This window comes from Bradyrhizobium oligotrophicum (assembly GCF_051168495.1).
Classification (GTDB): domain Bacteria; phylum Pseudomonadota; class Alphaproteobacteria; order Rhizobiales; family Xanthobacteraceae; genus Bradyrhizobium; species Bradyrhizobium oligotrophicum_A.
Window position 1 is genome coordinate 56,862 of sequence record NZ_JBNPVB010000007.1, and the last position, 57,671, is coordinate 114,532.

The window sequence follows — 57,671 nt, forward strand, 5'->3', positions numbered from 1 at the left end:
GCGGCAGTGGCAGCACGTGCAGCTGTTCTCGCCGTGGCGATACAACATCGACACCGCGGCGGCGCGGCTGCTCGCCACGACTGGCTGGAATTCGCCCGACCCGGAGGTCTATCCGACCGGGCGCGAGCTGATCGACAACTATCTCGCACCGCTCGCGACCCGCACCGCGCTGCGCGACGTCGTCAGGACCTCGCACCGCGTCACCGCGATCAGCCGTGTCGGGTACGACAAGGCCAAGTCGAAGGGCCGTGCCGACGCGCCGTTCGAGATTCGCACCTCCAACGGCAAGGGCGACGCAGCACTGCAGGCCGACGCCGTGATCGACGTCTCCGGCACCTGGTTCTCGCCCAATCCGGCCGGCGGCAACGGCCTGCCCGCGCTCGGCGAACACGAACAGCGCGCGCGCATCGCCCATGGGATGCCGGACGTGCGCGGCGCGCAGCGCAGCCGCTACGCCGGCAAGACCGTCGCGGTGCTCGGCGCCGGTCATTCGGCAATCGGCACGCTGATCGACCTCGCGGCCCTTGCGGAGGACGCGCCGGGCACGCAGGCGATCTGGCTGCTGCGCAGCGACGATCCGGCCAAGGCGTTCGGCGGCGGCAGCGCCGACCAGCTCGCGGCACGCGGTGAGCTCGGCATGGCCTTCGCCGCGCTGGTGCGCTCGGGACGCATCCGGGTCGAGACCGGATTTTACGTTGCGCAGATCGCCGACGACGCTGGCCGGCTTTCGATCATCGCGGCCGGCGGCCGCCGCATCAGCGCCGACGAACTGATCGTCGCCACCGGCTTCCGGCCCGACTTGTCGCTGCTGTCGGAGTTGCGCGTGCAGCTCGATCCGGCGATCGAAGCGCCGGTGGCGCTCGCACCCTTGATCGATCCGAACGAACATTCCTGCGGCACCGTGCGGCCGCACGGCGCGCGCGAGCTGGCGCAGGCCGACGAGCCCGGGCTGTATCTCGCGGGCATGAAGAGCTACGGCCGCGCACCGACCTTCCTGATGATGACCGGCTACGAGCAGGTGCGCTCGATCACCGCCGACATCGCCGGCGACAAGACGGCGGCCGCACGCGTCGAGTTGAAGCTGCCCGAGACCGGCGTCTGCACCCGCGGCGGGCCGGAGAGCATTGCAGCCCTGTCCGGCTGCTGTGGCGGACCGGCGCCGTCCGGCGTAGACAGTTGCTGCGCCGACGACGCCAAAGCCAAGGCTGCGGGGCGTACCGGCTGCGGCTGCGCGTGACGCCGAGCCAATGAGAGGTTGATGGGAATGCAGGCACGACGGCTGGGCGTGGTCATCGCTCTCGGCACCGCCCAGACCCTGGCGTGGGGATCGAGCTACTATCTGCCGGCGATCCTCGCCGATCCGATCGCGCGGGACCTCGGCCTCTCCGACAACTGGTTCTTCGCCGCCTTCTCCGCCTCGCTGATCATCTCCGGCCTGCTCGGCCCGCGCATCGGCCGGCAGATCGACCGCGTCGGCGGCCGGCAGGTGCTGTGCGCCTCCAACATCGTGCTCGCGATCGGGCTCGCGCTGCTCGGCCTGTCGCATTCGCTGTGGGTGATGGCGATCGCGTGGCTGTGGCTCGGCGTCGGCATGGGCCTCGGCCTCTACGACGCCGCGTTCGGCACGCTCGGGCGTATCTACGGCCGTGATGCGCGCGGCGCGATCACCGGCATCACTCTGCTCGCGGGCTTCGCCTCGACCGTCGGCTGGCCGCTGAGCACATGGGGGCTTGCGACGATCGGCTGGCGCGAGACGTGTTTTGCCTGGGCGATCGCGCATCTCGTCATCGGCCTGCCGCTGAACCTGTCGCTGCCGCGCGCAACACAGATGGCGGCCGGCGAGGCGCAGACCGGCAAGCCGAACATTCCGCTCGACCGCCCCATGATACTGATCGCCTTCGCGATGGCCGCCGCCTGGACCGTGACCGCGGCGATGGCGGTGCATCTGCCGCGGCTGATGCAGGCGTTCGGCGCGACGCCGGCGCAGGCGCTGTTCGCGGGCATGATGATCGGACCGGCCCAGGTCGCCGCGCGCGTGTTCGAGGCCGGCTTCCTGAGCCGCTTCCATCCGCTCGCCTCGGCGCGGCTCGCCTGCATCACTCACCCGATCGGCGCGCTGACGATCGGCCTGTTCGGCGGCGGCGCGGCCGCGGCCTTTGCGCTGCTGCACGGCTCCGGCAACGGCATCCTCACGATCGCCCGCGGCACCTTGCCGCTCGCGATCTTCGGCCCCACCAACTACGCCTACCGGCTCGGCCTGATCGGGGCGCCGTCGCGGATCTGCCAGGCTTTCGCGCCGCTGCTGTTCGGCCTGCTGATCGATGGGCTCGGCCGCGGCGTGCTGATCGTGTCGGCAAGCCTCAGCCTCTCGGCCCTCGGCGCGCTGATGCTGCTGTCGGCCGGCCGCGCCGAGACGGCGGTGCCGGATGGCGCGCCCGACAAGGCTGCCTGATGGCGTTCGTAGGACTTCCTTAACCAGCTTTCCGCGCCGGCGGTTCTCCGGTCCGATGCCGCAAGGCATGACGGTGCACATATACGGAAAGTTGAAGGGTTGGACTTGACGATACCCCGTAGTGACACGGGGGCGTCAACGACACGATGGCATTGCAACGACAACACATGCTTCGTGTCGGCGCGGTCGCCGCCTGCGTCGGACTGTTCCTGGCCGGGGCCGATCTCGCCGTCACCGCCCTGATCGGCAACCAGACCGCGCGTCAGCTCAGCGAGCTCAGCAAGGTGGCGCTGCGGCGCTCCGAGGCCGCGATCGACTCGGCCGGCGCGATCCTCCACCGTCTCATCGCCAAGGGCCCGATGGATTGCAGCGACATCGCGCTGCAGGCGCTGCGCCTCCACGTCTATCAAGGCACCATCGTCAAGGACATCCGCACCGTCGACCGCGAGGGATCGGTCAAGTGTTCGGCCTATTCCGAGACGCTCGAATTCGACAATGGCTGGGCGCGGCGGGACGAGATGTTCCAGTCCGCCGACGGCCAGCTACGGCTGTTCCGCGTCGAGCAGTTCACCGGCGCCGCCTTCGGCGTGCTGCGCGACATCGACGCGCAGCGCTCGCTGGCGGCCATCCTGCGCATCGACGGCAATCTGCTCGACGTGATGCCGGTCGGCCTGCGCGCCAAGAGCCACGTCACCCTGACCCTGCCCGACGGCGCGGAAGTGGCAGGCTATCATCCCGACGCGTCTTCGAAGGCGCCGACGCAGACCGTCGCGTTCGCGACCGTGTCCGACCGCTATCCGCTGCAGGCCACGATCCATGTCCGGCCGCAGAGCCTGAGCGCGCGCCAGGAGACGGCCTATCTGCTGACGATGCTCGCCGCCGGTCTGCTCGGCGGCGTATTCGGCCTGCTGCTGGCGAGCTATCTCGCCCGGCCGGTCGATCCGGTCGCCGAACTCGACCGCGCGCTCGCAGCCAACGAGTTCAAGCCCTATGTGCAGCCGACCTTCAGCCTGCGGACCGGCACCATCGTCGGCTGCGAGATCCTGGCGCGCTGGGAAAAGCCCGACGGCCGGCTGATGCCGCCGATGAGCTTCATCCCGCTCGCCGAGAGCAGCGGCCGGATCGAGAAGCTGACCTGGCAGATCCTCGGCACGGCGCTGCGCGAGCTGCAGCCTGCGATGAAGCAGGACAAGCTGTTCAAGCTGTCGGTCAACATCACGCCGCGCCATCTGCTCGGCGACGGCTTCATCGACGACCTGCGCAAGGTCGTCGCGTCGTCGTCGGTCTCTACCCGCCAGGTCGTGATCGAGGTCACCGAGCGCGAGGAGCTCGCCGACCTCGACAAGGCGACCGACGTCGTGAAGGAGCTCGGCGAGTTCGGCTTCCGCATCGCGCTCGACGATGTCGGCATCGGTCATAGCGGCCTGTCCACCATTCAGCGGCTCGGCGCGCGCATCCTGAAGATCGACAAGTTCTTCGTCGACGCCATCACGCGCGACCAGTCCGCGGTCGTGGTGGTGCAGATGCTGGTGGCGCTGGCGCGCGAACTCGACATGTCCGTGGTCGCCGAGGGCATCGAGCAGCAGGAGCAGGTCGATGCGCTGATCGCCTGCGGCGTCGAGGAAGGCCAGGGCTATCTGGTCGCCCCGCCGCTCTCGCTCGACCGCTTCAAGCAGTTCCTCGACGTCCGCCGCGCCTCCGGCGCCGCGCAGCCCATCGCCAAGCCGGAACTGGCGGCCTGAGGCGCACCCGACCGCGCCGGGCCGCCCGCCTCACTGCTTGGTCATCTGCCCACGGATCTCGCCGCCAGGATTGGCCTGGGTGTGGATGTTGGCGTACCATTTGCCCGCGAGCAGATCGGCTGCCTGCGCGTCCGTCAGCACCGACGAGCCCGTGATCGGCGGCTCGGGGCTCTTGAACGGCAGCACGATGCCGGCGTTCTTGCCGGGCTCGCTGGGCCCATGGAAATGGGCGCCGATCGGCGGACCGCTCAGGCCGGAGAAGGTGATTTTCCAGGTCAGTGTCCTGGTCGCCGTGTCGAGGCTCGCTTCCGCCGCCCCCGCGGCCGCGCTGGCATTGGGCGGCACTTCGTTGGCGGCCTTGAGCTCGGACTTCAAGACGACCGTTTCGGCGTGAGCGAACGGCGAAGCCGCGGCCCAGGCGGCGAAGGCAAGCAGCCCCAGAGCGATGTTGCGACGCATGGTTTCCCCCAGATGTTTCGTGCAGTCTGGAGTCTGAGGACACCGGTGGCAAGCCGATATTCCGCACCATGCGTTAGTTAGGTCGCTCGCGGAAACCCGGCGACCACCTCGATTGAACAATCGCGGCCGCTGTGCCAAACAGACGGGAACCACAACCAGCTCGACGGAAGGCAATGGCGAATCGGATGGCAGCTTCCAGAACGGCGCGCGGCAAGGTCGGGCGACCCACGCTCGAACGGGCCGGCGAGGTCGAGGAGCGAATCCTGGATGCCGCCAAGACGGTGTTCCTCGCCCACGGCTTCGAAGGCGCGAGCGTCGACGAGATCGCGCAGACCGCGCGCGCCGGCAAGCCGACGATCTATGCGCGCTTTCCCAGCAAGGCGGCGCTGTTCGCCGCCGTCATCGGCCGCCACGCCGCGCGCAACACCCAATATGAGAACCTCACGCCGCAGGGCCGCACGTTCCGCGCCAAGCTGATCAGCCTCGGGCTCACCTTGATCGAGCGCGCCTTCGTGGACGAAACCATCGGCCTGATGCGGACGGCGATTGCGGAAAGCCCGCGCTTTCCCGAACTGACGCTTGAGATCCAGGACACCGCGCGCAGGCGCGCCACCGAGAACGTCGCGCACGTCATCGGCGAGCTGGCGCGCGCCGAGGGACTTTTCGGCAAGGGCGCATTCGCCGCCGACAGGCTCGAGGACAGCGCGCGGATCTTCCTCGATCTCGTGATCTTCGCCGTCCTCATGAGGATCCTGCTCGGCGAGGACATGCGGATGCTGAAGAAGGAAGCGCAGGCCCATGTCGAGAAGCGCGTCGACTTCTTCCTGGCGGCAACGACCTGACCCCTGCGTCTGCGCGGCCCCCGCGTTGCACAGCTCCTGAAAGATTTTCTCTTCCTGCAGGACGACGTCCCAATGCAGACTGTGCTCAAAGGCCGTCGCGCCGGGCGAGCGCGCGCCTCGAATTGACGTCGCGTTCGAGGACAGCCCGTCGTTGCCTCAATGCGCCATCGATGGGCCGCCGCCGAGCTTGACCTTGCGCAGGGTCAGCGCCAGCGGGATCGCCGACAGCGAGATCAGCATCAGGACCCAATAGACGTCCACATAGGCGAGCAGCGACGACTGCAGTTGCACGGTCTGGCCGATCCACGCCACCGCCTGCTGCTGCGCCTGGGCCAGTGAGCTGCCGTGCGCGCTGAAATAGCTGGTCATCTGGTGCAGCGTATCCTGATAGGCATGGTTCGACGGGATCGCGGTCTCCACCAGCCGGCTCTGGTGGAACTGCCCGCGATGCGACAACACGTTGGCAGCGAGCGAAACCCCGATCGAGCCGCCGGTGTTGCGCGCGGCGTTGATCAGCGCCGAGGCCTGATCGGTCCTCTCCGGCGGAATGCCGTCGTAGGACGCGGTGGTGATCGACAGGAAGATCAGCGGCAGGCCTATGCCGATCAGCATGCGCGACTCGGCGAAGAACCAGAAGCCGACATCGGCATAGACCCGCGTCAGGTCATACATCGCGAACGCCACGACCGTGGCTCCCGTCATGATCAGGTATTTCGGCTGCACCCTGCCCGACAGCCGCCCGACCACGAACATCATGACCATGGTGACGAGACCGCCCGGCGACAGCACGAGCCCGGCCCACGTGGCGGTATAGCCGAAATCCTGCTGCACCATCTGCGGCAACATCTGCGTGGTGCCGAGCAGGATCGCGCCGGTCGCCAGCATCACCAGGAAGCACGCCCCGAACTGGCGCGAGGCCAGCATGCGGACGTCGACCGCCGGATTCTTCCGGCTCATCTCCCACGGGATCATCGCGATGAAGGCGGCGGCGCAGACCGCGGCGGTGACCATGATGAAGCGCGAATCGAACCAGTCATCCTCCAGGCCGCGGTCGAGCATCATTTCGAGCGCGCCGAGAAAGGTGGCCACCAGCACGAAGCCGATGACGTCGAAGCCCTGGCTCTGCTGCTGCTTGCGCAGCTCCGCAGTCGCCGCCGCAGGCTCCTGCAGGACCAGCGCGATCAGGAGTATCGCGGCGACGCCGACCGGACCATTGATCAGGAAGCACCAGTGCCAGGATGCATTGTCGGAGAGATAGCCGCCGAGCGTCGGCCCGACCACCGGCGCCACGACGACGGCGACGCCGAACAGGGCGAAGGCCTGGCCGCGCTTGGCCGGCGGAAACGAACTCGCGAGAATTGATTGCGCGACCGGCACCATGCCGCCGCCGCCGAGGCCCTGCAGGATACGGAAGAACAACAGCGAGTCCAGGTTCCAGGCGAAGCCGCACAGCACCGAACTCGCGGTGAACAGGCCGAGGCATATCAGGAAGAAGGTTTTGCGGCCGAGGCGCTTGGCCAGATAGCTCGATGCGGTCAGGCTGATCGCATTGGAAACGAGATAGGTCGTCACCACCCAGGATGATTCATCCTGGCTGACCCCCATGCCGCCGGCGATATAGGGCAGCGCGACGTTGGCAATGGTGGTGTCGAGCACCTCCATGAAGGTCGCGAGCGCGACCAGCACCGCGATCAGCCACGGATTGGCGGCGGGCCGCGGCTCGGCCAGCGTCGCGCCGTCGCTCATAGCACGGCCCTCAGCCGCTCGTAGAGCGATGGCCTGGGATCGATGCGCACGCTCGGCACCACCGACATGCCCGGCCCGAGTGCGACGTCGGCCGGCGGATCGTCCATCTCGATCTTGACCGGCACGCGCTGCACGATCTTGACATAGTTGCCGGTCGCATTCTGCGGCGGCAGCAGCGAGAACGCGGGCCCGGAACCGGACTGCACGCTGGCGACATGGCCGCGGATCTCGCGCTCGGGATAGGCATCGATGTCCAGGGTCACGGGCTGGCCGGGACGCATGTGATCGAGCTGGGTCTCCTTGAAATTGGCGGTGACCCAGACGTCGTCGGGCACGAACATCGTCAGCGCCGTGCCCTGGGCGGCGAACTGGCCGTCGGCGGCGCTCAGATTGACGACGCGCCCGGGCTGCGCCGCGGTCACCGTCGTGTAGGACAGATTGAGCTGCGCCTGGTCGCGCTGCGCCTCGGTCTGGGCGAGATTGGCGGCAGCGCTCTCGCGCTGGGCCTTCAACGACTCCAGCTGCCGCTGCGCGACCCGCAGATTGGCCTGCGCCGAGGTCAGCGCCGCCGTCTGCTGCCGGAGCTGCGAATTGTATTGCTGCTCGCTCTGCACCGTGCCGGAGCCGGTGCGGGCGAGGTCCTGATAACGCTGCGCCTGCTGTTCTGCGAAGGTAAGGCTCGCCTGCGCCTGCTCAACCTGAGCCTGCCCGGCCGTGATCTGCGCCTGCTGCACCTGGATCTGGGCATCAATGTTGCGGATCGCCGCCTCAGCCGACCTCACCTGCGCGGCGGCCTGCGCCAGTGCGATCCTGTAGTCGCGGTCGTCGATCTTGGCGATCACGTCGCCGGCCTTGACGTGCTGGTTGTCGGTGACCGGCACCGCCGTGATGTAGCCGGAGACCTTGGGTGCGATCGCGAACTGGCGGGCGGCGATGAAGGCATCGTCGGTGGTCTCGTAGCGGCCGGCGGCATCGAGATAGACATAGCCGCCGGCGCCCGCGGCGAGCAGGGCAAGGGCGCCGAGCGCCACGCCCCAGGGATGGCGCCGCAGAAAGCCGCGGCGCGGCTGGTCGTCCGCCTCGCCTTTCTCGGTTGGCGACGCCGGCTGGTCCGGCTCGTGCACGTCAGGGGCGGCCTCGCGACGAAGTTCCGTCGCAGCATCGCCGCGCCATTGCTTCAATGCGCGCTCGCGCGCCGGGATCGTCTGGTCGGCAGGTCTGTTCGCCGGCACGGCTTCGGTCATGGAGGAAGTCTGAACGGCCATGAGGCTCTCCTGGAAGAACGAAACTGTTTCGTTCAAAATGGGTCGCGACCCAGCCATAGGCAAGCCCGAAGGGGGGCCGTAGGATCGAAACTTTCTGTGAGCCGGACCTAAAATTTCTGTCATCTGGTTGCGAGCGGGATCAGCTTCGCAACGATGGCCTGGGAACTCAGCGCGCCGGTTGCGGGCCGGCCAGGCGCACTGCCAGCGTCAGCGCGGCGATGATCGGCGGGACGGCAAAGCACCAGCTGCCCAGCCGGGCGAACAGCAGTGCGGCCGCGCCGCAGCCGAGCGCAAACACGAGCACGTTGACAGACATCTGGACAAGGCGCGCGGACGGCGGCGCCTGGCCCTTGTCGCCGACATAGATCCTGTCGGCAAGGTCGATCATCACCTGGGTGGTCGTTCCCGTCATCAGCGTCGACGGCGGCGAACTGGGCAGATAGATGCGGTGCCCGCCATTCTGGATCGCCATCGCCGCGACCAGCACCATGCCGGTGATGATCGCTTCGCGGCTGTCGCCATGATGGAACGGCCCGAAATGAATGGCGAGCGCGGCGCCGATCACGAGCAGCGCCAGCTTGACCACGATCAGGATCTCGAACGCCCGCGACCATCGCCGCGACAGCAGCGTGCCGGCCAGCCGCGTCGCGATCACGACGACGCAGAACACCGGCAGCGCCAGCAGCTTGGCCACCGCCCCGGAGGTGCCGAGCGCCAGCGCGGCGCCGAGCGTCACGAAGTTGCCGGTGACATGGGCCGTGAACAGGCCCTGAAGCGCCAGGAAGCCGGCGGTGTCGACATAGCCGGCATTGACGCTGAGCAGCAGCGGCACGATGCGCGAATCGGTGGAGGCCATGGAATCCCGCTTTCGTTGTTCAGAGCGCGTATTTCAATTCGATGCCGATGTAGTCGCTGTCGTGCCCTCCGGCGCGACGCAGCGTATCACCGATCTCGTAGTGCACGGCCTCCACTGCGCCGGTGAGGTTCGCGTTGAAGCGATAGTCCGCACGCAGCTGCGCGTAGACTCCGGACCAAGGACTGCCCTGCCCGGCCGTGCCGGCCACCGCCACGTTGGGCTGGACGTAGACCGCATCCGCCGTGGTCGCACGCCACTGCAGGCCGATCGCCGCCATGACCGAGAGATCGGCGGCAGGCTTCACCGTCAGCGACGGTTTGAGATGGATCAGGTTGGTGTAGCCGGTGAAGCCGGCGAGTGAGAAGTAGTAACCGTTCGGAAACAGCGGATTGAAGGTCTCGATCCGGCTGTCGCCGGGATGGCGGTCGCCGGACGCGCCGTCGAGCTGCAGGCCGACGCGCGGCTGCCAGCCGACATCGGCAAACGTGTAGCCGGCGCGCGCGCCGGCGCCCCAGGCCCGGATCTGCTTCGCGCCCACCGATCCCGCCTGCCCCATCGCTTCCAGATCCCAGTCGAAGCCGGCGAGCTTGCCGGCGAAGCGGATGTCGAGGACGTGGCGCTGCTCGTTGCCGGCGGCGTCGAGGAAGCGCGCATTGTCGCGCTGATAGTAGGAATAATAGGACGACAGCTCGTTGGTGCCGAGCACCTGGCGCTCGACACGCAGAGTGTGAAACTGGAACTGGCCGTTGGACGTGTCGTCGAACGGACGCACCAGTTTGTATTGCACCGGCTGGCTGACGAAGCCGATGAAGCGCCACGGGCCGCTCTCCCAGTCTGCCCACAGCGCATCGAAGGATTGCCGCACGTTCGGCCCGTCACGCGAGGAGACGAAGCGCTGCAGGTCGAAGTCGAAATCCTGCCGGCCGACACGGGCCTTGAAGGTCCCCTTCTCCGTCGGATTGACGTAGGCCAGGAAGGCGAGCCGGAGATCGAGCGGGTCCTGGTCGACGGATGTGACGCTGGCCTTGCCGAAGGCGCGGTCGTCCTCGAGCTGGACGAACAATTGCCAATTCTCATTGAGATGCGCGTCGGCATGGATCTGCAGCCGCTGCAGCAGATGCTGGTCGGGCTTGGTCCCGCCGATGCCGAAGCCCGCCGCGTCCAGGCTCTCGAACCGCTCGCGCAGGGTCATGCCGAACGAGACGTAGCTCTGCGGCGCGCCCTGCTGCAGCGGGATGTACTTGATCGGATCGAACAGCGCCGTGCGCAGCGCCGGATTGGCCAGCGCGGACCAGTCCTCCTGCCAGCGGTTGCTGCGGATCGCGGGACGCGCGGCCGCGTCCTCGGCGCGAGCCGACGTGGCGCACAGCACGGCCAGCAGCGCAGCAGTGGCTGTCGTCGTTGTCAGAGCGCGTGCCATCCGCGACGTCGCCAACATCTGCCCATCAACTCCTACTTCACGACAGCATGGATCTCCGCGACATAGCCGCCGGGAAACTGTACCACCGCCTGCTCGCGCCTGTCCGAGGTGAACGGCTCGACGAGCACGGTCGCGCCCGTTCCCTTCGCCTTGTCCAGGGTGGCCTTGAGGTCGGCAACCTCGTAACCCGTCATCTCGCGACCGAAGGGATACGGCAGATGCCCATCGGTGACAAACACCGTCATTTTGCCGAAGGCAGACTCGATGCGGATGCGCCGATAATGATCGCTGGAGCGACCGATCTCGACGCCCGGCGCCTTGGCGTCGTCGGACACCACCTTGCCGTTCGAAAAGCGCAGGAAGGCGCGCGTGAAGGCGTCCGCACGACCCGGCGAGACATAGACGCGGTTTTCGGGAACGGTCTGGAACGCGGCATAGGACGGCTTGGTGGTGTGCCAGTACAGCTGCATGTTGACGCCGCCCGGCCATTGGATCACGGCGTCGCGCCCGATCGGATCAGGAAACGGCGCGACCACCACGTCGGCGCCCGCGGCCTTCGCCGCCTTGATCGCTGCGTCCAGGTCGGTGACGAGATAGCCGGTGCGCTCGGCGCCGAACGGATATGGAATTCCCGTCTTGAAGCCGAACAGCGACACGGTGCCGACCGGCGTCTGCAGCAGTTGCGACGTCGTGCTGCTCGGCGTCGGCGTCACCGTCGCCACGACCTGCTTGGTGCTCTGGCCGCCGAAGGTGGCGAGGAAGCTGGTCGCGAATTTCTCGACGTCATCGGGCGCGACATAGACATGGGTGGTGTCGTATTGCGCGGCGACGCCGATCTGCGGTGCGGGATCTTTGGCGAGGGCGGGCGTGGCGAGCAGCGTGGCCGCGAGCGCGGCGCCGAGAAGACAACGATGACGGAGCATGACAACCTCGAACGAATGGATCAATTCACGCGCGGCGCGCGCGCATCGACAGGATGGACACGAGCACGAGCCCGGCAATCAGGCCGAGATGCTCGAAGAAGGCGTTGAGGGCCATGAAGCGATCGTGGCCGTCCATGTGCCAGAAGTCGTTGGCGGTGAGCATCGCCACCGACGTGAGCACGCCGAGCGCGCCGGCGCCGAGCCACACCAGGCGGTTCACGATCACCAGCAGCGAGCCGATCAGCTCGACGGCGATCGCGGCGGCCGCCCACAGCCACGCCGGCTGCAGGCCGAAATGGGCCTGCTCGGCGATGGCGGAGGGAAAGTCCGTGAGCTTCTGGACGCCGCCGATCAGATAGGCCGAGACCAGCGCGAGCCGCGCCAACGGCCACAGCAACGGCCAATCGAGAACGCCCGCGATCGGCCGTGGCGTGTCGGATGTTGCCGCCATGTCAGACTGCCCAGCAGGCGCAGCCGAGCGCGCCCCAGAAGCTCTTGAGATCGGCCGCCGGGATCTTGCCCGACCAGGCGCGGGCGTGGTCATGGCCATGGACGCCGCAGGCACTGGCGCAGCCGCACATCTGCATCGCCTGCGCGCGGACGGCGCCATTGTCGTCCGTCGCCGCCCAGGCGCCATAGCCGCCGAAGCGGCGCACCGGCGACCATTCCGGCATCGCCGGCGGCGGCGCGGCCGCGTCGAGCGGCTTGAAGTCGGAGGCTGCATAGACGATGCGACCGCCGACCATGGTCAGCACGCTCGTGGTGTCCGCGATCTCGGCCTCGGCGCAGGAGAAGTAGTCGCGATCCGGCACAATGAGGTCGGCGAGCTGGCCGACGGCGATGCGCCCCTTCTTGCCCTCTTCATTGGAGAACCAGGTGACGTTCTCGGTCCACATCCGCAGCGCGGTCTCGCGATCGAGGCAGTTGCGCTGCGGCGTCAGCCTGAGACCGCCGACGGTGCGGCCGGTGACGAGCCACGACAGCGAGACCCAGGGATTGTAGGACGCCACGCGCGTCGCATCCGTGCCGGCGGAGACCTTGACGCCCTTGTCGAGGATCTTCTTCACCGGCGGCGTCGCCTCCGCCGCGCCAAAGCCGTAGCGCTCAACGAAATATTCGCCCTGATAGGCCATGCGGTGCTGCACGGCGATGCCGCCGCCGAGGGCCGCGATGCGATCGATCGACTGGTCCGAGATGGTCTCGGCATGATCGAAGAACCAGTGCAGCCCGTCGAGCGGCATCTCCTGGTTGACGGTCTCGAACACGTCGAGCGCACGCGAGATGGTTTCGTCGTAGGTGGCGTGCAGCCGCCACGGCCATTTGTTCTGCACGAGAATGCGCACGACCTGTTCGAGCTCGCCCTCCATCTCCGGCGCCATGTCCGGGCGCGGCACGCGGAAATCCTCGAAATCGGCGGCGGAGAACACCAGCATCTCGCCGGCGCCGTTGTGGCGGAAATAATCGGTGCCTTGCTGGTAGGTCGACGTCTTCGTCCAGTTGAGGAAGTCCTCCTTCTCCGCCTTCGGCTTCTGTGTGAACAGATTGTAGGCGAGACGGATCGTGAGCTGGCCGTCATCGGCGAGCTTCTGGATCACGGCATAGTCGTCAGGATAGTTCTGGAAGCCGCCGCCGGCGTCGATCGCACCGGTGACGCCGAGCCGGTTCAGCTCGCGCATGAAGTGCCGCGTCGAATTGAGCTGATAGTCGAACGGCAGCTTCGGTCCCTTGGCCAAGGTCGCGTAAAGAATGGCGGCGTTGGGCTTGGCGAGCAGGAGCCCCGTCGGATTGCCGTGGGGGTCGCGGATGATCTCGCCGCCGGGCGGCTGCGGGGTGTCCTTGGTGTAGCCCACGGCACGCAACGCGGCGCCGTTGAGAATGGCGCGGTCGTAGAGATGCAGCAGGAACACCGGCGTATCGGGCGCGACGGCGTTGAGCTCGTCGATCGTCGGCAGGCGCTTCTCGGCGAACTGGTGCTCGGTGAAGCCGCCGACCACGCGCACCCATTGCGGCGGCGGCGTGATCGCGACCTGCGCCTTCAGCATGGACATCGCGTCGGCGAGCGAGCGCACACCGTCCCAGCGCAGCTCCATGTTGAAATTGAGCCCGCCGCGGATGATGTGCAGATGATTGTCGATCAGGCCCGGCAGCACGCGCCGGCCCTTGAGATCGATCACCTTGGTGGCCGGCCCGGCCAGCCGCATCAGTTCGTGCTCACGGCCGACCGCGGCGAACACACCGTCCTTGATCGCGACCGCGCTCGCCGTCGGATTGGATCGGTCCAGCGTCGTGAACAGGCCACGATGCAGGATCAGATCGGGATGATCGCTCATGAGGCCTTCTCGCCGTGCGCCGGAGGAGTGGTGGTCTCCGCCCGGCCGTGACGGCCGGGCAGCATGCCGAAGATGTGGGTGGCGCAGGCCGCCTTCTGCCACGCGGCAGCGAGGCTGCTGCCGGTCAGAAGCTGCTTGCCCACGGGAATCACCTGCTCGCCGACGAGGATGCCGAGCAGGCCGACCAGCGCCACCAGCGGCGGCGCCGGCGAGCGCACCTGGAGCAGGCTGTAGATCACGCCGACCAGCAGCCCTGCCCCGAGTGAGAACAGATAGATCTTCATCGCGCGCCTCAGGCTACCTTGGCGCCGCCCTCGGAGGCGTGCTCGCCAAGCGCCCATTTCGAGAACCGGACCTGGATGCCGTAGGGCGAATGCGCTTTGAGGATCTCCATCATGCCGTCATAGGTCTCGGCGCGCGCCCAATCCTGCTGCAGCTCGAACGCATATTGGCACGACGTGATCGGCACAGCGCCGGCCTGGATGGCCCGCTCCATCGAGCGGTTATGCGCTTCCACCGACAGATCGCCGCACGCATCGGCCGGGATGTAGATCTCATAGCCTTCCTTCAGCATGTCCAGCGTCGGGAACATCACGCAGGCCTCGGTCCACAGGCCCGCGATCACGAACTTCTTGCGGCCCGTGGCAGCGACGGCCTTGCGGAAGCCCGCGTCCAGCCAGGAGTTCATCGAGGTGCGGTCGATGATGTCGTGGTTCGGAAACAGGTCCGTGATCTCCGGCATGAAGGGCCCGGAGAAGGAATCCTTTGCCACCGTCGTCAGCACGGTCGGAATCTTGAACAGCTTGGCGGCCTTGGCGAGAATCTGGACGTTGTTGAAGACGCCGAGACGGTCGTGGGACTGCACGCCCTGATACATCGCCGGCTGATAGTCGATCAGGGCGATGGCGCTGTTCTGAGGGGTGAGCATTTCGAGCTTGGACAAGATTATCTCCGTGGACAACGATTCGATTGAGTAGATCGGGATGGGTGGATCAGGTGAGCGGATAAGCGCCGCGCGGTGCGAATCGGCGCCACGCCAGCACGCCGAGACCGATGAAGAGCGCGAGCGTGACGAGCTGTGCTATCGCGAACGGCGGTTCGCTCTGGGTCGGCGCCAGCGCATTGAGCACGCCGATCTTCTGGAACGACTGCACGACGGCGACGAAGACGTTGAGATACAGCGAGAGCAGCGCGCTGACGACATAGACGGACCGCCACCATCCGGACAGCGCGAACACATAGAGCGCGGCAGCCGCCGCAACGAGCAGCGCGAGCAGGATGATGCCGATGATCCGCGGCGGATCGAGACCGAACGGCGGCAGCGGGAAGCCGGTCACGCCGGTGAGGAAGGTCGTGACCAGGAACAGCGCCGTCCAGACCGCCAGATGGCGGCCTGTCAACATGCCGGCGAGCATGATGAGCCCTGTCGCAATTCCGATCAGACTCAGCGCCACGTGGATCTGCAGAAACAAAGTCGTCGGAAGTCCCCAGGTCATGCGACCCTCCTCTGATCAGCTCTTGATGAAAGACAGGAGATCGGCGTTGATGGTCTCGGCCTCGGTGGTCGGCATGCCGTGCGGAAAGCCCTTGTAGGTCTTCAGCACGCCGTTCTTCAGCAGCTTGGCCGACAGCGGCGCCGAGTCGGCGTAAGGAACGATCTGGTCGTCCTCGCTGTGCATCACCAGCACCGGCAGCGTGATCTTCTTGAGATCCTCGGTGAAGTCGGTCTGCGAGAACGCGACGACGCCGTCGTAATGCGCCTTGGCGCTGCCCATCATGCCCTGGCGCCACCAGTTCTGGATCACGGCCTCCGAGGGCTTGGCGCCCGGCCTGTTGTAGCCGTAGAACGGCCCGGCCGCGACGTCGCGATAGAATTCCGAACGGCGGGTGGCGACCTGGGTCTGGAAGTCGTCGAACACCGCCTTCGGCAGGCCACCGGGATTGGCGGCCGTCTGCACCATCAAGGGCGGCACCGCGGCGATGATCGCGGCCTTGGCCGCCCTGCTCTCGCCGTGGCGCGCAAGGTAATGGACCACCTCTCCGCCGCCGGTGGAATGGCCGACATGGATGGCATTCGTCAGGTCGAGATGCGCCGTGAGCGCCGCGAGATCGTCGGCATAATGGTCCATGTCGTGACCATCGGCGACTTGGGCCGAGCGGCCATGGCCGCGGCGGTCATGGGCGATGACGCGAAAGCCGCGATTGAGGAAGAACAGCATCTGCGCATCCCAATCGTCGGATGACAGCGGCCAGCCGTGGCTGAACACGATCGGCTGCCCGGATCCCCAATCCTTGTAGTAAATCTCTGTGCCGTCATTGGTTTTCAGAAAGGCCATGATCTGTCTCCTGCGTCCCGTCTCGCGCCGGCGGCTGCGACGAATTTCGTGTCGCGGCCCCGTCTGGCAGATGCTATGCAATCTCATGTGCACTTGCACAATGATCCTAGGACGCCAAAGCACTGGCTCCAGAAGGCCAAGGGGATGGCTCCGCAAGTTCGAACCACATCGTCATCCTGGATGCGCGGGGTCGCGACCACGCTGACCGAGCAGGGCCTCGATGTGGCCGCGCTGTTCGCCGACGTCGACCTGCGAATCGAGGATCTCGACGATTGCGATCGCCGCTGGCCGACCGAGGCGCTGAGCCAATTGTGGGTGCTGGCGGCCGAGCGCTCGGGCAATCCCGACATCGGTCTTGCAAAAGTCGATGCGCCGCGCCCCGACAATTATGGCGTCGCCGGCTACGCCATGATGTCGAGTCCCGATCTCCTGACCGGCCTGACGCGGCTCATGCGCTACATGTGTCTGGTGAGCGACGCGGTGATCATCACCCTGGAGCAGGGCGATGGCGGCCGCTGGGTGCGGACCGACGTCTTCAGCGGCGAATGCCCGATACCGCGGCAGCGTTACGATTACGGCGTCGTCAATCTGCTCAATCTTTGTCGCTGGATGCTGGATCGTCGGTTGACCCCGCTGGCCGCGCGCTTCTCGCATCCGGTGCCGATCTCGATCGCGGCCTACAACAATGCTTTCCAATCGCCGCTCGAATTCGATGCCCCGTTCAACGGCTTTCTGGTGTCGGAGCAGGATCTCGCCTGCAAGCTGACGACGTCGGCGCCCGAGCTCGCCGCGATTCACGATCGCATCGCCGGCGAGGCGCTGGAGCGGCTGGTCAGGACCGACACCGCTCACCGCGCCCGAACCGCGATCGCCAAGCTGCTGCCCGACGGCAGCCCGCTGCGCTCGGCCATCGCGGCAGAGCTCGGGCTGAGCGACCGCACGTTCCAGCGCCGGTTGGCCGACGAAGGTCTCTCCTTCAGCGACCTCGTCGAGGACACCCGCCGTGAGCTCGCCCAGCGGCACCTCGCCGATGCCAGGATGACGCTCACCGACATCGGCTATCTGCTCGGCTATGCCGATCAGAGCACGTTCTTCCGCGCCTCGAACCGCTGGTTCGGTGAATCACCCGGCGAATATCGCAGCCGCGTCATCAAGGGACACCGCCGGGATGATGCGCTCGCGCGCGGAACATGACCCCCGCAGGCGGCGCGTCTGACGGCGCGCTTCAGAACATCCCGTTGGTGTTGGCCGACGTTTCCGGAATGGGCTGCACCGAATCCCAATGCTCTTCGATCTTGCCGTCCTTGAGACGGAAGATGTCGACGATGGCGTTGCCGCGGGTGCCGGGCTCGCGGATGGCACGAACGCGCAGCACGACGAAATCGCCATCGACGTGGACCTGCGTGATCTCGCTGTGCGACTGCGGAAACTTGGTCTTCAGGAACGCGATGAACTTGCGGAAGCCTTCGGGGCCGTCCTCGGCGTTCGGATTGTGCTGGATGTAGGTGCCGAGATATTTCGACGCCGCCTCGAAATCCTTGCGATTGAGACCCTGCTCGTAGAAATCGAGCACGATGGCCTTGTTGCGCTCCTCCTGTGGCGAATAGGCGCGCTGGGCCAGCGCAGGCGCCGCGATCGTCGCAACCAGGGCGGCAGTCAGCGCCATAGCGAAACGTGTCGTCATCCTGCAGTCTCCTCTCGGCGCAACGCTGCCGCCGTTTGCGCGCCGGAACGTGATCAACTGCGATGATGCGGATCATCGCATGCGGCAGCCTCAATAATAGCGGTAGAAATGGTGCACCGGACCATGACCGTGGCCGACGGTGAAGCGATCGGCCGCCGCGATGGCGCCTGAGATGAAGGCCTTGGCGTGGCGCACGGCCGCCTCGAGGCCTTCGCCCTTCGCGAGCCCTGCCGCAACGGCCGACGACAGCGAGCAGCCGGTGCCATGGGTGTTCCTGGTGGCGACGCGCGGCGACGCCAATGCGATGCTGCTCTCCGCCGTGACGAGGTAGTCGGTGCTGTCGGCGCCATGCCCGTGGCCGCCCTTGATCAGCACGGCCGGGCAGCCGAGCGCGAGCAGACGGCGGCCCTGCTCCGCAATGGCCGCGTCCGAGGTCGCCACCGTCTCGTCCAGCAGCGCAGCCGCTTCCGGCAGGTTCGGCGTGATCAGCGACGCCAGCGGGATCAGCCGGCGACGCAGGGCGTCGATCGCATCCTCCGGCAGCAGCCGGGCGCCCGAGGTCGCGACCATCACGGGATCGAGCACCACATGAATGGGCTGCCGGCGCGCCAGGCTTGCAGCGATGGCTTCCGCGATCGGGGCCTGCGCCACCATGCCGATCTTGACCGCACCGACCGCGAGGTCGTCGAACACGGCGTCGATCTGCGCGGCAACGAAGTCCGGGGGCACCAGATGCACGCCGGTCACGCCAGTCGTGTTCTGGGCGGTCAAGGCCGTCAGCACCGAGGCGCCGTAGACGGACAGCGCCGCGAAGGTCTTCAGATCGGCCTGGATGCCGGCGCCGCCCGAGGAATCCGAGCCGGCGATCGTGAGTGCGACGGGGGTGCTCATTCCCCTTCCTAGCGCGGGCCGGCCGCGCCCGGCAAGCAGGCCGGGTCACCGGAGAAAGCGTATCGACTTCGCCGGAAAACGCTATATTGAGGCGAAAGACGCCTTCCGGAGACAGCCCGCAATGGTTCCCTTCTTCGTCCAGATCAAGTGCAAGCTCGGCCAGTCCTACACGGTGGCCAATGCGCTGGCAGAAGCCGAGATCGCCTCGGAGATCTACTCCACGGCCGGCAATTACGACCTTCTGGTGAAGTTCTACGTCGACAACGCCACGGATATCGGCCACTTCGTCAACGAGAAGGTCCAAGTGCTGCCCGGCATTCAGGACACCCACACCATCATCACCTTCAAGGCCTTCGGCGCCAGCTAGCGGCGCGCCGCTCAAGACGATCTTGGCGCGGCAGCCGGCAAAAGGCGCCCGTCGTTGCCAACGGGCGCCGAGGTCATGAAAAACGGAACAAGAATGCTTTGGTCATGAAAGACGATGAGCGGCCGGAGACCCTCCAGCCCAATCGTTTCGGCAAGTCGGAAAACCGAACCCTTCGACCGCGAGGGCATCGGGGGGACTGTCGAGCGGCCCAGCTTTCCTTTTCGGCAACTTGGCGATAGGCGTTCTATAACCGGTGCACGACGCACCGGGTCAAGCCGGGCGATCCGCCAGAGACGGTCGATCAAGAAGTTGAGACGAAAACTCAAGAAAGTCTGCGGCGTCTGGTGAAGAGTGAGATCGAATCCGTTTCGTCCCTGCTGCCCACCTATGGCTTTTCAGCCGAGCAGATGGACACCGAGACCAACATCGCAGCCTGGCGCGAGGCCACGTCGACGTTCTTCGAGGTCGACGAACTCGCCGCCGGCGAAACCGCTCCGTTCAGAGCCGACGTCCTGTCCTATGCCTTGGGCCCGGTTCTCCTCGGATCGGCCCGCGCCAGCGGCCAACGCTTCCGGCGATCGGCAGAGACGATCGCGCGCAGCGGCATCGATCACATCATCCTGCAGCTCTATGTGAAGGGCGGCTACGAGGGCATCGCCGGCGCCTCGCCGATCCGGGTCGAAGCCGGCGACCTCTGCGTGCTCGACCTCGCCCAGACACTCGAAACGCGCGCGGCGGCGTTCGAGAACATCACGATGGTCGTACCGCGCCCGATGTTCGACGCCCGCCTGCTGCAGGTCGGCGATCTGCATGGACTCGTGCTGCCCCGCCACGGTGCGCTGGCGCCGCTGCTGGCCCGGCATTTGGGCGCGCTGCTCGACTACGCACCGCGCATGAGCGTCGACGAATGCCAGGCGGCGGTGGACGGCACGGTGTCGCTGATATCAGCGTGTCTGCGCGGCGAGCTCGAACGCCGCGACGCCGACCGCAGCGTCACGGCGGATGTCTCGCTGCTCCGGATCCGGCAATACATCGAAGCACAGCTCGCGAGCGCCGACCTCAGCGCCGACGCCGTGGCGCTGCATTTCGGGCTGTCGCGCGCGTCGCTCTATCGGTTGTTTGCGCCGATCGGCGGCATCGCCGACTACATCCGCAGCCGGCGCCTGCACCGCGCCTTCTTCGATCTCGCCGGAGGGGCGCGCAACGTCCGCATCAGCGAGGTGGCGCGGCGCTGGCAGCTCGGCACCGACGCGCATTTCACGCGCCTGTTCAAGACCGCCTATGGCATTACGCCGAGCGCCGCGCGCGAGGCAGCCATGCTGGGCCTGCCACAGCGGCCGCCCGACGCCGACAGCGAAGCCGCCTCGCCGCTCAGCCGTTGGATGCGAGGGATAGCAGCGCCCCGGACCGGGGAATGAGCGCGACCACGGCGCCCTCGTGCGGATCGGATGGCTCCGGCGCTTCGGCGTCCGGTGCCGGCTCACCGTCCTCGGCTGGGGCCTGCGCGATCTTCAGATGCTGCTCGAGCTGGTCGACCGGCATCGGACGGCCGAGCAGATAGCCTTGCGCGAAGTTGACGCCGAGCGCGCGCAGCTGCACGAGCTGCTCCTCGGTCTCGACGCCTTCGGCGGTGATCTGGATGCCGAGCCCACGCGCCAGCGTCACCACCGAGGAGATCACGGCGGCGCTCTCGTCGCGCACGCTCAGATTGGCGACGAAGGACTTGTCGATCTTGATCTTGTTGAACGGAAATGCCGTCAGCGAGCGCAGCGACGAATAGCCGGTCCCGAAATCGTCGAGCGCCAGCGAAATGCCGAGCCCCTTCAGCCTGTCGATGAAGCTCTCGTTCTCGGCCGCACGCTCCAGCAGCACCGACTCGGTGATCTCGATCTCGAGCCGTTTCGGATCGAGCCCGGACCTCGCGAGCGCGGACTGGATCACGTCGAACAGTTCCGCCTGCTTGAACTGCACGGGCGACAGATTGACCGCGAGCTTGATGTCGTCGGGCCACCCGGTCGCGTCGTCGCAGGCGCGTCCGATGATCCACTCGCCGAGCGGCACGATCAGGCCGGTCGACTCCGCAAGCGGAATGAACTTGTCCGGCGGCACCAGTCCCTTGAGCGGATGACGCCAGCGCACCAGGGCCTCGACGCCGCGGCGTTCGCGCGTCTCGGCATCGTAGAACGGCTGATAGTGCACCTCGAACTGACACTGCGCGATGGCGTCGCGCAGATCGCCCTCCAGCGTGTTGCGCGCCTCGAGCTCGGCCGACATCGCGTCGTCATACATCGTGTAGCAGCTGCGGCCGGCGGATTTCGAACGATAGAGCGCGAGATCGGCCTTCCGCAGCAGATGCTCCTGGTCGCGGCCGTGCTGGGGCGCGAGCGAGATGCCGATGCTGGTGCCGATCTCGACCCGTTGCCCGCTGAGCACGAACGGCTCGGCGATCAGCCGGGTGATGCGCTGGGCGAGCTCGATCGCGGCTGTGCGCTGATCGGCGAAGCCGGCCTGAATCAGGGCGAACTCGTCGCCGCCGAGCCGGGCCAGCACGTCCTCGTCGCGCAGTTGCGAGCGCAGCCGCTGCGCGACCTGCACCAGCAGATCGTCGCCCGCGCCATGGCCGAGTGAATCGTTGACGTTCTTGAAGCGGTCGAGGTCGAGCAGGAAGACGGTGAAGCGGCCGTTCTTGTCGTCGTTGATGCGCTCCATCTCCTCCAGGAAGAAGGCGCGGTTGGCAAGCCCGGTCAGGGCGTCGGTCTGCGCAAGTTCGAGCACGCGGCGATTGGCCAACGCCAGCTGCAGCGCATTGCGGCTCGACAGCGCGAGATACACGGCGAGGAAGATGGTCGTGGCCACACCGGCCGCATAGAGCGCCAGCGCCCGGTTATGGCTCGCCATCAGGCCGCCGCCGGCAGGCGCGGCCTGGAACACCCAGTCGGCATCGCCGATGCGCAAGGTGGTCGACCAGATGTTCGGATCGGCCGGCCAGCGCTGCGGGTCGACGCCGGACGCATTGATGACGCGCTCCGGCGGGAGCAGATTGATCTGCAGCGCCGGACTGTTGGGATTGTTCGCACGCACCGACTGCAACAGCATCGGCAGGTCGAACACGCCGACGATGAAGCCTGAGAGATTGCGGCGGCGATCGGCGACCGTCGTGCGCGACGTTCCCTTGGCATAGACCGGGATGCCGATCATGACGGCGTTGTTGCGCTCATTCTGATTGATCAGGTTCTGGCGCGTGCGCAGCGCACCGATCATGTCGTAGTCGCGCGATTGCTCCAGCACGGCGCGATGATCGGGGATGCTCCAATAGTCGAGGCCGTAGACCGGCGAGGTCTTCGCCTCGGTGGAGAAGTACACCGGATAGTACTCGTCGCTCTCCGGGGCGACCGTGCCGTCCGGATACGACTTGATGCGGAAGGCGGGAACGCCGTCGGTGATCGCGGCGGCCTCGTATTCACCGCGCTCCTTGCGCTTGATCCGCGGCAGCCAGGCCAGACGCAGCATGCCGCGATGCGCCTCGAACAGGCGCGCGCTGAAGGTCTGATACTCGCTGCGGGTGATGTCGTCGTTGGCGGACTCGAAGCGGGTGCGCAGCGCGGTCAGCCGGCTGACATATTCGTTGACGCCGTTCTGGACCAGGATCGCCTGCGCTTCCGCCAGCCCCTCGAAATCGGTGCGCGCCAACTGGTTTTCCCAGCGTCCGACGGCCACCGTACCGGCGATCGACAGGACGACGCCGACGCATGCAGCAATAATCGCAGGACGATACAGACGGTATCTGGATAACGACGCACGCAGTCTCTCACGCCCGCTACCGTTGCGAGCGCCATCACTACCCTGCAGCGTCGGTGCGCTGTACTCTTCAACCTGCAATATGGCCCCCGCCAAACGGCCGCCCCTCGAAAAACGATCTGCCAATGGTCGGCCGGCGAAGTTAAGGACGGTCAAAGATCATCAGTTCTGGAGTACCAGAACCCGAGGCTTGGTTAACGGCTGACTGTTGAAGGCCGCCCAAAACGCGATCAAGCGCGCGATACCTCTTTAGCGAGGTCTTCATTCAACGCGCTTAGACTGAGTTACCATCAGGCTTAGGCGTACTCGTGCATCGAAGATCGCAATGAACTGGTTCTCAAGCTTCCGCAGCTCCATCGCTGTCCTCCTGCTCGGCCTGCTCCCGCTCGGGTCCGCCCGCGCCGACGAGCTCGGCGTCACCAACGACGCGATCCTGTTCGGTCAGGTGGCGGCGCTCGAAGGCCCGTCCGCGGCGCTGGGCCAGGCGGCGCGCCAGGGCCTGCTGGCGGCCTTCAGCGAGCTCAACGCCAAGGGCGGCGTCTACGGACGCCGGCTCAAGCTGGCGAGCCGTAACGACGGCTACGATCCCGACCGCTCGGTGGTCGAGACCATCAAGCTGATCTACGAGGACAAGGTGTTCGCGCTGATCGGCGCCGTCGGTACCCCGACCGCGATGGCCACAGCGCCGATCGCAGCCTCGAACGACGTGCCCTTCATCGGACCGGTGTCGGGCGCCGAATTCCTGCGCGCGCCCGAGTTTCAGAACATCGTCAACATCCGCGCGAGCTACGCGGCCGAGGCCGAAGCCTCGATCAAGCATCTCACCGAGGAGCTCCATCTCACCCGCATCGCGATCTTCTATCAGGACGATGCGTTCGGCCGCGACGTGCTGGCCGGCGTCAAGACCCATCTCGATCGCCGTGGCCTCGAACTTGCCGCCGAAGGCACGTTCGAGCGCAACACCCGCGCGGTCGGCGCGGCGCTCAAGGTGATCCGGCGCGCCGAGCCTGAGGCCGTGATCCTGGTCGGCACTTACGGCCCGTGTGCCGAGTTCATCAAGATGGCGCATCGCTCGGGCTTCAACCCGACCTTCACCGCCGTGTCCTTCGTCGGTGGCAATGCGCTCGCCAAGGAGCTCGGCGCCGAGGGCCGCGGCGTCATCGTCTCCGAGGTGGTGCCGTTCCCGTGGGACACCGACCGCCGCATCGTCGCGGACTATCAGGCGGCGATGAAGACGCTCGATCCGAGCCAGACCCCCGACTTCATCGGGCTGGAGGGCTACATCACCGGCCGCCTGGTCGCACGCGCGCTCGCGATGACCGGCCCCAACCCGACGCGCGCGGAACTGCTGCGGATCATCAACGAGGTCGGCCAGTTCGACATCGGCGGACTGGTCGTCAGCTTCGGCAACGCGCGCAAGGACAACCCGCCGCCGGTATCGCTGACCGTGATCCAGGGTGACGGCAGCTTCAAGCCGATCTGATCCGGAGGCGCAACTGATCAGTTCGCCGGCTTCTTCGGCTTCGGCGGACCTTCGACCGGCGGCAGGGATTTCAGGTAGACCGCCATCGCCTTGCGATCGTCGGCGGTGAGCTGCGAGGTGTTGCGGATCACGCGCGCCATCGAGCCGCCGGCGCTGTCGCCGTCCGGCAGTTGTCCGGTCTCGAGGAAATAGCTGAAGTCGCTCTCGCTCCAGTCGGACAGGCCCTTCTGGGTGATGTTCGGCACGAAGCCATGACCCTCCGGATCGGGTCCGCCGGCAAGGCGCTGCGCCGATACGATGCCGCCGAGCGGATTGCGCGGGCTGTGGCACTCGGCGCAATGGCCGAAGGTGTTGACCAGATAGGCGCCGCGATTCCACTCCGCCGAATGCGAGGCGTCGGCAACGAACGGCCCGTCATTGAAGAACAGCAGCTTCCAGACGCCCACGGTGCGGCGGATGTTGAACGGGAATGGCATGTCGTGCGCGCGCGAGGCGCCGGCGACCGGCGGCAGCGTCTTCATGTAGGCGAAGAGATCGCGGACATCGTCGACCTTGGCGGCCGCGTAGGAGGTATAGGGAAACGCCGGATAGTAGTGGCTGCCGCCGGGCGACACGCCGCGCACGACCGCATTGACGAACTGAGCCTCGCTCCAGCGCCCGATCCCATCGTTCGGATCGGGCGAGATGTTGGGCGCATAGAACGTGCCGAACGGCGAGGTCAGCGGCAGCCCGCCCCCAAGCTTGAGCCGGTCCGGCTGGTTCGGCACCGCATGGCAGGACGCGCAGCCGCCGATGTTGAACATCTCCTGCCCATTGGCGAGATCGGGCGCCCGGGTCGCAGCCGCCAGCGTGATCGTCGAGGGCTGCGTCAGCCACCAGAACACCGCAAGGCCGGCGGCGACGAGCACGCAGAGAGCAGGCAGGAGGCGTCGTCGCATGGTGGCTCCGTCACGGCAGGGAAGAATGTCGTCCGTCCGGCCATCATCTCCGGACCGCGGCAGCGCCGTGATACGTCAGGACGCCGGCGCTGCGCAAACGAACGGGGGCGGACGCAATGCCGCGCCCGCCCCCGTCGATGTCAGGTCCGATCAGCTGTTCTTGAGACGGAAGGTCTCGTGGCAGCCGCCGCATTCCTTGCCGATCCCGGGCGCCGTCGCCTTCAGGCTGTCGAGATCCTTGATCTTGGCCTTGGCCTCGGTGACGACCTTGGCGAAGCTGTCGATCTTGGCCTTGAAGCCGGCCTGGTCTTCCCAGATCTTCGGCGACGGGCCGTAATCGCCTTCGAACTTGGCGCCCTTCAGGCTGGCCGGATACATCGTCGGCAGCTTCTTGGCGGTGTCGTCGAGCTGTGCCAGAGCGGCATTGACGGCGGCCTGGTCATACGGCTTCTCGCCCTTGACCATGGCGATCATGACACCGCCGAGGTTCTTGGCGTTCGCCTTCATGGTGTCCTGGCTCTGTTTGACCAGATCCTGCTGTGCCATCACGGCGCCGGCCCCCAGCAGCAATGCTGCTGCTACCACGACAGTCCGCTTCATCAATTCGCTCCTTTGTTGTCACGATCCCGTTCAGTCCACCTGAACGGATCGCCCTGTTTGGTCAACCCCTCAGCCGGCGGGTTATTCCGGAATTGAGGCGGATATCGGAGAGTCCTGGGAGATAGCGTACTCAGAGACTATGACGGCGATGCTGCTCCCGGATGGCAATCCAGACCCGCTCCGGAGTCGCGGGCATGTCGATGTGTTCGATCTTGTACTCACGCCAGAGGGCTTCGACGATCGCGTTGACCACGGCCGGACATGAGCCGATCGCGCCCGCTTCGCCCGCGCCCTTGACGCCCATCGGGTTGGTCTTGCAGGGCACGTTGTGGGTCTCGAAGGTAAATGTGGGTGCGTCCGCCGCGCGCGGCAGCGCGTAGTCCATGAAGCTGCCGGTCACGAGCTGCGCATCCGAATGGCTGTAGACCACCTGCTCCATCAGCGCCTGGCCGATGCCCTGCACCGCGCCGCCATGCACCTGGCCGGCCAGCAGCAGCGGATTCAAGGTCACGCCGAAATCGTCGACGATGACGTAGTTGACGATCCTGATGATACCGGTGGCCGGATCGATCTCGACCTCCGCGACATGCGTGCCGTTCGGATAGGTGCCGTCGGCGCTGGCGAAGGTGGCGCTGCCGTTCAGCTTGGCCGGATCTGTGCCGGGACGCTTGGCGAGATCGGCGAACGAGATCGCGCGATCGGTGCCGGCGACGCGGATCACGCCGTCGGCGATCTCGAGATCGCCGAGGCCCGCCTCGAGCGCTTCGGCCGCGATCTGCTTGAGCTTGTCGCCGAGCTCGTGGGTGGCGCGCTGCACGCTGACGCCGCCCGACGGAATCGAGGCCGAGCCGCCGGTGCCGAGCCCGGTCGCAATCTCCGCGGTGTCGCCCTGGTGGATGTGGACGCGCTCCGGCGGCAGGCCGAACTGCTCGGCGACGATCTGGGCATAGGCCGTCTGATGGCCCTGCCCGCTCGACTGCGTGCCGATCAGGATCGTCACGTCGCCATTCGGATCGAGCCGCACATTGGCGGTCTCCTCGCCCATGGTGCCGCAGACCTCGACATAGCTCGCCAGCCCGATGCCGCGAATGAGCCCATCCTTCTTCGCCGCCTTGGCGCGCTTCGGAAACTCCTTCCACTCGGCGATCTCCATCGCGCGCTTGAGATGCGCGTTGAAATCGCCGGAATCATAGACCTTGCCGGTCGCGGTCTTGTAGGGCAGCGCGCGCGGCGCGATGAAGTTCTTGCGCCTGACGGCATCGACCGACATGTCGAGCTTGCGCGCGCAGGCATCGACCAGACGCTCGATCACATACGCCGCCTCGGGACGGCCCGCGCCGCGATAGGCGTCGACCGGGACGGTGTGGGTGAAGATCGTGCGCACCCGGCAGTGGAAGGCCTGGATGTCGTACAGACCCGGCAGCATGCCGGCGCCGCCATGCGGGATGTAGGGCGCAAACGTCGAGAGATAGGCGCCCATGTCGCCCATCAGGTCGACGTCCATCGCGAGGAACTTGCCGTCCGCGGCCAGCGCCATCTTCGCGGTGGTGACGTTGTCGCGGCCCTGCGCGTCGCCCATGAAATGCTCGGAGCGGTCGGCGGCCCAGCGCACCGATTTGCGCAGCTGCTTTGCGGCGACCGCGAGCAGCGCATATTCGCGATAGGGAAACAGCTTGGTGCCGAAGCCGCCGCCGACGTCGGGGCAGATCACCCGCATCTTCTCGGTCGGCATCTTCAGCACGTTCTGGCAGAGAATGTCGCGCAGCCGATGGCTGCCCTGGCTGCCTGCCGTCAGGGTCAGATGGTCGCGCTTGGCGTCGTAGTCGCAGACCGCGGCGCGCGTCTCCATGAAGCTCGCCACCACGCGCGGATTGACGATGCGGATCTCGGCGACCGCATGCGCCTTCGCAAACGCGGCCTCGACCGCGGCTTTGTCGCCGATCGCGACGTCGAACAGCACGTTGCCCTTGTGCTCGGCCCACACCTGCGGCGCATCCGGCTTGATCGCATTCACGACGCCGGTGACCGCCGGCAAGGTCGTCCACTCGACCTTGATCGCCTCCAGCGCATCGCGCGCGTGATCGAGCGTGTCGGCGACGACGAAGGCCACGGCGTCGCCGACATGACGCACCTCGTCCTTGGCCAGGATCGGATAAACAGGCGCGGTGAACGGATCGGTCTCGAGGTTGAACAGACACGGCAGGCCGCCGAGTTCCGCGGTGTCCGCCGCGGTCAGGATCAGCGCCACGCCCGGCAGTTCCCGCGCCGGGGCGACGTCGATGGTGAATTTGGCGTGGGCATGCGGCGAGCGCAGCACCAGGGCATGCAGGGCGGCCTGTGGCGCGAGATCGTCGGTATAGCGGCCCTTGCCGCGAATCAGCGCGTCGTCCTCTTTGCGGAGAACGCTCTGTCCCATGCCGAACTTGATTGGAGCTGCCATCTGGTTTCACGTCCCGCTTGCATTGTCGCAAATATTGGACGGCATATTGCAGCGGAACGAAGACTCGCGCAAACGCCATATGGCCGCGCGCCGACCGTGGGCGGTCAACTCTCGGCAGGCCTGCCAGCAATCGATGTTGCAACGCAGCGTCAACGCCGCACGAGCGCCTTGAGCCAGCGCGGGCCGAACAGCACGAGAATCGCGCCGGCATAAATGACGGCGCCGACCATGATCAGCAGGCCGAGAACGGCTTCGTCCTGCAGGCGGCCGAGCGCAGCGAGATGGGTCGATGCCGCCACCGCCGTCGCCCACAGCACGCCGGCGAGCACCACGCCGGTTCCGGCGAATTTCAGCAGCGACATGGTGAGCCGCCGGTCGAACCGCAGATAGCCCTTGTGCACAGCGAAACCGAGCACCAGCAGCAGGTTGATCCACGCGCCCACGGCCGTCGCCAACGCCAGGCCGACCTGCGCCAGCGAGCCCATCAGCAGCACCTTCAGCACGACATTGACTGTCAGCCCGGTGAGCGAGGCCTTCACCGGCGTCGCCGTGTCCTTGCGCGCATAGAAGGTCGACACCGCGCTGCGGATCATCACGAACGGAATGAGCCCGACGGCATAGGCGGCGAGCGTCGCACCTGCGGCCGCCGCATCGCCCCTGGTGAAGGCGCCGCGCGCGAACATCGCCCGCGTGATCACGTCGGGCACGGCGAGGAAGGCGGCGACGAACGGCACCGAGAACAGCAGCGTGAACTCGAAGGCGCGGCGCTGCTGCTCCATCGCCCCCTGGTGATCACCAGCCGTCAGCCGCCGCGACATCTCCGGCAGCAGCACGGTGCCGATGGCGATGCCGATCACGCCGATCGGCAATTGGTTGAGGCGGTCGGCATAATACAGCGCCGAGATCGCGCCCGCGGGCAGGAACGTCGCGATGATGGTGTCGGCGAACATCGCGACCTGCGTACCCATCGAGCCGAGCGTGGCCGGCCCCAGCGCCTTGAAGAAGGCGCGGATGTCCTCGTCGAGCTTGAGCGGCGCAAAGCGCGGCAGCCCGCCATGGCGGGCGAGATCGCCGGCCAGCAGGAAATATTGCAGGAACCCGGAAATCAGCACGCCCCAGGCCGCGGCATGGCCGGCCGTCGGGAAGAACACCACGAGCGCGAGCGTCGCCATCATCGCGATGTTGAGGAAGATCGAGGCCGCCGCGGCGCTCGCAAAGCGCTGCATCACGTTGAGAATGCCGCCATACAGCGTCACCAAGGTGATCAGCAGCAGATAGGGAAAGGTGATCCGCGTCAGCGTGATCGCCAGCTCGCGCTGCGCCGGGTCGTCGGTGAACCCAGGCGCCAGGATCGTCATCGCCTGCGGCATGAACACCCAGGCCAGAATCAGCAGCACCACCTGCGAGGCCAGCAGCAGCGTGAAGATCCGGTCGGCAAACAGGCTCGCCGAGGCCTGTCCCTTCTCGCCATGAACATGCGCATAGGCCGGCACGAACGCCGCGTTGAACGCCCCCTCGGCAAAGATCGCCCGGAAATGGTTCGGCAGCCGAAACGCAATGAAAAACGCGTCGGCAATCGGCCCGGCGCCGAGAATCGCCGCCAGCATGATGTCGCGGGCAAAGCCGGTGAGCCGAGACAGCAGCGTATAGCCGCCAACGGTGAAGATACGTCCGAGCATGGGGGGCTTGTAGAGGATTGGGGGGCGGGTTTGAAGCGGGGAACGGTACGCCATCCTGCTTGGGGCCAAAGTGTGGCGCCAGGCTCTCTGCCAGCCTCGCCCCGCTTGCGGGGCAGGCCTATCGCATATGACCGATCTGAGTTTTTTGCGAATCCGTCTCTACGTCGTCATGCCCGGGCTCGTCCCGGGCATCCACGTCGTTCTCAGCACGCCGGACGACGTGGATGGCCGGGACAAGCCCGGCCATGACGGCGAGGAAGCAGTCGAGTGCAAAACTCTGGTCCTAAAATGCGATAGCCCTGGCTTGCGGGGAGAGGCCCGATGGCATCGCAGATGACATCCGAGTGAGGGGGACTCTCCACGGCCTCGGTCTGCGGAAGGCCCCCAAGCCTCTCCCCGACAGCAGTTCCGGGTGATATCCACAGAGACGAACGACACGGCCAACGCCCTCGATGTCGCCCCGTGCGGCGCCATCCCCACCTGAGCGAGCACCATGCCCCACGTCAGAACCAAGGCCCCGAACGGCGACGGCATCGTGATCATGCCGGAAGCCGACTACGACCGGATGATCGAGGAGCTCGAAGACCTCCGCGACAGCCTGATGGCCCGGCGCGTCCTCCGCGAAATCGAGAGCGGCGAGGAGGAGATGCTGACATCGGCCGAGGCCGATGGGCTCCTGGCCGCAAAGAGTCCCCTCGCCTTCTGGCGCAAGAAACGCGATCTGACCCAGGCTGCCCTCGCCGAGGCCGCCGGCATCTCGCAGGCCTTCCTGTCCGAGATCGAGAGCGGCCAGAAGCCGGGAACGGCCGCGACCTTGAAGAAGATCGCCGACGCGCTGCAGATCACGGTCGATGATTTTCTGTAGAGCCTGTTACTTTCCCCATCTACGCGCTGAATCGAGTCCCCCGCTGCGCGAGCCCGACTTGGAACCGGTTACCTCTCGCGCCCGCGAGGCAGCCCGTATTTGACACTGGCCGCTAAAATTGAGAAATGCTATTGATGCTGCCTGAGATTGATCGGCGACAGGAGGACCTGTGATGGGATTTTTCGGCCGACTATTTGGACTACGCTCTGACCCTACTGACGAACTTCTTGCGAGTATCGGACGAAACGCCACACTCGCTTCGGCGCCAACCGACCATACCCTTATGCGACTCGCGCAGGAGCGAAAGGGACACATTTCTCTTAAGGCTGTAAGCGATGAATACGATCGGCTGATCCTCGAAAAATATGGACGAAGGTAGGCGCCGCTTATTCCGATGCTCGTGATCCAGACTTCCCAGGCAAAACGACTGAGAAAGCACGCGATCCTTATGGTAGTCGTGATGCTTATCACGGGCGCCATGGGCGGAATACTCACAATGCACTGGTTTTCTCTACCGCCAAAGAAATAGCGCGTAGGCGAACTAGCGAAGCGCAACCCAATTCACTTAACATGGCCGGATACTTGTCGGTAGATTGAACTCTATAACCTCGTCGAGCAAATCACGACCATCGTATGCGACCGCGTCACACTGACGCGTGATGTCAGATAGAAATTGCCTGTACCTCGCTGCGGATTACGCTTCGCTTACTCGCACCCGCGTCACTGATCCTATCTGTTTGGACTTGTCGTTGCAGCGATATGTCGAGCCAAGTTCATCCGAACCAGCTTGCGAAAACCTTCCGAAGGGGAATTCGAATCAGGACGACGAAGCAACGCAACAACATTAAACAAAATATAGAATGGCGTCGTAAGAATGCCGCGCGCCGACCACCATCCAGCGACTGCAGAGAACGCGAGGTCGCTCCACTGTCTTTTTCGAGCGCAACTTAAGCAAACCACATGGACGTCCGTTTCCCAGCGTGTGTAGACTAAAGCGGACCAAATCCGATACGACCGAAAGACGTCGACGTTGCGATGCTGTCCGCAAGCATTGCACGGTCCTCTAAAGGCGTTCTCAATAGCCCGATCGATTGCCGCTTCGGGGACAGCTTCCAGGCAGCGCGTCAGTCTCTTGCCGCCGCTCAAACAAGGGTCCGTGCAATATCGATATGGACCATCCTTGATAGCGCTGCCGCGATATGACGCCCCGCAGTAGTCACAGGTAGCCATACGATCTCACTTTCGGCCAGTGGTGCGGATTGGCGGAACGAAATTCGCCGCACCCGCCCTGATCATTCATTTATTAGACCATAGAAACTCACTCACGTCGTCGACACGATTACGAACTAAATCTGCACCGGCATAGCCTTACAACTCAAAATTCTGCCGCCAAATCTGACCTTCCTAGTTGAGATATCTCCCAGACTACTAAGTTTTTGACAGGCCCTGAGCTCGCTGCTGTTTGAATGTCATCCAAGCCGCTTTGAGGTCGATACCTACACCCCAGAGAGTCGGCTTCAGAATTAGTGCGTCTGAAATCGCACCGCTTGTGCCAGCATTGATCTCCTCGGCAATTGCAAAGCCAGCCAGCGGCCGCTTTTCGGCTATATCTCGGAAGATTCGCTCGATAAGCGACATAACGTCAGACGTATTCTTGCACGTCGAGCGCAACGGAATCAGTATGACTTTGTCGTCTGCCAGACCGTTCGAAGCGATCTTAGGTCGATATTGAGGCACGCACTTTCGGAATTGCTGGGGATGAATCGTGGATATCATCAATGCAGGCAGAAGATCATCGCGACTTTGTCCATTGACTTTGTCCCAAGAAAACTGGTCCCCGTCGAAATGAACCGACAAAATTTCATCCGAGAACGCGCGTGAGTCTGTGCCTGCAAGTACAAAAGCTTTGTTCTTGGCTGCAAGGTCCGCCATGCGTCGAAAATTTTGATGCAAAGCGTCCCCTAGCGGCTCGTGCCAACCGTAGTCGAGCACGTAGAGATAATAGTCACGTTCGACGTCCAACGGCAATCGACTCAGGCTATGCACATAAAGCCCCATAGCTTTCGAGCCTCCTCCAAGAACCATCATGATCGTATGTACTACCGGGCGTCACTAAATCACTACACGCTCAATACGCCCCTTTTAAACTATCATCTTGTCAGGAGCAAAGCCCTGCTATCTGTATCTGACCTACTACCCCCTTGACATTGCCAGCGCCGCCCTACGCACCGCTCGTCCATAGGTGGCGTCATGCCCGGAACGACAGCACATAGCGCAAATTCCGATAAAAATAATTCTCTTGCGCTTTTACGGAAATCATGATTATCTCCCGCCATCCCGCCTCACCGCAGAGGGGCGTTGCGCGCGATCGTCACGACACGCGAGGTGGGGATGCGATGGCCGCGGGAGCTCGCAGCATGTCCTCTGGGCGTGCGGACGAACGGGCGCTTGCGGACGGTCAAGTCGCGTGGTCCTGGCCTCCCGACGCTGAGGTCAAGTATGCGCTGCTGTGGATAGCACGGCGTGGACGACGGTGGCCAAATAGCCGGCGCACCGGGGAGATCGCGAAGCAGCCGTAAGCCCGTCGCGCAGGGAATGCCGGATTGTCGGCTGAACCTGTGGTACCTGCCGCCTGCATTTTGTTAGCAGGCGGGCCATGGGTGAGGCCTTCACCCGGCATTCCCTGCGCCCTTTGCACCGTTTGCGAGGGCGAACTGATCGCAAGCCTCGGGCATCAGCTGCCGCGAGAACGCGCTCCTATGTCGATCGCTGTTTGAGATGTAAATCGGAACGCGAGCAACGCGCCGTAGGGTGGGCAAAGCAGCCGCCCGCAGGGCGGTCGCGTGCCCACCGCGCATCCGCATCGGTGGTGGGAATGGTGGGCACGGCGCGTGACGCAGCGGAGGAAGCAACTCACAGTTCGGCGCGCCTTTGCCCACAGAACTGAGCTGTTTGAAAGATGATCGCGCTCCATCCTCTGCTGTCATCCCGGACAAGCCGGCCGACGCGAAGCGGCGGCGGGCGCTGATCCGGGATCCATACGCCGTGTAGCTGATGGGGCGCGCGGGACGGGCCGCCTGCCCGTTCCGGAGATCACGCGGTATGGGTCCCGGCGTTCGCCGGGACGACGGTGTGGGCGGGGCTGCAGGCGGGGCCAATCGCGCCTGCCCGCGCGACGGCCTGTGGCCGGCGCGCGGGGCGACGTGACGACGACGCCTGACGCCTCAGGCGCGCAGGGCGCCGCGGACGACGTCGATGATGCGCGCTTGCGTCGCTTCATCGAGATAGGCGTGCATCGGCAGGCTGATGACGTCGGCGGAGAGCTGCTCGCTGACCGGCAGGCCGCCATCGGCGCTCGGGAAGATGCGATAGGCGGTCTGCTGGTGCATCGACTTCGGATAGTAGATCGCGGTCGGGATGCCCTGCGCCTTCAGCGCCGCGGCGAACGTCTCGCGGTCGACGCCGCGGGGAAGACGGATGGTGTATTGCGCCCAGACCGAGGTGCAGCCCTCGACGAGGCGCGGCACCTTGACGACATCGGCAAGGGCTGCCGTGTAGCGCTCGGCGACAGCGTTGCGCGCGGCGATCTCGTCCTCGAAGATCCGGAGCTTTTCGATCAGCACCGCGGCCTGGATGGTGTCGAGCCGCGCGGTGAGGCCGAGGCGGACGTTGTCGTATTTGTCGCTGCCGCCGCCATGGGCGCGCACGCTGCGCAGGCGCTCCAGGAGGCCGGCATCGTCGGTGAGGATCGCGCCGCCGTCGCCGAAGCAGCCGAGCGGCTTGGCCGGATAGAAGCTGGTGGCAGTCGCCAGACCGAACGTGCCGATACGGCGGCCCTTGTAGCTGGCGCCAAAGCCCTGGGCGGCGTCGTCGAGCACGAACAGCCCTTCCGCTTCGGCGATCGCGGCGACCGCATCATGGTCGGCGCTCTGCCCGAACAGATCGACCGGAATCACGGCCTTCGGCTTGAGGCCAAGGCGCCTGGCAGTGGCGACGCCGCGGCGGAGCGAGGCCGGATCGATGTTGAAGGTGTCCTCCAGCACGTCGACGAACACAGGCGTCGCGCCGGTCAGCGCCACCGATTCGCCTGTCGCGCAGAAGGTGAAGGACGGGCACAGCACGGCATCGCCCGGACCGATGCCCTGGGCCATCAGCACCATCAGCAGCGCGTCGGTGCCGCTGGAGCAGCTCACGGCGTATTTGGCGCCGCAGAATTCAGCCAGCTCCTTCTCGAGCTGGATCACCTCGGGGCCGCCGAGAAACTGGCAATGCGCGAGCACGCGGGCGACGGCGTCGTCGAGCGATTGGCCGAGCCGCTGGCGCTGCGCGGCGGTGTCGATGAACGGAATGGGCTGATGACGCAGGTGCTGATTCATGAGCTCTGACAATTTTTCGGAAACGGAAATGGGTGGCGCGAGGACGCGGTTAGCCGGCGGCGGCGCGGCGCTTGGTGGCGGCCGCCTCGGCGGGACGATGGCTCGAGGTCTCCAGGCACTGCGTGGCGATCGCGAGACTGGCGACGCCCTCGTCGCCGGTGACGGCGGGCGCCGTGCCCGAGCGCACCGCGTGCAGGAACGCGATCAGTTCGGCACGCAGCGGCTCGTCATGACCGACCGGCAGATGCCGCATCGAGTAGCTGCCGTCCGGCTTGAAGCCGAAACACTCGGTGACCTGACGGGTCAGCAGATCGCCCGTGATGTACTTGCCGCGCGTCGCCACGGTGACGTTGCGCGCCTTGAACGGCGTCAGCCAGTTGGTGTTGATGTGCGCGAGCACGCCCGAGGCGGTGCGGAACTGCAGCAGCGCGATATCCTCGCGCTCGGCGACGGCGCTCGAGAGCTGCGGCTGCACCTCGATGATGTCGGATTCGGTGAACCAGCGGATCAGGTCGATGTCGTGCACGGCGAGGTCGATGACGACGCCGACATTGGACATGCGCGGCGGGAACGGGCCGACCCGGGTGATCGCGATCGACAGCAGATCCTCGCCCGCGATCGCCTTCTTGATCGCGGCGACCGCCGGATTGAAGCGCTCGACATGGCCGATCATCAAGGTGACGCCGGCGCGATGCGCGGCCGAGACGATCTCCCTGCCCTCATCGACCGTGGAGGCGATCGGCTTCTCGACCATCAGGTGCACCTTGCGCGCGATGCAGGCGAGCGCGAGCTCATGATGCAGGTGGGTCGGAGCCGCGACGGTCACGGCATCGACGCCCTCGGCGACGAGTTCGTCGAGCGTCTCGAAAGTCGGGCAGTTCGCCAGCGCGGTGACGCGATCGCGATGGGCAGCCAGCGGATCGACGACGCCGACGAGGTGGACATCGGGCAGTCCGGCCAGCACGCGGGCATGGTTGCTGCCCATCACGCCGGCTCCGATCACGCCGACGCGCAGCGCCTGCCTCACCTCGGCCTTGTGGCCTGCCCCCTTGGAACTCATGTCAAAGACCCCATCGATGTCCCGAATTGCGATGTCCCGAATTTGCAATGCCTCGAACCCGCCACAACGGTTAACGAACCGCAAATCAGTCGAAGCTCTCCTAGCACGGCGCTTCGAGCGAGGCGAACGCGGAAACCTTTTTCAGGACACGATTTGATTCAGAAAGTTACACCCGTCACCGGAGAAAAACGATGTGTTTTGAAGGGCCTGCGTCGAAGCCTTCGCGTGCGGGCATGGCCCTGCTCACGCGTCCTGACAGGCACTGGACGTAACGGTTCATCCCGCTTCACGCCTCCGTGTTGGGCTCGTGAGGAGGTAACGCGATGGATCTCGCCGGCGAAGAAGGTGACGTCACATCGCGGGAGAACGCCATGATCCACCCCCTCGCCTCGCTCCGTCACGCCGCCAGTTTCGCCGTGCTGCTCGCCTCGTTTGCGCCCTGGACGCCCTCGGCCGCCGCCGTGGAACGGCCGGTGGTGATCGAACTCTTCACCTCGCAGGGCTGCTCCTCATGCCCGCCCGCCAATGCCTATCTGAACGAGATGGTGCGCGGCCGGCGCGACGTGCTGCCGCTCGCGTTCCATGTCACCTACTGGGACCGGCTCGGCTGGAAGGATCCGTTTTCGTTGTCCGCCGCGACCGACCGCCAGGCCCGCTATGGCAGCCGTTTTGGCGACGGCTCCTACACGCCGGAGATCGTCGTCGACGGCGTCACCAGCCATGTCGGCTCCAACAGGGCCGAGGTCGGACCCGCGATCGACCGCGCCCGGGGCGCGAAGTCCACGGCCGCGGCGATCAAGCTTGCGCGCAACGGCGGTCAGCTCACGGTGGAGGTCGGCGGCGGCGAAGGGCGCGGACGCCTCCTGCTGGTCGGCTTCGATCATCGGCACGAGACGGCGATCCGCCGCGGCGAAAATGGCGGCCGGACGCTGGAGGAGCTGAACGTGGTGCGCTCGGTGCGCACGCTCGGCGAATGGAGCGGGGCCGCGCTGCGCCTGACCGAGCCGATGCCGGAGGGGGAGGATGCTGCCGTGATCCTCGAAAGCCCGGAGGGCCGCATCGTCGGCGCCGCCCGCCTATGAGCTCACGTCGCCGGTCAAGCGGACGCGCAGAAGCGACGCCAGAACAGGCGATAGCCCTCCTCGACCCTGCGCGTGTAGGTCTCGACATTGCCGGCCGCCGAGGTCGCGACCATCGTCGGCAACGCGGCCCGCAGCGTCGCCAGCACGGCGGGCTGCGCCGCATGCTTCAAGGCGATGGCGATGTAGCCATCGTCATCCTCGGCCACGAAGTCGCCGAGCCCGACCGCCGTATCGATGGCCGCCGCCGCGCGCGCGGCCGCGCTGTGGCCGAGCTTGGCGACGACGGGCACGCCCGCCTGCAGCGATTCCCAGGTGCTGACGCCGCCGTTCTGTGGAAACGGATCGAGCGACATGTCGATGGCGGCGAACTGCGCGATGTGCTGGTCCCGCGTCGACAGGCCGAGGCAGCTGATACGCTCCTCGGCGATGCCATGCGCCACGAAGCGGCCGACGAGGACATCGCGCAGCAACGCCGAGTCGAGCGCGCCGTTCTTGATGACGATGCGCGAGTCCGGCAATGCCGCCATCAGCCGCGACCACAGCGCGAGCGCCGGCTCGGAGATCTTGTCGATGCGGTTGAACACGCCGAAGGTGACGTGGCCGTTGCGCAGCATCGGCAGCGGCGTCGGCTGCCAGCCCTGCAGCGGATCGGTGGTGATGACCGCCGGCAGATCGTAGACCTGCTCGGCGAACAGAGGACGCACCGCCTCCGGCACGGTGACCGGATCGGCGAAGAAGTAGTCGATGGTCGGCAGGCCGGAGCCGGTGCCGCTGCCCCACGCCGTGACCTGGACCGGCGCCGGCTTGCGCGCGAACACCGGCAGGCGGTTGCCGGCGGAATGGCCGGAGAGATCAACGAGGATGTCGACGCCGTCGGCCTCGATGCGATCGGCCAGTTCCTCGTCGGACATCTGCCAGGCGTCGACCCAGATATCCGCCGCCGCGCGGCATTGGGACGTCATCACATCCTGCAGCGGCGAGCAGGAATAGCAGGCGACCTTGAACGCCTCGTGGTCGTGATGGCGCAGCACCGGCAGGAAAGCCAGCGCGGCCGAATGCGATCTGAAGTCGGACGAGACATAGCCGATGGTGAGCCGCCGCTCCGGATCACGGTCGCGCCCCGGCGCCGGCCGGCGCGCGATCTTGGCGCCGATCCTGCTCCACCATTCCCGCCGGACAGCCTGGTGCTGGGCGAAATCGGTGTCGGGCATGAAGTCGAGTAGGAAGATCTTGGCGGTGATCGCGTCGCCGAAATCCGGCTTGATCTCGAGCGCGCGCTCGAAGTGCTGCAAGGCGGTCGTGAGATCGCCCTGCTTGCAGAAGCATTCGCCGAGCCAGGTCCAGGCGACCTCCGACTGCGGATTCTGCTCCAGCACCTTGCGGCAAGCGTCCATCGCCGGCGCGATGTTGTCCCTGATGACGCTGAGCTGCGCGAAGCCCAGCAGCGCCACCTCCTGCCGCGGATCGATCGCCAGCGCGGCTTCGAAATCGGCCATCGCGGAATCGAACCGTCCGGCCTGCTGCTGCAGCCGGCCGCGCTGCGCCAGCACCTGCGCGGCGCGCGGCCGGATCGCGAGCGCGGCGTCGAACGCGGCGAGTGCGTCGTTGAAATGGCGCAGATTGACGCTCGCCAGCCCCTTGCCGAACATAGCCTCCATGTGGCGCGGATTGAGCGAGAGTGCCCGCTCGAACGCCTGGTTGGCGTCGGCGTTGCGATTGAGTGTGAGCAGCGCCATGCCGCGGTTGCAATAGGCGTCGGCGTAGTCAGGCTTCAGCGCGATCGCCCGGTCATGCGCGCCGATCGCCTCGTCGGGCCGGCCGAGGCGCATCAGCGTGTTGCCGAGACCGGTCTGCGCGACCACGAGATTGGGCTTGAGCGCGATCGCCCGCTCCTGGCATTTGCGCGCCTCCTCGTAGCGCTTGCGGTTGAACAGCGCGAGCCCGAGATTGGACAGCGCCTCGGCGTGACGCGGCTCGATCTCGACGGCCTTGGTCAGGGCCTGCTCGGCGAGGTCGAGCTGGCCGCCGTCGAGCGCCACGACGCCGAGCAGATGCAGGGCATCGACATGCTCGGGCAGCAGCGCCAGGATCTGGCCGCAGATCGCCTGCGCGTCGGCAGGGCGTCCGGCACGATAGGCCGCGACCGCGCGCGGCATCAGCTCATCGGCCTGCTTGCGGTGCTTCTTCTGCAGCCGCGCATTCTGAAAGGCGCGGGACCCGACATCGCTAGCCAAAGCTCGCCTCCACGGCGTGACGTGCAAAACCCGAGCGTGACCTATTCGGCTCCAAGCTCATCGCATACCTCAGCCGGCGGCCGCGCAATGGCGCCGCCAGAACAGACGATACGCCTCTTCGACCTTGCGCGCGTAGGTCTCGACGTTGCCGGCGGCAGAGGCCGCGACCCGCGCCGGCAGCTCGGCCCGCAGCTTCGCCAGTTCGGCAGGATGTGCTGTGTATTTGAGTGCAATCGCGATGTAGCCGTCATCGTCCCCGGCGACCCAGTCGGCGAGCCCGACCGCGGTGACGATGGCGGCGGCGGCGCGCGAGGCCGCGCTCGCGCCCAGCTTGGCGATCACGGGGACGCCGGCCTGCAGCGATTCCCAGGTGCTGACGCCGCCATTCTGCGGGAACGGATCGAGCGAGATGTCGACCTGCGCAAATTGCGCCATCTGCTGCTCGCGCGTCGACCAGCCGAGACAGGTGATGCGCTCCTCGGTCACGCCGTGGGCGGCGAAACGCGCCAGCAGGCGATCGCGCAGCAAGGGATCGTCGAGCGAGGCGCTCTTGATCACGATGCGCGAGTCCGGCAGTTGCTGTATCAGCCGCGTCCACAGCGCGAGCGCGGGATCGGAAATCTTGTCCAGCCGATTGAATACGCCGAACGTCACATAGCCGTTGTGCAGCATCGGCAGCGGCGATGGCGCGACGCCGGGCAATGCCTCCGTGGTGATCACCGCAGGCAGGTCATGGACCTGCTCGGCGAACAGAGGGCGCGCCGCTTCGGGCACTGTGACGGAGTCGGCGAAGAAGTAGTCGATCGTCGGCAGGCCCGTGCCGGTGCCGCTGCCCCAGGCGGTGACCTGGATCGGCGCCGGCTTGCGGGCAAACAGCGGCAGCCGGTTGCCGGCGGAATGGCCGGAGAGATCGACCAGGATATCGACGCCGTCGGCTGCGATGCGGTCGGCGAGTTCGTCGTCGGACATCTGCGAGGCGTCCACCCAGACCTCGGCACAGGCACGGAACTGCGCGGTCACCGCGTCCTGGACCGGCGAACAGGCGTAGCAGCAGATCCGGAAATCCTGGCGGTCGGCGTATCTCAGCACGGGCAGATAGGTCAGCGCCGCCGAGTGATTCCTGAAGTCGGAGGAGACGTAGCCAACGGTGAGGCGGCGCTCCGGATCGCGGTCGCGCGGCGGCAGCGATCTCCGGGCAATATGGCTGCCGATCCGCTGCCACCATTCGCGCCTGGCCGCCTGCTGCAGTTCGAAATCCGCATCCGGCATGAATTCGAGCGTGAAGATCTTGGCGGTCATCGCCTCGGCAAAATCGGGCCTGATCTCAAGGGCGCGGTCGAAATGCGCGATTGCGGCTGCGACCTCGCCCTGCTTGGCGAAGCAGACGCCGAGCCAGAGCCAGGCGTCCTCGGAGCGCGGATTCTGTTCCAGCACCTTGCGGCAGGCATCCGCGGCTTGCGCGACGTCCTTGAAATGGCCGAGCTGGGCCTTGCCGAGCAGCGCCATCTCCAGCATGGGATCACCGACCAGCGCGGCGTCGAAATCCGCCTTCGCCTGATCGAACCGTCCGGCCATCTGATGCAGCCGGCCGCGCTGTGCCAGCACCGGCGCGGCGCCGGGCTTGAGCGCGAGCGCCGCATCGAACGCCGCGAGCGCGGCGTCGACATGATGCAGATTGAGGCTGGCAAGGCCCTTGCCGAACATCGCCTCCATGTGGCGCGGGTTGAGCGACAGCGCGCGATCGAAGCTCTGATTGGCGTCTGCGTTGCGGCCGAGCGGGAGCAGCGCCATGCCGCGGTTGCAATGGGCATCGGCATAGTCGGGCTTCAGCGCGATCGCACGATCATGCGCGGCGATGGCCTCCTCCGGCCGCCCGAGGCGCATCAGCGTGTTGCCGAGACCGGTCTGCGCGACGACGAGCGACGGCTTGATGGCGATCGCGCGCTCCTGGCATTTGCGTGCGTCGTCGAAGCGTTTGCGGTTGAACAGCGCGAGGCCGAGATTGGAGAGCGCCTCGGCATGGCGCGGCTCGATCTCGACGGCCTTCGTCAGGGCCTGCTCGGCGAGATCGATCTGGCCGCTGTCGAGCGCGACGACGCCGAGCAGATGCAGAGCATCGAAATGCTCGGGCAGCAGCGCCAGGATCTGGCCGCAGACCGCCTGGGCTTCGGCCCTGCGGCCGGCGCGATAGGCGGCGACGGCCGCTTGCATCAGCGCATCGGCCTGCTTGCGGTGCTTCTTCTGCAGCCGTGCATTCTGAAACGCCCGGGAACCGACATCGCTAGCCACAAAACGTCTCCAACTACCCGCCTCGACTCGTTCGTTGCATTTGCCTGGTGCGGGCTGCCGTGCTCAATCGACGCTCGCGCAGTAACGGCGCCAGAACAGCCGATAGCCGTCCTCGACCTTGCGCGTGTAGGTCGCGACGTTGCCCGCCGCCGAACCGGCAACCCGCGCCGGCAGTTCGGCTCTGAGCTGCGCCAGCCTCGCCGGCTCCGCGGCGTACTTCAGCGCAATCGCAATGTAGCCGTCATCGTCCTCGGCCACCCAGTCGTCGAGCCCGAGCGCCGCGTTGATCGCGCCGGCCGCGCGCGAGGCCGTGCTGCGGCCGAGCCGGGCGACGACAGGCACGCCCGCCTGCAGCGATTCCCAGGTGCTGACGCCGCCGTTCTGGGGAAAGGGATCGAGCGAGATGTCGACATGGGCGAACTGGGCGATGTGCTGCTCCCGCGTCGTCGAGCCGAAGCAGATGACACGCTCCGCCGCAACGCCACGGGCAACGAAGCGCGCGACGAGGCCATCGCGCAGGAAGCCGTCGTCGATCGCGGAATTCTTGATCACGATGCGGGAGTCCGGGAGCAGCGCCATCAGCCGCGCCCACACCGCCAGAGCCGCATCGGAAATCTTGTCGATCCGGTTGAAGACGCCGAAGGTGATGGAGCCGGTGCGCAGCATCGGCAGCTCCGTGGAGGCGATGCCCGGGAGCGGGTCGGTGGTGATCACCGCAGGCAGATCGTAGACCTGCTCGGCGAACAAGTGACGCACATCAGTCGGCACCGTCACCGGGTCGGCGAAGAAGTGGTCGATCGTCGGCAGCCCTGTCCCGGTGCCGTGGCCCCAGGCCGTGACCTGGATCGGCGCCGGCTTGCTGGCGAACAGAGGAAGCCTGTTGCCGGCCGAATGGCCGGAGAGATCGACGAGAATGTCGACGCCGTCGGCCTGGATGCGGGCGGCCAGATCGCCGTCGGACATCTGCCAGGCGTCGACCCAGACGTCGGCCGCAGCCCGGCATTGCGCCGTGACCTCGTCCTGACGCGCCGAACAGGAATAGCAGATCACCTGGAACTGGGCGTGATCGTGGTGGCGCAGCACCGGCAGGACGGTGAAGGCGGCCGAATGATTACGGAAATCCGCGGAGACATAACCGATGATGAGCCGCCGCTCCGGATCCATGTTGCGTGGGGCGAGCGCGGCGCGCGGAATCCTCGCCCCGATGCGCTCCCACCACTCGGCGCGGACCGCCTGCTGGCTCGCGAAATCCGCATCGGGCAGGAAGTCGAGGGTGAAGATCTTGGCCGCAATCGCATCCCGGCAATCAGGCTTGAGCGCGAGCGCATGGTCGAAGTGCTGCAGGGCCGCGGCAATCTCGCCCTGCTTCGCATAGCAGCCGCCGAGCCAGGTCCAGGCAGCCTCGGAGATCGGGTTCTGCTCGAGCACCTTGCGACAGGCTGCGATGGCGGGCGCGACGTCGTTCTGGTGGAGGCCAATATGGGCCCTGCCGAGCAGCGCGGCTTCGAGATGCGGTTCTTGCACAAGCGCCGCGTCGAAATCCGCCTTGGCCTGATCGAACCGCCCGGCCTGCAGATGCGCCCGGCCGCGTTCGGCGAGGACGCCGGCCGCGCCGGGCTTGATCGCAAGCGCCGCGTCGAAGGCGGCGAGCGCCGCCTCGACATGACGCAGGCCGAGACTGACCAAGCCCTTGCCGTGCAGCGCCTGCACGTGGCGCGGATTGAGCGCCAGCGCACGATCGAAGCTCTGCAGCGCCTCGGCGCTGCGGTCGACGAGCAACAGCGCCATGCCGCGATTGCAGTGCGCCTCCGCGTAGTCGGGCTTCAAGGTGACCGCGCGGTCATAGGCCGCGATGGCCTGCTCCGGCTCCTGCAGGCGCAGCAGCGTGCTGCCGAGGCTGTTCCAGCCCGCGGCGAAATTCGGCACCAGCGCCACGGCGCGCTCCTGGTGTCTGCGCGCCTCGGCATGGCGTCCCAGATTGGACAGCACGATGCCGAGATTGGCGTGAGCATCGACGTCACGCGGATCGGCCCCCACGGCACGGGTCAGAGCCGCCTCCGCCTCGTTCAACGTCCCTGCATCGAGCGCAGCCATTCCCAAAAGCCGCAACGCACCGGCATGGTCCGGCAGCAGCGCCAGGACCTGTCCGCACAGCGACCGCACCTCCGCCGGCCGGCGGGCTTGGTACGCGGCCGCGGCCGCCGCCAACAGCGGCTCGGCCTGCTTGCGGTTCTTCTTTTCGAGCCGGGCGTTCTGAAATGCGCGCGAGCCGACATTGCCAGCCAAGGATCGTCTCCAGATCAGATGAGCCGGATGGGACAGACGCAACTGATGCGGCTGGTGACGCCGCTCCGGCATTCCGGCCGGCCAGCCGACGGCCCGCTCGCGAACACCACGCGCGAAACTAGCACAAGGCGCCTGATTCGCGGCAAACGTGGCCCCCGAGGCATGGCCGGCAGCGCCGCCGTCGTCCCTCCGCGAGAGATCACGCCGGCATTGCCGTTCGCTGCATCAAGCGCCTGCAGCGCAGTAGCGCCGCCAGAACGTGCGATAGCCTTCCTCGACCTTCCGCGTGTAGATCTCGACGTTGCCCGCCGGGGAGTTCGCCACGCGTCCCGGCAACTCCGCCCTCAGCCGCGCCAATGCGGAGGGGTCTGCGGCGTGCTTCAGGGCGATCGCGAGATAGCCTTCATCGTCCTCGGCCACCCAGTCGTCGAGACCGACCGCCTTGACGATCGCGCCACCGGCACGCGAGGCCGAGCTGTTGCCCAGCTTGGCCACGACCGGCACGCCCGCCTGCAGCGATTCCCAGGTGCTCACGCCGCCGTTCTGAGGAAACGGGTCGAGCGAGATGTCGATGTCGGCAAAGGCCGCGATGTGCTCCTGCCGCATCGACGAGCCGAGGCATGTCAGCCGGCTCTCGTCGACGCCATGGGCCACGAAGCGCGCGGTGAGAGCGTCGCGCAGGAAGGTGTCGTCCAACGCGCCGTTCTTGATCACGATGCGCGCCTCCGGCAGCGCACGCAGCAGCGCCGACCAGACGCCGAGGACCTGATCGGAAATCTTGTCGATGCGGTTGAAAACGCCGAAGGTGACGTAGCGGTTGCGCAGCATCGGCAGCGGCGTCGGCTGCGCGCCCGGCAGCGGGTCCGTGGTGATCAACGCCGGCAGGTCGTACACCTCTTCGGCGAACAGCGGCCGGACGGCTTGCGGCACGGTGACCGGATCGGCGAAGAAGTAGTCGATCGTCGGCAGTCCGGTGCCGGTGGCATTGCCCCACGCCGTGACCTGGACCGGCGCCGGCTTGCGCGCGAACAGAGTGAGGCGGTTGCCGGCCGAATGGCCGGAGAGGTCGACGAGAATGTCGACCTGATCCGCACGGATGCGCGCCACCAGTTCCTCGTCCGTCAACTCCCAGGCATCGACCCAGCCATCGGCTGCGGCCTTGCACTGCTCCGTCACGGCATCCACCAGCGGTGAGCAGGAGTAGCAGACGACCTTGAAGGCCTGGTGATCGTGATGGCGCAGCACCGGCAGGAACGTCAGCGCCGCCGAATGGCTGCGGAAGTCGGACGAGACATAGCCGACCGTGATCCGACGCTCCGCATCCCGGTCGATGGCGCCGAGTTCGCACCGCGGAATGTGAGCCCCGATGCGCTCCCACCATTCGCGCCGGACGGCCTGATGCACGGCCACGTCGGCGCCCGGGTGGAAGTCGAGCGCGAAGATCTTCTTCAGAATGGCATCCTCGAAATCCGGCTTGATCTCGAGGGCGCGCTCGAAGTGCTGAAGCGCGGTGGCCGTATCGCCCTGTCTGGCGAAACAGGCGCCCAGCCAGAGCAGCGCGACCTCCGATGCCGGATTGGTCTCCAGCACGCGTTTGCAGGCCAGCATCGCCGGCCCGATCCGGTCGGTGAGCACGCAGACATGGGCCTTGCCGAGCAGTGCGGCCTCGAGCCGCGGATCGGTGGTCAGCGCCGTATCGAAATCGGCCTCGCCCTCCGCGAAGCGTCCCATCTGGATGTAGAGCCGACCCCGCTGCGCAATGACCGCCGCCGCGCCCGGCTTGATCGCCAGTGCCGCGTTGAAGGCCACGAGCGCCTGCTCGAAACGCCGCAGGTTGATGCTGACGAGGCCTTTGCCGAAGGTCGCCTGCATGTGGCGCGGCGAAAGCACCAGCGCGCGATCGAAGCTCTGGTTGGCCTCCTCGTTGCGCAGCATCAGCAGCAGCGCCATGCCCCGGTTGCAATAGGCGTCGGCATAGTCTGGCTTGACGGCGATGGCGCGGTCATGCGCCTCGACCGCCTGCTCGAACAGCTGCATGTTCATCAGGGTGTTGCCGAGGCCGGTCAGCGCAGTCGCGAACGTCGGCTTCAACGCGACAGCGCGCTCTTGCGCGGCGCGGGCTTCCTCGTAGCGCTTCATGCTGGACAGCACGAGGCCGAGATTGGCCTGGGCCTCGGCATTGCGCGGCTCGACGGCGACAGCGCGGGTCAGCGCCTGCTCGGCCAGGTCGAGCCGGCCGCTGTCGAGGGCGGAGGCGCCCAGAAGATGCAGCGCGTCGAAATGATCGGGCACCAACCCCAGGACTTGTCCGCAGATGGCCTGGGCATCCGCATGCCGGCCGGCCCGATAGGCCTCGACGGCCTTGGGCAACAGACCGTCGGCCTGCTTGCGGTTCTTCTTCTGCAGGCGCGCGTTCTGGAACGCGCGCGATCCGATCGTGCTTTGCAAGGAAGCTCTCCGGCGGAGGACGTCCGGGGCTATCTAGCACGGCTCGCGTGATTCGAGGCGAGAGCGCACCCTACTCGCGCCGGTAATCGTCCTCGATTCGGATGATGTCGTCCTCGCCGAGATAGGACCCGGTCTGGACCTCGATCAGCTCCAGCAGGATCTTGCCCGGGTTCTCCAGCCGGTGCACCGCGCCCATCGGGATGTAGATCGATTCGTTTTCGTGCACGGTCTTGACGGTTTCGTTGACGGTCACGCGCGCCGCTCCGCGCACCACGATCCAATGCTCGGAGCGGTGATAGTGTTTCTGCAGCGATAGCCGCTGGCCGGGCTTGACGATGATGCGCTTGACCTGGTGTCGCTCGCCATTGTCGACCGACTGATAGCTGCCCCAGGGGCGGTGCACCTTGAGGTGCGCCTCGGTGACCTCCGGCGCCACGGTCTTGAGCCTGGCGACCAGCCGCTTCAACCCGTTGGCGTCGCGCTGGCGCGACACCAGGACGGCGTCCTGCGCGGCGACGACGACGAGGTCGTCGACGCCCTCGAGCGCGACAAGCGCCTTGTCGGTGACCACGTTGCAGTTGCGGGAATCCTCGAACACGGCGGTGCCGCGCGCGGCATTGCCCTGCCCGTCCTTGTCGGACAGCTCCCACACCGCGTGCCAGGAGCCGACGTCGGACCAGCCGCACGACACCGGCGCCACCGCGGCGCGCTCGGTCTTCTCCATCACGGCATAGTCGATCGAGATCGGCTTGGCCGCCGCGAAGGCATCGGAGTCCAGGATGGTGAAGCTGAGATCGCGCCCGGCCTTGGTCACGGCATCGGCCACCGTCTGCACGGTAGCCGCATCGTGCTTGCGGTATTCATCGAGCAGCACGCCGGCGCGGAACATGAAGTTGCCGCTGTTCCACAGATAGCCCTCGCTGATGTAGCGCTCGGCGGTCGGCTGATCCGGCTTCTCGACGAATTTCGCGACCGCCCGCACCTCTCCGGATACCGGGGCACCTGGGCTGATATAGCCGTATTCGGTGGCCGCGCGCTCGGGATTGACGCCGAAGGTCACAATGCGACCGGTTTCGGCCGCCGCCAGCCCCTGGCGGCAAGCCGCAACGAAGGCGGCGTTGTCGCGCACGACGTGGTCGGCCGCGAGCGCCAGCACCACCGCATCCTGATCGCGCGACTGGGCGAAGGCGGCCCCTGCCGCGATGGCCGGGCCCGAATCGCGCCGCATCGGCTCCAGCAACACGTCGGCCTCGATGCCGATCTCGGCCAGTTGCTCCAGCACCATGAAGCGATAGGCCATGTTGGTGATGATGATCGGCCGCTCGAACAGACCAGCGTCGGACACCCGCAGAAGCGTGTCCTGGAACGTGGAGCGGGTGCCGAACAGCGGCAGGAACTGCTTCGGCCGCACCTCCCGCGACTCCGGCCACAGCCGGGTCCCGGCGCCGCCGCACATGATGAGAGGAATGATGCGTCCGGTCATGAAATCAATCCGTCAAATCCGATGATAATCGCGGTACCATTGTGCAAAACGCCCGATGCCGTCGGCAATCGAGGTGGCCGGCCGGAAGCCGATGTCGCGCTCGAGATCGCTCACATCAGCGTAGGTCGCCTCGACGTCTCCGGGCTGCATCGGCAGCATCTCCTTGATGGCCGGCCGCCCGAACTCCTTCTCGAGCAGCGTTATCACGTCCATCAGCTGTTCGGGATGATTGTTGCCGATATTGTAAATCCGCCATGGCGCCCGGCTGCTCGACGGGTCGGGCTTGTTTCCATCCCAATCCGGGTTTCCCTGTGGCGGACGGCCGATCAGGCGGACGATCGCCTGCACGATGTCATCGACATAGGTAAAATCGCGCCGCATGTTGCCGTGATTGAACAACCTGACCGGCTGGCCGGCGAGGATGGCCTTGGCGAAGATGAACATCGCCATGTCGGGCCGGCCCCAGGGACCATAGACGGTAAAGAAGCGCAGTCCGGTCGCCGGCAGGCGGTACAGATGGCTGTAGGAGTGCGCCATCAATTCGTTGGCCTTCTTGCTGGCCGCATAGAGGCTGATCGGATGATCGACGTTGTCCTTGACCGAAAATGGCAGCTTGGTGTTGGCGCCATAGACCGACGAGGACGAGGCGAACAGCAGATGCTCGCAGCCGTGATGGCGGCAGCCTTCGAGCACGTTGATGAAGCCCTCGAGATTGGCATCGACATAGGCGTGCGGATTTTCCAGCGAGTAGCGCACGCCCGCCTGGGCCGCGAGATGCACCACCGCGGGAAAGCGATGTTGAGCAAACAACGCCTTGATGGCGGCGCGATCGACGAGGTCGAGCTTCTGAAAGGCGAAGCCCGGCGCCGCCCTCAGGATGTCGAGACGCGCCTCCTTCAGCTTCGGATCGTAATAGGCATTGATGTTGTCGATGCCGATGACCTGACGTCCTTCGGCGAGCAGCCGCTGTGTCAGGTGAAAGCCGATGAAGCCGGCGGCGCCGGTCACGAGGATGGGATGATCTGCCATGGTCGCTCCGTCAGGGCCGCCACAGCTCGATGGCGCCGGGTTTGCTCGCGCGGTCGAGCTTCATCTTGACGTCGAGCACGAGGCCGCTCTCCTCGCGCAGAAGGCCTTGGACGAGAGGCCAGCCGCCGGCCAGGAACTGGTCATGCGACACGGCGAGCACGACGGCATCGGCCGGACGCAGCGCGTCGACGGCCGTGAGGCCGATGCCGTACTCCTCGTGCACGGCCGCGCCATCGGCCAGGGGATCGGCGACCTGCACCTCGATGCCGAACGACTGCAATTCGCTGATGATGTCGATCACGCGGGAATTGCGGATGTCAGGCACGTTCTCCTTGAAGGTCATGCCGAGGATGGTCACGACCCCGCCGCGTCCTCTGCGCTTCAACAGCCCGCGAATGCACTCGCGCGCGATGCGCCGGCCCATCTCGTCATTGATGCGGCGTCCCGCGAGGATGACCTCCGGATGATAGCCGGCCTTTTCCGCGCGATAGGTGAGGTAATACGGATCGACGCCGATGCAGTGGCCGCCGACGAGGCCCGGCGTGAACGGCAGGAAGTTCCATTTGGTCGCGGCCGCTGCCAGCACGTCGCCGGTGTCGATCTCCAGCGCCTGGAAGATCAGCGACAGCTCGTTCATGAAGGCGATGTTGAGATCGCGCTGGGTGTTCTCGATCACCTTCGCCGCCTCGGCCACCTTGATCGAGGGCGCGCGATGGATCCCCGCCGTGACCACCGATCCGTAGACATCGGCGACGACCTGAAGCGTCTCCGCATTCTGTGCCGAGACGACCTTGGTGATGGTCTCGAAACGATGCGTCTTGTCGCCGGGATTGATGCGCTCCGGCGAGTAGCCGACGTTGAAATCGCGGCCGGCCTTCAGTCCGGAACTGCTTTCCAGCAGCGGCACGCAATCCTCCTCGACGGCGCCCGGATAGACCGTGGACTCGTAGACGACGATGTCGCCGCGCTTGAGCACCGCGCCCACCGTGCGTGTCGCCGCCAGCATGGCGCCGAGGTCGGGCCGGCGCGCGCTGTCGATCGGGGTCGGAACGGTGACGATGAAGAAGTCGGCCGCCGCCATGTCGCCCGGCTCGCTGCTGAACCGCAGGCCCGGCGACGCGAGATCGGCCGCGTCGACCTCGCAGGTCCGGTCCTTACCGTCGCGCAGCTCGGCGACGCGCCCTGCATCGATGTCGAACCCGATGACGGGGCAGCCTGCGCGGGCGAACGCAGCGGCGACCGGCAGGCCGACGTAACCAAGGCCTATCACCGCAATCTTCCGGCCATGAGACATAAATTGATATTCCGGTCGTTTCGGAGGCCATTGACGCCACCCCTGCGACTGTTTAGCCACCGGGGCATCAGGACCGCAAGGGGTGGGCCGCCGCGACGGCTGGCCTCCCAGCCCGCGGTCCGGCCCTGCCAGGACGGGCGTTGCGCGTATCGCACTCGGCTTGGACCTTTTCAACCAAGAGCGAAGCCAGCCCGGCATGCGTGCGTTTTTGATTCTCCTTCTCCGGATCGTGGTGTCGCTTGCTTTGCTGTATCTCGCGTTGCGCGGGATCAACTTCGCGGCGATCCGCGAGCGGCTCAGCCAGATCAGCCTCGGCTGGATCGTGCTGGCGGTCGCGATCACGTTGCTGCAGATCTTCATCGGCGCGCTGCGCTGGCGCGAGATTTCCGCGCTGTGCGGGGCGCCGCTCACCGACCTCACCGCGTTCCGCTACAACATGATCGGCGCGTTCTTCAACCAGACCCTGCCCTCCTCGATCGGCGGCGATGCGGTCCGGCTGTGGCTGATCGGCCGCACCGGCGCGGGCTGGCGCGCCGCGAGCTACTCGATCCTGACCGACCGCGCCGTCGGCTTCATCGCGCTGGCGCTGATCATCGTGGCGAGCCTGCCGTGGAGCTACGGCATGATCGCCGACGAGCACGGCCGGATCGCGCTGGTGCTGGTCGATGCGGCCGCGCTGGCGGCCGGCGTCGGCTTTCTGACCATGGGCTATCTGCCCGCCAAATGGATGAAGGCGTGGTGGCCGACGCGCCACGTCCATGCGTGCTCGGTGATCGCCAGCAGGGTGATCTTCGGCCGCACCACGGCCGTCAAGATCGCCGTGCTGTCGCTCTCGATCCACGTGCTCGCGGTCGTGATCGCGTGGTGCGCCGTACGCTCGATCGCAGCCCCCGCCGACTTCCAGCAGCTCTTCCTGCTGACGCCGCCGATCATGCTGATCACGATGCTGCCGATCTCGATCGCGGGCTGGGGCGTGCGCGAAGCGACGATGATGGTGGCGTTCGGCTACGCCGGCCTCGCCCCGGCTGACGGCACCGTGGTGTCGATCCTGTTCGGCGCCGTCTACTTCATCGTCGGCGGCATGGGCGGCCTGGTCTGGATCTTCAGCGCCGAGAAGGGCAAGGGCAGCATGACCGTTCCAGCCACGGTCGAAGACTGAGCTATCCGGCGCGCGCCCATTCGTCGTGCCAAGCCTGCGCCATCAGCACGTTCCACAGCCAGTAGGAATGATTCTGGCGATGGCTGAGATGCTCGTCGAACATGCGCGTGACCCGCGCCGGATCGAACAGCCCCTGCCGCTGCAGCCGTGCCGGCGACAGCAGGTCCGCTGCCCATGATTTCAACGGCCCGCGCAGCCACGCATCGAGCGGAATGCTGAAACCGGTTTTCGGCCGGTCGATCATCTCGGCTGGCACATGGTGATACAGCACCTGCCGCACCAGCCATTTGCCGCGGCCATCGCGCACCTTCATATGAGCGGGGACCCTGGTCGAGAACTCGACGACGTCCTTGTCGAGGAAGGGCACGCGCGTCTCCAGCGCCACGGCCATCGCCGCACGATCGACCTTCTGCAGGATGTCGTCGCTGAGATAGCTCAGCGCATCCGCGAGCGTGATGCGGTCGAGCGGGTCAAGTGGCCCCGCCAGTTGCCGCATCTCGTCACCAGCCCAGCTCGCACGCTCGTCGCCGCCGATCACCGTGCGGGCCGGATCCTGATCGATCGAGCACAGTGTCCGATAGAGTCCGTCGAAGCCTTCGGCGGCCATGATGCGGCCGAGCTTGGCGACCTGATCGCCGGCATGCCGCACCTTCAACCGGGCCGGCAGCACCGGCTGCAGCGCCTTGAGGATCGTCTCGGCCGGCTCCGGCGCGATCGCGCCGAGCGCGGCACCGATCGCCCGCCGCAGCGGCATCGGCAGGCGGCCGAGACGCGCCTGCAGCGCGCCGCCCCAGACATGCCTGTTGTAGCCGCCGAACAGCTCGTCGCCGGCATCGCCTGACAATGCGACGGTGACGTGCCGGCGTGCCAGCTGCGCGACCAGATGGGTCGGGATCTGCGAGGAGTCGGCGAACGGCTCGTCATAGATCCGCGGTAGCTTCGGCACCACCTCCATCGCGGTCCGCGCATCGACATAGAGCTCGGTGTGATCGGTGCCGAGATGCTGTGCGACCCGGCGGGCATCCTCGGCCTCGTTGTAGCCGCCTTCAGCGAATCCGATGCTGAAGGTGCGCACCGGCTGGCTCGCCTGCGCCTGCATCAGCGCCACAATTGTCGACGAATCGACGCCGCCGGACAGGAACGCACCGAGCGGCACGTCCGACAGGCACTGCCGCTTCACGGCCACCGACAGCAATTGCTCCAGCCGCCGGATGGCGTCCTGCTCGCTGCTGATCCGGTTTTCCTGGCCGGCAACGACACGATCACGCAGCGACCAATAGGGTTGCGGCTCGGGCCAGGCTCCGGGCGCCGCATCGGCGGCAAAGCTCACGACCGAGGCGGCGGGCAGCTTGCGGACCCCGGCCCAGATCGTGGCGGGCGCCGGTACGTAGGAATAGCGCATGAACGCGGTGAGCGCCGCGCGATCGAGCGACGGTGCCCAATCCGGGTGAGCCGCGAGCGCCTTGAGCTCCGAGCCGAACACCAGATCGCCGCCGCTCCAGCCGTAGAACAGCGGCTTCTCGCCGAAACGGTCGCGCGCCAGGGTCAGCTGCCGCGCTTCGCCATCCCACAGCGCGAAGGCAAACATGCCGATCAGGCGCTGCAGCGCCGGCGCGACGCCCCATTGCCTGACGGCAGCCAAGAGCGTTTCCGTGTCGGAATGGCCGCGCCAGTTCGGCGCGCCGCCGCAAGCCTCGAGCTCGGCACGGATATCGAGGTGATTATAGATCTCGCCGTTGAAGGTGATGGAATAGCGCCCGCAGGCGCTGTGCATCGGCTGCGCCCCGGCCTCAGAGAGATCGAGGATTGCGAGGCGACGCTGCCCTAAGGCCATGCCGAGTTCGGCCCGCGTCCAGACCCCCGAAGCGTCGGGGCCACGATGAGCCAGCGCCGCGGTCATCCGCTCGACGGTGCCGATCAGCCGGCCCTCATCGGCACCACCGGGTGTCAGCAGGCCGGCTATGCCGCACATACCGCCCTCCCCGACGCTGGGCGACACCGCCGCAATGGCTCAGCCTTCGTCCGCCGCATCGAGAAGAAACTCCCTGTCGTGTCTCGCAAGGAAGCCGAGACTGGGACGGCTCGTACCATAGAAGTACGGCAATGCGAGCGCCCGCCTCCAGCGCGACAGCAGCCTGTCGGCATCATGACCGCCATCGAATTCCGCTGTCCGATCATCGGCGATTGCCAGGACCTCGTCCACCGTGCCCTGGATATCCTCTGCGGAATTGGTCTGTGGCTGCGCCCCGCTCCTGCCCAGCACGGCGGCGTCGAACACGCGCCAGCGCCACGGCGTGCTCGTCAGCTGCCGCTGCGTCACCATGGTTCCATCAGTCCGACGAACCGGCTTGAGCGCGAAACGAACGTTGCTGTTCCACAATTGCGCGTCGGTCGTAATCGCGTTGACGATGGCACAAGGGATGCCGAAACTGATCGCCACATTCGTCAGACCGGACGTCGTTCCAATGAACGCCTTGGCATGGCGGATCAAATGGAGGTCCATCAGATTGGACCTGAAGTCGCTGAGCGCATAGTCAATCGTGCGCCCCAGCGGCGGAAGCTTGGGTGAATTCGGCCCGCCGAGCTTGATCACCCACCCGCCACGCGACGTGATCAGACGAATCGCATCAAGCAACGTTTCGATCGGCGCATTGCGATGCGTCTGGCCGGTTCCCATGAATTCGAAGTAATGCGCGGCATCCCGCGTATGCAGGCACACATACCAGTCATCGGGTTGCATGCCATAGCGATCCCTCAGCAGCCGGAGCGGATCACCTGTCTCCGCGGTCGGCGCATAGGACCGATCATAGGCCTCGCGCAACGGGTGCCCACGACCTTGCCGCTCCCATTCATCGATCGCAAGCGCACCTGCGTCCTGCCACGGCACCACGCGATCGTCAGGCAGGCGAAAGGCATTGAAGTTCATGCCGCACCAGCGCTGCAAAGACAGCAGTTCCTCGCCGAGCCGCTCCGAAATTGTCTCTCCCAGCACCAGGATCTGCCCGAAATTTCGAAAAAGCTCGAGGAACGCTCTGTTCGCGATCAACTCCGGACGCACCACAATGACCGCCCGGCCCGACCACCATCCCAGGTCTCGCATTCGGAACAGAATATCCAGCATCCCGAGGTGGCCGATCTGGGTGGCCCACTCCTCCGGCACGAGACGCAAGTCCTCCAATGCGACGTCCAACCTACGGAGCAGTGTAATCAGGTCTGCGGACACCGATGCAGGAGTCGAGCTGCGAAGCCGATCCTGAGCAATCAGCGCGCGTTCAAACAGCTGAACCCCAATCTCTCCACGGCCGACATGGGTGACACGCTGTCCCGTGAAATTGCACAGATCGAACAATCGCCCCGCCTCCCCGCACAGGATGTCGAGGCTATTCGGGACATACCCTTTCGAACCGCGCGCAGCGATATTCTGATGGGGACGAAGAAGATGCAGGCTGCCTCTGCAAGCCCAAAACATGGCATCGAGTGCGCCAGCCTCATTGCCCCCAATGATGTCCACCATGGCCTTATGGAAAGCCAGATCGACCATCGCGGCGAGGTCCTCTGCCGTCAATTGAGCCGCCGCATTCCGCGCCTGCTCGAACTCTCCGAGCTCAAACAGCGACCGGATCAGCGCGTACCCGACCTCGCGATCCTTCGCCACCACGTCGGATCTGACGATCTCGCTCACCTCGCGATAAGCTCCGATCCTGAACAACACGACCGCTGAAGCAGCTTGGAAATTCCGGGTCAGAGCTGTCGCGAAACGAAACCCGGGCCGATCTACAAGATGAGACGTGACGTAAGGGAAGTAGGCTTGATACAGCCGTTGGCGAACGGGAACCCTCATCACCTCCGCGGTGACCAGGGCAAGGAACACTGCTCGTCGCGGAAGCGAGTTGAGGATCGTTCCCACCACGACGAAGGTCAGATAGACGAACCTTCGGTAGCGAATGCGATTCACAGTCTTCTTCTGCAACTTCATAAAAGAAAGTCCCCACGCCGCCAAACGCACCATGATTCCGCGCACCCACATCAAGACAGCGCTCGGGAGCCGATCTCTGCCTACCGTGTGTGCGTGCACAGCTCAGTATCGGCTCAGGTTGAAGACCGGACGCGCGCAGATCCGAATCGGCCACGCCCCTCTCGCAGAGATCCGTTTGGCATGGGGTATCCGCCTGGCATGGCTGGTCGAAGATCTGGGCCGATCGGGCACCAGGACCTATAACAGAATGGGTTGCAGCAAGCCAAGCCCAACATGCGGAATGCGCCCGACATCCCGATCGCCAAGCTAACGCTTGTTACTAAGCAAGGCCGGATCAGCAGCCCCGTCCCCCGCGCCGACACACCCGACCGATCTAGGCTACGAGGTAACCATCATCGAGATCACAGGCGATCTCACTCATTGTCCACGCGCGATAGCGCGATCCATCATGCGCGGCGAACCCGGCCAGGCTCGCCTGGCGACTGCAACGTCTGGAGTTCCGCTACACCCGAAGCAGGACGGCCGGCTCAACAAGTTTGAGACCGAGACGGGTATCCACAAAGAGCGATGTCTTGCGCCCGCTTCGTTCATCGATCCGAAAAGACGTCAGTTCAAAGTGCCGAGCCTTTCGGAGAACGCTCGCTTGAATGCCTCGGTCTTGACGATCTCGCGCGCGAGATAACTCGTGTATTTTTCGGCACCGGCGCGATCCAAATGTCCGCCGCCGTCTATGGTCGTCAGACCATCGAACGGCGGGGCAATGAGGTCGACGTTCAAGGCCTTTGCCAGTTCTTCCGCTTGCTGGGCGCAAGCCTGGCTATGCGGAACCAACGTAAGAACGACCTGTCCCCCCACTTCTTTCAGGAACGTCCTGGCATAATCAACGACCTCCTGCGTGGTGTGACAATTCGGGTCGCGCGCCGACAGCAGCAGCTTGTTGTCACGGGCGACGTAGCCGCCATTCGCATCGAGCCCCACGTCGCCGTTCGAGATGTTGCGATACAGACCCGTGGGCGAGAAATGGCCGGTTTTGAACGCGTCGACCAGATCCTCGATACGCCAACGCAGATTGCGGCCCATCACGGTCAGGTACCCAGCTAACCGAGTGCGCTTGGCGGCGCCGATCGGCATCTTCTGCGGGCCGAGCGTCACGTGCAGATCATTGCTGAAGAAGTGAACGAATTGATCGTCGGCGTTGATGACCCAGAGCCGCGGATGAATCTTCCAGCGGTTGATCACACGCCGCGAGAACTCGCCACCGCGTATGCCGATAAAGGCCATGTTGTAGATCTTGAGGCGATCCAGTTGCGGCGACGCCTGCAGAGTTTGCCGATCGACTGCGTAGCTGACAAATGACGGACCTAGAAAAACGATATCGGCATTCTTCGCCGTTGCAACCGAACCGCCGACGTTGTTGTAGAAAGTGTCCTGGTCCTGAATCTGTGGAACGCCGCGTCCGCCGAAATCGCGATACCAATCGACATTGCCATGGCTGGGGATTTGCGAGAAGTAGTCGTGAAACGTCCAGCCGTCGTAAGAAAATACGGACAGGCAGAACTCGAACAGAAACAGCATCACGACGCCGACGCAGCCGACGACCGCCAGATAGCGCCGAGGCGCAGAGGAGGCTGAATCCGTCTTCAGGCCTGCCCCGATGATTGTCGACATGATGCGATCTCGCTTGAGACATTGGGGACCGGACGAGGCCGTTCCCCGCATCGCATACAGCCGCAGCGCAGCCAACTCAAGCCTGCGCTGCGGCTGAGAGGACACACCGACAAGAGCGCGGCAAACGAGGTGCGAGGAAAACAGGAGCGACAGTCCCGCGAATCACGCCTG

43 protein-coding genes (1 of these 43 only partly in view) are annotated in these 57,671 nt (G+C 65.9%); 11 read left to right on the forward strand and 32 right to left on the reverse strand.

The window, feature by feature from the left end:
- The 3 genes from ACQR1B_RS15460 to ACQR1B_RS15470 all read left to right on the forward strand — a co-directional run.
- Positions 1 to 1,237: the 3' portion of an NAD(P)-binding domain-containing protein gene (locus ACQR1B_RS15460; RefSeq protein WP_434832379.1), read on the forward strand. It extends 128 nt beyond the left edge of the window; only the last 1,237 of its 1,365 coding nucleotides appear in the window; its start codon lies beyond the left edge, outside the window; the stop codon is at positions 1,235 to 1,237.
- Positions 1,238 to 1,264: 27 nt separating this feature from the next.
- Entirely contained in the window at positions 1,265 to 2,452 is a 1,188-nt protein-coding gene (locus ACQR1B_RS15465; RefSeq protein WP_434832621.1) for an MFS transporter, read from the forward strand.
- A gap of 167 nt (positions 2,453 to 2,619) precedes the next feature.
- Positions 2,620 to 4,194: an EAL domain-containing protein gene (locus tag ACQR1B_RS15470; protein ID WP_434832380.1), complete on the forward strand. Its 1,575-nt coding sequence runs from the start codon at positions 2,620 to 2,622 to the stop codon at positions 4,192 to 4,194.
- Between the two features lie 30 nt (positions 4,195 to 4,224).
- On the opposite strand, the gene ACQR1B_RS15475 is transcribed toward ACQR1B_RS15470, so the two are convergent.
- Positions 4,225 to 4,653 (reverse strand): CHRD domain-containing protein, encoded by a 429-nt coding sequence (locus ACQR1B_RS15475; protein ID WP_434832381.1) that lies wholly within the window; start codon positions 4,651 to 4,653, stop codon positions 4,225 to 4,227.
- Between the two features lie 185 nt (positions 4,654 to 4,838).
- Here ACQR1B_RS15475 and ACQR1B_RS15480 point away from each other — a divergent pair, with 185 nt between their 5' ends.
- Positions 4,839 to 5,495, forward strand: coding sequence for a TetR/AcrR family transcriptional regulator (locus tag ACQR1B_RS15480; protein ID WP_434832382.1), 657 nt, complete (start codon positions 4,839 to 4,841; stop codon positions 5,493 to 5,495).
- 156 nt (positions 5,496 to 5,651) lie between these two features.
- On the opposite strand, the gene ACQR1B_RS15485 is transcribed toward ACQR1B_RS15480, so the two are convergent.
- The 11 genes from ACQR1B_RS15485 to ACQR1B_RS15535 all read right to left on the reverse strand — a co-directional run bounded on the left by ACQR1B_RS15485 (position 5,652) and on the right by ACQR1B_RS15535 (position 16,371).
- Positions 5,652 to 7,241 (reverse strand): DHA2 family efflux MFS transporter permease subunit, encoded by a 1,590-nt coding sequence (locus tag ACQR1B_RS15485; protein ID WP_434832383.1) that lies wholly within the window; start codon positions 7,239 to 7,241, stop codon positions 5,652 to 5,654.
- Positions 7,238 to 8,506, reverse strand: coding sequence for an HlyD family secretion protein (locus tag ACQR1B_RS15490; protein ID WP_434832384.1), 1,269 nt, complete (start codon positions 8,504 to 8,506; stop codon positions 7,238 to 7,240). Before ACQR1B_RS15490 ends, ACQR1B_RS15485 begins: the two co-directional genes overlap by 4 nt.
- A gap of 166 nt (positions 8,507 to 8,672) precedes the next feature.
- Positions 8,673 to 9,362 carry a YoaK family protein gene (locus ACQR1B_RS15495; protein WP_434832385.1) on the reverse strand — a complete coding sequence of 230 codons (690 nt, stop codon included), beginning with the start codon at positions 9,360 to 9,362 and terminating at the stop codon, positions 8,673 to 8,675.
- A gap of 19 nt (positions 9,363 to 9,381) precedes the next feature.
- Positions 9,382 to 10,800 (reverse strand): alginate export family protein, encoded by a 1,419-nt coding sequence (locus ACQR1B_RS15500; protein WP_434832386.1) that lies wholly within the window; start codon positions 10,798 to 10,800, stop codon positions 9,382 to 9,384.
- Between the two features lie 14 nt (positions 10,801 to 10,814).
- Positions 10,815 to 11,705: a glyoxalase gene (locus tag ACQR1B_RS15505; protein ID WP_434832387.1), complete on the reverse strand. Its 891-nt coding sequence runs from the start codon at positions 11,703 to 11,705 to the stop codon at positions 10,815 to 10,817.
- Positions 11,706 to 11,730: 25 nt separating this feature from the next.
- Positions 11,731 to 12,156 (reverse strand): DoxX family protein, encoded by a 426-nt coding sequence (locus tag ACQR1B_RS15510; RefSeq protein ID WP_434832388.1) that lies wholly within the window; start codon positions 12,154 to 12,156, stop codon positions 11,731 to 11,733.
- 1 nt (position 12,157) lies between these two features.
- Positions 12,158 to 14,035 (reverse strand): amidohydrolase, encoded by a 1,878-nt coding sequence (locus ACQR1B_RS15515; protein ID WP_434832389.1) that lies wholly within the window; start codon positions 14,033 to 14,035, stop codon positions 12,158 to 12,160.
- Positions 14,032 to 14,319: a XapX domain-containing protein gene (locus ACQR1B_RS15520; RefSeq protein ID WP_434832390.1), complete on the reverse strand. Its 288-nt coding sequence runs from the start codon at positions 14,317 to 14,319 to the stop codon at positions 14,032 to 14,034. The genes ACQR1B_RS15515 and ACQR1B_RS15520 overlap by 4 nt, the downstream gene beginning before the upstream one ends.
- Before the next feature lie 8 nt (positions 14,320 to 14,327).
- Entirely contained in the window at positions 14,328 to 14,978 is a 651-nt protein-coding gene (locus ACQR1B_RS15525) for a hydrolase (RefSeq protein WP_434832391.1), read from the reverse strand.
- Positions 14,979 to 15,027: 49 nt separating this feature from the next.
- On the reverse strand, positions 15,028 to 15,531 hold the full coding sequence (locus ACQR1B_RS15530; RefSeq protein ID WP_434832392.1) for a hypothetical protein: 504 nt from the start codon (positions 15,529 to 15,531) through the stop codon (positions 15,028 to 15,030).
- A 15-nt stretch (positions 15,532 to 15,546) separates the two neighbouring features.
- Complete coding sequence (locus ACQR1B_RS15535) at positions 15,547 to 16,371, reverse strand: alpha/beta fold hydrolase (RefSeq protein ID WP_434832393.1); 825 nt, start codon at positions 16,369 to 16,371, stop codon at positions 15,547 to 15,549.
- Between the two features lie 144 nt (positions 16,372 to 16,515).
- On the opposite strand from ACQR1B_RS15535, the gene ACQR1B_RS15540 reads away from it, so the two are divergent.
- Positions 16,516 to 17,565 carry an AraC family transcriptional regulator gene (locus ACQR1B_RS15540; RefSeq protein WP_434832394.1) on the forward strand — a complete coding sequence of 350 codons (1,050 nt, stop codon included), beginning with the start codon at positions 16,516 to 16,518 and terminating at the stop codon, positions 17,563 to 17,565.
- A 31-nt stretch (positions 17,566 to 17,596) separates the two neighbouring features.
- On the opposite strand, the gene ACQR1B_RS15545 is transcribed toward ACQR1B_RS15540, so the two are convergent.
- On the reverse strand, positions 17,597 to 18,055 hold the full coding sequence (locus ACQR1B_RS15545; protein ID WP_434832395.1) for a nuclear transport factor 2 family protein: 459 nt from the start codon (positions 18,053 to 18,055) through the stop codon (positions 17,597 to 17,599).
- 90 nt (positions 18,056 to 18,145) lie between these two features.
- On the reverse strand, positions 18,146 to 18,946 hold the full coding sequence (gene thiD / locus ACQR1B_RS15550) for a bifunctional hydroxymethylpyrimidine kinase/phosphomethylpyrimidine kinase (RefSeq protein ID WP_434832396.1): 801 nt from the start codon (positions 18,944 to 18,946) through the stop codon (positions 18,146 to 18,148).
- A 121-nt stretch (positions 18,947 to 19,067) separates the two neighbouring features.
- Here thiD and ACQR1B_RS15555 point away from each other — a divergent pair, with 121 nt between their 5' ends.
- A complete protein-coding gene (locus ACQR1B_RS15555; RefSeq protein WP_231320836.1) occupies positions 19,068 to 19,313 on the forward strand; it encodes an Lrp/AsnC ligand binding domain-containing protein in 246 nt (81 codons plus the stop codon).
- A 356-nt stretch (positions 19,314 to 19,669) separates the two neighbouring features.
- Positions 19,670 to 20,731, forward strand: a complete 1,062-nt coding sequence (locus tag ACQR1B_RS15560) for a helix-turn-helix domain-containing protein (protein WP_434832622.1) — start codon at positions 19,670 to 19,672, stop codon at positions 20,729 to 20,731.
- On the opposite strand, the gene ACQR1B_RS15565 is transcribed toward ACQR1B_RS15560, so the two are convergent.
- Positions 20,685 to 23,192, reverse strand: coding sequence for a bifunctional diguanylate cyclase/phosphodiesterase (locus ACQR1B_RS15565; RefSeq protein WP_434832397.1), 2,508 nt, complete (start codon positions 23,190 to 23,192; stop codon positions 20,685 to 20,687). The two genes, ACQR1B_RS15560 and ACQR1B_RS15565, sit on opposite strands and share 47 nt — an antisense overlap.
- A 244-nt stretch (positions 23,193 to 23,436) precedes the next feature.
- On the opposite strand from ACQR1B_RS15565, the gene ACQR1B_RS15570 reads away from it, so the two are divergent.
- A complete protein-coding gene (locus ACQR1B_RS15570) occupies positions 23,437 to 24,594 on the forward strand; it encodes an ABC transporter substrate-binding protein (protein WP_434832398.1) in 1,158 nt (385 codons plus the stop codon).
- A 17-nt stretch (positions 24,595 to 24,611) separates the two neighbouring features.
- Here the strand turns inward: ACQR1B_RS15570 and ACQR1B_RS15575 are convergent, their stop codons facing one another.
- From ACQR1B_RS15575 to murJ, 4 genes are all read right to left on the reverse strand, one after another.
- Positions 24,612 to 25,532, reverse strand: a complete 921-nt coding sequence (locus ACQR1B_RS15575; RefSeq protein WP_434832399.1) for a c-type cytochrome — start codon at positions 25,530 to 25,532, stop codon at positions 24,612 to 24,614.
- 150 nt (positions 25,533 to 25,682) lie between these two features.
- Positions 25,683 to 26,132: a c-type cytochrome gene (locus ACQR1B_RS15580; protein ID WP_434832400.1), complete on the reverse strand. Its 450-nt coding sequence runs from the start codon at positions 26,130 to 26,132 to the stop codon at positions 25,683 to 25,685.
- Between the two features lie 130 nt (positions 26,133 to 26,262).
- Positions 26,263 to 28,572, reverse strand: a complete 2,310-nt coding sequence (locus ACQR1B_RS15585; RefSeq protein WP_434832401.1) for a xanthine dehydrogenase family protein molybdopterin-binding subunit — start codon at positions 28,570 to 28,572, stop codon at positions 26,263 to 26,265.
- Between the two features lie 149 nt (positions 28,573 to 28,721).
- Positions 28,722 to 30,251: a murein biosynthesis integral membrane protein MurJ gene (gene murJ, locus ACQR1B_RS15590; RefSeq protein ID WP_434832402.1), complete on the reverse strand. Its 1,530-nt coding sequence runs from the start codon at positions 30,249 to 30,251 to the stop codon at positions 28,722 to 28,724.
- Between the two features lie 493 nt (positions 30,252 to 30,744).
- On the opposite strand from murJ, the gene ACQR1B_RS15595 reads away from it, so the two are divergent.
- Positions 30,745 to 31,116 carry a helix-turn-helix domain-containing protein gene (locus ACQR1B_RS15595; protein ID WP_434832403.1) on the forward strand — a complete coding sequence of 124 codons (372 nt, stop codon included), beginning with the start codon at positions 30,745 to 30,747 and terminating at the stop codon, positions 31,114 to 31,116.
- Positions 31,117 to 32,544: 1,428 nt separating this feature from the next.
- Here ACQR1B_RS15595 and ACQR1B_RS15600 read toward each other — a convergent pair.
- From ACQR1B_RS15600 to ACQR1B_RS15610, 3 genes are all read right to left on the reverse strand, one after another.
- Positions 32,545 to 33,174, reverse strand: a complete 630-nt coding sequence (locus ACQR1B_RS15600; RefSeq protein ID WP_434832404.1) for a hypothetical protein — start codon at positions 33,172 to 33,174, stop codon at positions 32,545 to 32,547.
- Between the two features lie 1,166 nt (positions 33,175 to 34,340).
- Positions 34,341 to 35,492 carry a DegT/DnrJ/EryC1/StrS family aminotransferase gene (locus ACQR1B_RS15605; protein ID WP_434832405.1) on the reverse strand — a complete coding sequence of 384 codons (1,152 nt, stop codon included), beginning with the start codon at positions 35,490 to 35,492 and terminating at the stop codon, positions 34,341 to 34,343.
- Between the two features lie 49 nt (positions 35,493 to 35,541).
- Complete coding sequence (locus tag ACQR1B_RS15610; RefSeq protein ID WP_434832406.1) at positions 35,542 to 36,552, reverse strand: Gfo/Idh/MocA family protein; 1,011 nt, start codon at positions 36,550 to 36,552, stop codon at positions 35,542 to 35,544.
- Between the two features lie 371 nt (positions 36,553 to 36,923).
- Here ACQR1B_RS15610 and ACQR1B_RS15615 point away from each other — a divergent pair, with 371 nt between their 5' ends.
- The gene (locus ACQR1B_RS15615; RefSeq protein ID WP_434832407.1) at positions 36,924 to 37,634 is read left to right on the forward strand and encodes a DUF1223 domain-containing protein; all 711 of its coding nucleotides are present in this window, start codon (positions 36,924 to 36,926) and stop codon (positions 37,632 to 37,634) included.
- A gap of 14 nt (positions 37,635 to 37,648) precedes the next feature.
- On the opposite strand, the gene ACQR1B_RS15620 is transcribed toward ACQR1B_RS15615, so the two are convergent.
- From ACQR1B_RS15620 to ACQR1B_RS15650, 7 genes are all read right to left on the reverse strand, one after another.
- On the reverse strand, positions 37,649 to 39,868 hold the full coding sequence (locus ACQR1B_RS15620) for a tetratricopeptide repeat protein (protein WP_434832408.1): 2,220 nt from the start codon (positions 39,866 to 39,868) through the stop codon (positions 37,649 to 37,651).
- A gap of 69 nt (positions 39,869 to 39,937) precedes the next feature.
- Positions 39,938 to 42,157: a tetratricopeptide repeat protein gene (locus tag ACQR1B_RS15625; RefSeq protein ID WP_434832409.1), complete on the reverse strand. Its 2,220-nt coding sequence runs from the start codon at positions 42,155 to 42,157 to the stop codon at positions 39,938 to 39,940.
- Positions 42,158 to 42,220: 63 nt separating this feature from the next.
- Entirely contained in the window at positions 42,221 to 44,443 is a 2,223-nt protein-coding gene (locus tag ACQR1B_RS15630) for a tetratricopeptide repeat protein (RefSeq protein ID WP_434832410.1), read from the reverse strand.
- A gap of 225 nt (positions 44,444 to 44,668) precedes the next feature.
- The gene (locus tag ACQR1B_RS15635) at positions 44,669 to 46,891 is read right to left on the reverse strand and encodes a tetratricopeptide repeat protein (RefSeq protein ID WP_434832411.1); all 2,223 of its coding nucleotides are present in this window, start codon (positions 46,889 to 46,891) and stop codon (positions 44,669 to 44,671) included.
- A 70-nt stretch (positions 46,892 to 46,961) separates the two neighbouring features.
- Positions 46,962 to 48,374, reverse strand: a complete 1,413-nt coding sequence (locus tag ACQR1B_RS15640) for a mannose-1-phosphate guanylyltransferase/mannose-6-phosphate isomerase (RefSeq protein WP_434832412.1) — start codon at positions 48,372 to 48,374, stop codon at positions 46,962 to 46,964.
- A gap of 12 nt (positions 48,375 to 48,386) precedes the next feature.
- Entirely contained in the window at positions 48,387 to 49,403 is a 1,017-nt protein-coding gene (locus ACQR1B_RS15645) for an NAD-dependent epimerase (RefSeq protein ID WP_434832413.1), read from the reverse strand.
- Between the two features lie 10 nt (positions 49,404 to 49,413).
- Entirely contained in the window at positions 49,414 to 50,697 is a 1,284-nt protein-coding gene (locus tag ACQR1B_RS15650) for a nucleotide sugar dehydrogenase (protein ID WP_434832414.1), read from the reverse strand.
- Positions 50,698 to 50,893: 196 nt separating this feature from the next.
- Between ACQR1B_RS15650 and ACQR1B_RS15655 the strand changes: the two genes are divergently transcribed.
- Positions 50,894 to 51,856 (forward strand): lysylphosphatidylglycerol synthase transmembrane domain-containing protein, encoded by a 963-nt coding sequence (locus tag ACQR1B_RS15655; RefSeq protein ID WP_434832415.1) that lies wholly within the window; start codon positions 50,894 to 50,896, stop codon positions 51,854 to 51,856.
- 1 nt (position 51,857) lies between these two features.
- On the opposite strand, the gene asnB is transcribed toward ACQR1B_RS15655, so the two are convergent.
- The 3 genes from asnB to ACQR1B_RS15670 all read right to left on the reverse strand — a co-directional run bounded on the left by asnB (position 51,858) and on the right by ACQR1B_RS15670 (position 57,500).
- On the reverse strand, positions 51,858 to 53,828 hold the full coding sequence (asnB, locus tag ACQR1B_RS15660) for an asparagine synthase (glutamine-hydrolyzing) (RefSeq protein ID WP_434832416.1): 1,971 nt from the start codon (positions 53,826 to 53,828) through the stop codon (positions 51,858 to 51,860).
- Positions 53,829 to 53,867: 39 nt separating this feature from the next.
- Positions 53,868 to 55,883 carry a TIGR04372 family glycosyltransferase gene (locus ACQR1B_RS15665; protein ID WP_434832623.1) on the reverse strand — a complete coding sequence of 672 codons (2,016 nt, stop codon included), beginning with the start codon at positions 55,881 to 55,883 and terminating at the stop codon, positions 53,868 to 53,870.
- Between the two features lie 555 nt (positions 55,884 to 56,438).
- On the reverse strand, positions 56,439 to 57,500 hold the full coding sequence (locus ACQR1B_RS15670) for a hypothetical protein (RefSeq protein ID WP_434832417.1): 1,062 nt from the start codon (positions 57,498 to 57,500) through the stop codon (positions 56,439 to 56,441).
- Positions 57,501 to 57,671: the final 171 nt, after the last annotated feature.

Excerpts from the sequence above, each read along its gene's own strand:
- ACQR1B_RS15465 (WP_434832621.1), top strand. The coding sequence starts at position 1,265 with ATGCAGGCACGACGGCTGGGCGTGGTCATCGCTCTCGGCACCGCCCAG.
- ACQR1B_RS15470 (WP_434832380.1), top strand. The coding sequence starts at position 2,620 with ATGCTTCGTGTCGGCGCGGTCGCCGCCTGCGTCGGACTGTTCCTGGCC.
- ACQR1B_RS15475 (WP_434832381.1), bottom strand. The coding sequence starts at position 4,653 with ATGCGTCGCAACATCGCTCTGGGGCTGCTTGCCTTCGCCGCCTGGGCC.
- ACQR1B_RS15480 (WP_434832382.1), top strand. The coding sequence starts at position 4,839 with ATGGCAGCTTCCAGAACGGCGCGCGGCAAGGTCGGGCGACCCACGCTC.
- ACQR1B_RS15485 (WP_434832383.1), bottom strand. The coding sequence starts at position 7,241 with ATGAGCGACGGCGCGACGCTGGCCGAGCCGCGGCCCGCCGCCAATCCG.
- ACQR1B_RS15490 (WP_434832384.1), bottom strand. The coding sequence starts at position 8,506 with ATGGCCGTTCAGACTTCCTCCATGACCGAAGCCGTGCCGGCGAACAGA.
- ACQR1B_RS15495 (WP_434832385.1), bottom strand. The coding sequence starts at position 9,362 with ATGGCCTCCACCGATTCGCGCATCGTGCCGCTGCTGCTCAGCGTCAAT.
- ACQR1B_RS15500 (WP_434832386.1), bottom strand. The coding sequence starts at position 10,800 with ATGTTGGCGACGTCGCGGATGGCACGCGCTCTGACAACGACGACAGCC.
- ACQR1B_RS15505 (WP_434832387.1), bottom strand. The coding sequence starts at position 11,705 with ATGCTCCGTCATCGTTGTCTTCTCGGCGCCGCGCTCGCGGCCACGCTG.
- ACQR1B_RS15510 (WP_434832388.1), bottom strand. The coding sequence starts at position 12,156 with ATGGCGGCAACATCCGACACGCCACGGCCGATCGCGGGCGTTCTCGAT.
- ACQR1B_RS15515 (WP_434832389.1), bottom strand. The coding sequence starts at position 14,035 with ATGAGCGATCATCCCGATCTGATCCTGCATCGTGGCCTGTTCACGACG.
- ACQR1B_RS15520 (WP_434832390.1), bottom strand. The coding sequence starts at position 14,319 with ATGAAGATCTATCTGTTCTCACTCGGGGCAGGGCTGCTGGTCGGCGTG.
- ACQR1B_RS15530 (WP_434832392.1), bottom strand. The coding sequence starts at position 15,531 with ATGACCTGGGGACTTCCGACGACTTTGTTTCTGCAGATCCACGTGGCG.
- ACQR1B_RS15535 (WP_434832393.1), bottom strand. The coding sequence starts at position 16,371 with ATGGCCTTTCTGAAAACCAATGACGGCACAGAGATTTACTACAAGGAT.
- ACQR1B_RS15540 (WP_434832394.1), top strand. The coding sequence starts at position 16,516 with ATGGCTCCGCAAGTTCGAACCACATCGTCATCCTGGATGCGCGGGGTC.
- ACQR1B_RS15545 (WP_434832395.1), bottom strand. The coding sequence starts at position 18,055 with ATGACGACACGTTTCGCTATGGCGCTGACTGCCGCCCTGGTTGCGACG.
- thiD (WP_434832396.1), bottom strand. The coding sequence starts at position 18,946 with ATGAGCACCCCCGTCGCACTCACGATCGCCGGCTCGGATTCCTCGGGC.
- ACQR1B_RS15555 (WP_231320836.1), top strand. The coding sequence starts at position 19,068 with ATGGTTCCCTTCTTCGTCCAGATCAAGTGCAAGCTCGGCCAGTCCTAC.
- ACQR1B_RS15570 (WP_434832398.1), top strand. The coding sequence starts at position 23,437 with ATGAACTGGTTCTCAAGCTTCCGCAGCTCCATCGCTGTCCTCCTGCTC.
- ACQR1B_RS15575 (WP_434832399.1), bottom strand. The coding sequence starts at position 25,532 with ATGCGACGACGCCTCCTGCCTGCTCTCTGCGTGCTCGTCGCCGCCGGC.
- ACQR1B_RS15580 (WP_434832400.1), bottom strand. The coding sequence starts at position 26,132 with ATGAAGCGGACTGTCGTGGTAGCAGCAGCATTGCTGCTGGGGGCCGGC.
- ACQR1B_RS15585 (WP_434832401.1), bottom strand. The coding sequence starts at position 28,572 with ATGGCAGCTCCAATCAAGTTCGGCATGGGACAGAGCGTTCTCCGCAAA.
- murJ (WP_434832402.1), bottom strand. The coding sequence starts at position 30,251 with ATGCTCGGACGTATCTTCACCGTTGGCGGCTATACGCTGCTGTCTCGG.
- ACQR1B_RS15595 (WP_434832403.1), top strand. The coding sequence starts at position 30,745 with ATGCCCCACGTCAGAACCAAGGCCCCGAACGGCGACGGCATCGTGATC.
- ACQR1B_RS15600 (WP_434832404.1), bottom strand. The coding sequence starts at position 33,174 with ATGGGGCTTTATGTGCATAGCCTGAGTCGATTGCCGTTGGACGTCGAA.
- ACQR1B_RS15605 (WP_434832405.1), bottom strand. The coding sequence starts at position 35,492 with ATGAATCAGCACCTGCGTCATCAGCCCATTCCGTTCATCGACACCGCC.
- ACQR1B_RS15610 (WP_434832406.1), bottom strand. The coding sequence starts at position 36,552 with ATGAGTTCCAAGGGGGCAGGCCACAAGGCCGAGGTGAGGCAGGCGCTG.
- ACQR1B_RS15615 (WP_434832407.1), top strand. The coding sequence starts at position 36,924 with ATGATCCACCCCCTCGCCTCGCTCCGTCACGCCGCCAGTTTCGCCGTG.
- ACQR1B_RS15640 (WP_434832412.1), bottom strand. The coding sequence starts at position 48,374 with ATGACCGGACGCATCATTCCTCTCATCATGTGCGGCGGCGCCGGGACC.
- ACQR1B_RS15645 (WP_434832413.1), bottom strand. The coding sequence starts at position 49,403 with ATGGCAGATCATCCCATCCTCGTGACCGGCGCCGCCGGCTTCATCGGC.
- ACQR1B_RS15650 (WP_434832414.1), bottom strand. The coding sequence starts at position 50,697 with ATGTCTCATGGCCGGAAGATTGCGGTGATAGGCCTTGGTTACGTCGGC.
- ACQR1B_RS15655 (WP_434832415.1), top strand. The coding sequence starts at position 50,894 with ATGCGTGCGTTTTTGATTCTCCTTCTCCGGATCGTGGTGTCGCTTGCT.
- asnB (WP_434832416.1), bottom strand. The coding sequence starts at position 53,828 with ATGTGCGGCATAGCCGGCCTGCTGACACCCGGTGGTGCCGATGAGGGC.
- ACQR1B_RS15665 (WP_434832623.1), bottom strand. The coding sequence starts at position 55,883 with ATGTGGGTGCGCGGAATCATGGTGCGTTTGGCGGCGTGGGGACTTTCT.
- ACQR1B_RS15670 (WP_434832417.1), bottom strand. The coding sequence starts at position 57,500 with ATGTCGACAATCATCGGGGCAGGCCTGAAGACGGATTCAGCCTCCTCT.